Annotated in this window: 59 protein-coding genes (2 of these 59 running past the window's edge); 17 read left to right on the top strand and 42 right to left on the bottom strand. The window is 31.1% G+C overall.

The window, feature by feature from the left end; genetic code table 11:
• Positions 1–332, bottom strand: partial view of a tRNA-binding protein gene (locus DT059_RS00925; protein ID WP_075536140.1) — the 5' portion only. The gene continues 10 nt to the left of window position 1, outside the view; only the first 332 of its 342 coding nucleotides appear in the window; its start codon is at positions 330–332; the stop codon falls past the left edge of the window.
• 27 nt (positions 333–359) lie between these two features.
• Between DT059_RS00925 and argE the strand changes: the two genes are divergently transcribed.
• Entirely contained in the window at positions 360–1,538 is a 1,179-nt protein-coding gene (gene argE, locus DT059_RS00930; protein ID WP_145595972.1) for an acetylornithine deacetylase, read from the top strand.
• Here the strand turns inward: argE and DT059_RS00935 are convergent.
• Both DT059_RS00935 and speB read right to left on the bottom strand, forming a co-directional pair.
• Complete coding sequence (locus DT059_RS00935; protein WP_075536131.1) at positions 1,535–2,968, bottom strand: aldehyde dehydrogenase family protein; 1,434 nt, start codon at positions 2,966–2,968, stop codon at positions 1,535–1,537. The two genes, argE and DT059_RS00935, sit on opposite strands and share 4 nt — an antisense overlap.
• A 20-nt stretch (positions 2,969–2,988) precedes the next feature.
• A complete protein-coding gene (speB, locus tag DT059_RS00940) occupies positions 2,989–3,948 on the bottom strand; it encodes an agmatinase (protein ID WP_145595973.1) in 960 nt (319 codons plus the stop codon).
• Between the two features lie 53 nt (positions 3,949–4,001).
• On the opposite strand from speB, the gene DT059_RS00945 reads away from it, so the two are divergent.
• On the top strand, positions 4,002–4,730 hold the full coding sequence (locus tag DT059_RS00945) for a putative zinc-binding metallopeptidase (RefSeq protein ID WP_145595976.1): 729 nt from the start codon (positions 4,002–4,004) through the stop codon (positions 4,728–4,730).
• Positions 4,727–5,377: a peptidylprolyl isomerase gene (locus DT059_RS00950; RefSeq protein WP_145595979.1), complete on the top strand. Its 651-nt coding sequence runs from the start codon at positions 4,727–4,729 to the stop codon at positions 5,375–5,377. Before DT059_RS00945 ends, DT059_RS00950 begins: the two co-directional genes overlap by 4 nt.
• Here the strand turns inward: DT059_RS00950 and DT059_RS00955 are convergent.
• From DT059_RS00955 to DT059_RS00985, 7 genes are all read right to left on the bottom strand, one after another.
• Positions 5,370–7,592, bottom strand: coding sequence for a 3-hydroxyacyl-CoA dehydrogenase/enoyl-CoA hydratase family protein (locus tag DT059_RS00955; protein ID WP_145595981.1), 2,223 nt, complete (start codon positions 7,590–7,592; stop codon positions 5,370–5,372). The genes DT059_RS00950 and DT059_RS00955 overlap by 8 nt on opposite strands.
• A gap of 36 nt (positions 7,593–7,628) precedes the next feature.
• Positions 7,629–8,483 (bottom strand): ABC transporter permease, encoded by an 855-nt coding sequence (locus tag DT059_RS00960; protein ID WP_145595983.1) that lies wholly within the window; start codon positions 8,481–8,483, stop codon positions 7,629–7,631.
• 2 nt (positions 8,484–8,485) lie between these two features.
• Positions 8,486–9,748: an ABC transporter permease gene (locus DT059_RS00965; protein ID WP_145595985.1), complete on the bottom strand. Its 1,263-nt coding sequence runs from the start codon at positions 9,746–9,748 to the stop codon at positions 8,486–8,488.
• Positions 9,749–9,817: 69 nt separating this feature from the next.
• Entirely contained in the window at positions 9,818–10,936 is a 1,119-nt protein-coding gene (locus DT059_RS00970; RefSeq protein WP_145595986.1) for an extracellular solute-binding protein, read from the bottom strand.
• 128 nt (positions 10,937–11,064) lie between these two features.
• On the bottom strand, positions 11,065–12,150 hold the full coding sequence (locus DT059_RS00975) for an ABC transporter ATP-binding protein (RefSeq protein ID WP_145595988.1): 1,086 nt from the start codon (positions 12,148–12,150) through the stop codon (positions 11,065–11,067).
• A gap of 45 nt (positions 12,151–12,195) precedes the next feature.
• Positions 12,196–13,365 carry a M24 family metallopeptidase gene (locus DT059_RS00980; RefSeq protein ID WP_145595991.1) on the bottom strand — a complete coding sequence of 390 codons (1,170 nt, stop codon included), beginning with the start codon at positions 13,363–13,365 and terminating at the stop codon, positions 12,196–12,198.
• The gene (locus tag DT059_RS00985; protein WP_145595993.1) at positions 13,365–14,111 is read right to left on the bottom strand and encodes a maleate cis-trans isomerase family protein; all 747 of its coding nucleotides are present in this window, start codon (positions 14,109–14,111) and stop codon (positions 13,365–13,367) included. The genes DT059_RS00980 and DT059_RS00985 overlap by 1 nt, the downstream gene beginning before the upstream one ends.
• Before the next feature lie 58 nt (positions 14,112–14,169).
• On the opposite strand from DT059_RS00985, the gene DT059_RS00990 reads away from it, so the two are divergent.
• From DT059_RS00990 to DT059_RS01000, 3 genes are read left to right on the top strand one after another with little or no spacing between them, the layout of a single operon-like run.
• Positions 14,170–15,042 carry a DMT family transporter gene (locus DT059_RS00990; protein ID WP_145595994.1) on the top strand — a complete coding sequence of 291 codons (873 nt, stop codon included), beginning with the start codon at positions 14,170–14,172 and terminating at the stop codon, positions 15,040–15,042.
• Positions 15,006–15,980: an NAD(P)-dependent oxidoreductase gene (locus DT059_RS00995; RefSeq protein WP_240704635.1), complete on the top strand. Its 975-nt coding sequence runs from the start codon at positions 15,006–15,008 to the stop codon at positions 15,978–15,980. The genes DT059_RS00990 and DT059_RS00995 overlap by 37 nt, the downstream gene beginning before the upstream one ends.
• Before the next feature lie 20 nt (positions 15,981–16,000).
• Complete coding sequence (locus DT059_RS01000; RefSeq protein WP_145595999.1) at positions 16,001–17,431, top strand: aldehyde dehydrogenase family protein; 1,431 nt, start codon at positions 16,001–16,003, stop codon at positions 17,429–17,431.
• On the opposite strand, the gene DT059_RS01005 is transcribed toward DT059_RS01000, so the two are convergent.
• On the bottom strand, positions 17,415–18,566 hold the full coding sequence (locus DT059_RS01005) for a TauD/TfdA family dioxygenase (RefSeq protein WP_145596001.1): 1,152 nt from the start codon (positions 18,564–18,566) through the stop codon (positions 17,415–17,417). The two genes, DT059_RS01000 and DT059_RS01005, sit on opposite strands and share 17 nt — an antisense overlap.
• Entirely contained in the window at positions 18,566–19,297 is a 732-nt protein-coding gene (locus DT059_RS01010; RefSeq protein ID WP_145596003.1) for a class II aldolase/adducin family protein, read from the bottom strand. Before DT059_RS01010 ends, DT059_RS01005 begins: the two co-directional genes overlap by 1 nt.
• A gap of 125 nt (positions 19,298–19,422) precedes the next feature.
• On the opposite strand from DT059_RS01010, the gene DT059_RS01015 reads away from it, so the two are divergent.
• The 9 genes from DT059_RS01015 to DT059_RS01055 all read left to right on the top strand — a co-directional run bounded on the left by DT059_RS01015 (position 19,423) and on the right by DT059_RS01055 (position 28,294).
• Complete coding sequence (locus DT059_RS01015) at positions 19,423–20,448, top strand: quaternary amine ABC transporter ATP-binding protein (protein WP_145596005.1); 1,026 nt, start codon at positions 19,423–19,425, stop codon at positions 20,446–20,448.
• A gap of 1 nt (position 20,449) precedes the next feature.
• Positions 20,450–20,911 carry a thioesterase family protein gene (locus tag DT059_RS01020; protein WP_145596007.1) on the top strand — a complete coding sequence of 154 codons (462 nt, stop codon included), beginning with the start codon at positions 20,450–20,452 and terminating at the stop codon, positions 20,909–20,911.
• Between the two features lie 40 nt (positions 20,912–20,951).
• The gene (locus DT059_RS01025) at positions 20,952–21,905 is read left to right on the top strand and encodes a DMT family transporter (protein ID WP_240704605.1); all 954 of its coding nucleotides are present in this window, start codon (positions 20,952–20,954) and stop codon (positions 21,903–21,905) included.
• Positions 21,902–22,870, top strand: coding sequence for a 2OG-Fe(II) oxygenase family protein (locus tag DT059_RS01030; RefSeq protein WP_145596010.1), 969 nt, complete (start codon positions 21,902–21,904; stop codon positions 22,868–22,870). The genes DT059_RS01025 and DT059_RS01030 overlap by 4 nt, the downstream gene beginning before the upstream one ends.
• Before the next feature lie 105 nt (positions 22,871–22,975).
• On the top strand, positions 22,976–24,142 hold the full coding sequence (locus DT059_RS01035; RefSeq protein WP_145596012.1) for an LLM class flavin-dependent oxidoreductase: 1,167 nt from the start codon (positions 22,976–22,978) through the stop codon (positions 24,140–24,142).
• 3 nt (positions 24,143–24,145) lie between these two features.
• Positions 24,146–24,730: an amino acid synthesis family protein gene (locus DT059_RS01040; RefSeq protein ID WP_145596014.1), complete on the top strand. Its 585-nt coding sequence runs from the start codon at positions 24,146–24,148 to the stop codon at positions 24,728–24,730.
• 3 nt (positions 24,731–24,733) lie between these two features.
• The gene (locus tag DT059_RS01045; protein ID WP_075504968.1) at positions 24,734–25,519 is read left to right on the top strand and encodes an alpha/beta fold hydrolase; all 786 of its coding nucleotides are present in this window, start codon (positions 24,734–24,736) and stop codon (positions 25,517–25,519) included.
• On the top strand, positions 25,512–26,993 hold the full coding sequence (locus DT059_RS01050; protein WP_145596016.1) for an aldehyde dehydrogenase: 1,482 nt from the start codon (positions 25,512–25,514) through the stop codon (positions 26,991–26,993). Before DT059_RS01045 ends, DT059_RS01050 begins: the two co-directional genes overlap by 8 nt.
• A gap of 110 nt (positions 26,994–27,103) precedes the next feature.
• Positions 27,104–28,294 carry an ABC transporter substrate-binding protein gene (locus tag DT059_RS01055; protein WP_075504970.1) on the top strand — a complete coding sequence of 397 codons (1,191 nt, stop codon included), beginning with the start codon at positions 27,104–27,106 and terminating at the stop codon, positions 28,292–28,294.
• Positions 28,295–28,325: 31 nt separating this feature from the next.
• Here DT059_RS01055 and DT059_RS01060 read toward each other — a convergent pair whose 3' ends face one another.
• The 16 genes from DT059_RS01060 to DT059_RS01135 form a co-directional block, all read right to left on the bottom strand.
• Positions 28,326–29,495 carry an MFS transporter gene (locus DT059_RS01060; protein ID WP_145596018.1) on the bottom strand — a complete coding sequence of 390 codons (1,170 nt, stop codon included), beginning with the start codon at positions 29,493–29,495 and terminating at the stop codon, positions 28,326–28,328.
• Between the two features lie 76 nt (positions 29,496–29,571).
• On the bottom strand, positions 29,572–30,903 hold the full coding sequence (locus DT059_RS01065; RefSeq protein ID WP_145598025.1) for a branched-chain amino acid ABC transporter permease: 1,332 nt from the start codon (positions 30,901–30,903) through the stop codon (positions 29,572–29,574).
• 35 nt (positions 30,904–30,938) lie between these two features.
• Entirely contained in the window at positions 30,939–31,949 is a 1,011-nt protein-coding gene (locus tag DT059_RS01070; RefSeq protein WP_145596020.1) for a branched-chain amino acid ABC transporter permease, read from the bottom strand.
• A 1-nt stretch (position 31,950) separates the two neighbouring features.
• Positions 31,951–32,658 carry an ABC transporter ATP-binding protein gene (locus tag DT059_RS01075; RefSeq protein WP_145596022.1) on the bottom strand — a complete coding sequence of 236 codons (708 nt, stop codon included), beginning with the start codon at positions 32,656–32,658 and terminating at the stop codon, positions 31,951–31,953.
• Positions 32,658–33,446: an ABC transporter ATP-binding protein gene (locus tag DT059_RS01080; RefSeq protein ID WP_145596024.1), complete on the bottom strand. Its 789-nt coding sequence runs from the start codon at positions 33,444–33,446 to the stop codon at positions 32,658–32,660. The genes DT059_RS01075 and DT059_RS01080 overlap by 1 nt, the downstream gene beginning before the upstream one ends.
• A 5-nt stretch (positions 33,447–33,451) precedes the next feature.
• On the bottom strand, positions 33,452–34,219 hold the full coding sequence (locus DT059_RS01085) for a pyrroline-5-carboxylate reductase (protein WP_145596026.1): 768 nt from the start codon (positions 34,217–34,219) through the stop codon (positions 33,452–33,454).
• 32 nt (positions 34,220–34,251) lie between these two features.
• Positions 34,252–35,163, bottom strand: a complete 912-nt coding sequence (gene glaH / locus DT059_RS01090) for a glutarate dioxygenase GlaH (protein WP_145596028.1) — start codon at positions 35,161–35,163, stop codon at positions 34,252–34,254.
• Between the two features lie 40 nt (positions 35,164–35,203).
• Entirely contained in the window at positions 35,204–35,527 is a 324-nt protein-coding gene (locus tag DT059_RS01095) for an AzlD domain-containing protein (RefSeq protein ID WP_145596031.1), read from the bottom strand.
• Positions 35,517–36,221: an AzlC family ABC transporter permease gene (locus tag DT059_RS01100; RefSeq protein WP_145596033.1), complete on the bottom strand. Its 705-nt coding sequence runs from the start codon at positions 36,219–36,221 to the stop codon at positions 35,517–35,519. The genes DT059_RS01095 and DT059_RS01100 overlap by 11 nt, the downstream gene beginning before the upstream one ends.
• On the bottom strand, positions 36,221–37,006 hold the full coding sequence (locus DT059_RS01105; protein ID WP_023854238.1) for an ABC transporter ATP-binding protein: 786 nt from the start codon (positions 37,004–37,006) through the stop codon (positions 36,221–36,223). Before DT059_RS01105 ends, DT059_RS01100 begins: the two co-directional genes overlap by 1 nt.
• Positions 37,006–37,746 carry an ABC transporter ATP-binding protein gene (locus DT059_RS01110; RefSeq protein ID WP_145596035.1) on the bottom strand — a complete coding sequence of 247 codons (741 nt, stop codon included), beginning with the start codon at positions 37,744–37,746 and terminating at the stop codon, positions 37,006–37,008. Before DT059_RS01110 ends, DT059_RS01105 begins: the two co-directional genes overlap by 1 nt.
• A complete protein-coding gene (locus DT059_RS01115) occupies positions 37,743–38,795 on the bottom strand; it encodes a branched-chain amino acid ABC transporter permease (RefSeq protein WP_145596037.1) in 1,053 nt (350 codons plus the stop codon). The genes DT059_RS01110 and DT059_RS01115 overlap by 4 nt, the downstream gene beginning before the upstream one ends.
• On the bottom strand, positions 38,782–38,964 hold the full coding sequence (locus tag DT059_RS01120; protein WP_145596039.1) for a hypothetical protein: 183 nt from the start codon (positions 38,962–38,964) through the stop codon (positions 38,782–38,784). Before DT059_RS01120 ends, DT059_RS01115 begins: the two co-directional genes overlap by 14 nt.
• Positions 38,961–39,854 (bottom strand): branched-chain amino acid ABC transporter permease, encoded by an 894-nt coding sequence (locus DT059_RS01125; protein WP_145596041.1) that lies wholly within the window; start codon positions 39,852–39,854, stop codon positions 38,961–38,963. The genes DT059_RS01120 and DT059_RS01125 overlap by 4 nt, the downstream gene beginning before the upstream one ends.
• Before the next feature lie 63 nt (positions 39,855–39,917).
• Entirely contained in the window at positions 39,918–41,156 is a 1,239-nt protein-coding gene (locus DT059_RS01130) for an amino acid ABC transporter substrate-binding protein (protein ID WP_145596043.1), read from the bottom strand.
• Positions 41,157–41,243: 87 nt separating this feature from the next.
• Entirely contained in the window at positions 41,244–41,858 is a 615-nt protein-coding gene (locus tag DT059_RS01135) for a LysE family translocator (RefSeq protein WP_145596045.1), read from the bottom strand.
• A 117-nt stretch (positions 41,859–41,975) separates the two neighbouring features.
• Here DT059_RS01135 and DT059_RS01140 point away from each other — a divergent pair, with 117 nt between their 5' ends.
• Together DT059_RS01140 and grxC are read left to right on the top strand one after the other, a co-directional pair.
• On the top strand, positions 41,976–42,272 hold the full coding sequence (locus tag DT059_RS01140; protein WP_145596047.1) for a TIGR03643 family protein: 297 nt from the start codon (positions 41,976–41,978) through the stop codon (positions 42,270–42,272).
• Between the two features lie 3 nt (positions 42,273–42,275).
• A complete protein-coding gene (gene grxC / locus DT059_RS01145; protein ID WP_145596052.1) occupies positions 42,276–42,533 on the top strand; it encodes a glutaredoxin 3 in 258 nt (85 codons plus the stop codon).
• On the opposite strand, the gene DT059_RS01150 is transcribed toward grxC, so the two are convergent.
• From DT059_RS01150 to DT059_RS01215, 14 genes are all read right to left on the bottom strand, one after another.
• Complete coding sequence (locus DT059_RS01150; RefSeq protein WP_145596054.1) at positions 42,530–43,762, bottom strand: YbiU family protein; 1,233 nt, start codon at positions 43,760–43,762, stop codon at positions 42,530–42,532. The genes grxC and DT059_RS01150 overlap by 4 nt on opposite strands.
• A 5-nt stretch (positions 43,763–43,767) precedes the next feature.
• Positions 43,768–44,142, bottom strand: a complete 375-nt coding sequence (gene msrB, locus DT059_RS01155) for a peptide-methionine (R)-S-oxide reductase MsrB (RefSeq protein WP_145596056.1) — start codon at positions 44,140–44,142, stop codon at positions 43,768–43,770.
• Positions 44,139–45,038: a histone deacetylase family protein gene (locus tag DT059_RS01160; RefSeq protein WP_145596058.1), complete on the bottom strand. Its 900-nt coding sequence runs from the start codon at positions 45,036–45,038 to the stop codon at positions 44,139–44,141. Before DT059_RS01160 ends, msrB begins: the two co-directional genes overlap by 4 nt.
• Before the next feature lie 2 nt (positions 45,039–45,040).
• The gene (locus tag DT059_RS01165) at positions 45,041–45,991 is read right to left on the bottom strand and encodes a D-2-hydroxyacid dehydrogenase family protein (RefSeq protein ID WP_145596060.1); all 951 of its coding nucleotides are present in this window, start codon (positions 45,989–45,991) and stop codon (positions 45,041–45,043) included.
• A complete protein-coding gene (locus tag DT059_RS01170) occupies positions 45,984–46,886 on the bottom strand; it encodes a DMT family transporter (RefSeq protein ID WP_145596062.1) in 903 nt (300 codons plus the stop codon). Before DT059_RS01170 ends, DT059_RS01165 begins: the two co-directional genes overlap by 8 nt.
• The gene (locus tag DT059_RS01175) at positions 46,887–48,128 is read right to left on the bottom strand and encodes an NAD(P)/FAD-dependent oxidoreductase (protein ID WP_145596064.1); all 1,242 of its coding nucleotides are present in this window, start codon (positions 48,126–48,128) and stop codon (positions 46,887–46,889) included.
• 43 nt (positions 48,129–48,171) lie between these two features.
• Entirely contained in the window at positions 48,172–49,296 is a 1,125-nt protein-coding gene (rodA, locus tag DT059_RS01180) for a rod shape-determining protein RodA (RefSeq protein ID WP_145596066.1), read from the bottom strand.
• The gene (gene mrdA, locus DT059_RS01185; protein ID WP_145596067.1) at positions 49,297–51,219 is read right to left on the bottom strand and encodes a penicillin-binding protein 2; all 1,923 of its coding nucleotides are present in this window, start codon (positions 51,217–51,219) and stop codon (positions 49,297–49,299) included.
• Entirely contained in the window at positions 51,212–51,730 is a 519-nt protein-coding gene (gene mreD, locus DT059_RS01190; RefSeq protein ID WP_145596069.1) for a rod shape-determining protein MreD, read from the bottom strand. Before mreD ends, mrdA begins: the two co-directional genes overlap by 8 nt.
• Positions 51,730–52,578, bottom strand: coding sequence for a rod shape-determining protein MreC (mreC, locus tag DT059_RS01195; RefSeq protein ID WP_145596071.1), 849 nt, complete (start codon positions 52,576–52,578; stop codon positions 51,730–51,732). Before mreC ends, mreD begins: the two co-directional genes overlap by 1 nt.
• Before the next feature lie 5 nt (positions 52,579–52,583).
• Positions 52,584–53,618, bottom strand: coding sequence for a rod shape-determining protein (locus DT059_RS01200; protein WP_145596073.1), 1,035 nt, complete (start codon positions 53,616–53,618; stop codon positions 52,584–52,586).
• Positions 53,618–55,189 carry a 2-isopropylmalate synthase gene (locus tag DT059_RS01205; RefSeq protein ID WP_145596075.1) on the bottom strand — a complete coding sequence of 524 codons (1,572 nt, stop codon included), beginning with the start codon at positions 55,187–55,189 and terminating at the stop codon, positions 53,618–53,620. Before DT059_RS01205 ends, DT059_RS01200 begins: the two co-directional genes overlap by 1 nt.
• 102 nt (positions 55,190–55,291) lie before the next feature.
• Positions 55,292–56,974 carry a dipeptide ABC transporter ATP-binding protein gene (locus DT059_RS01210; protein WP_145596077.1) on the bottom strand — a complete coding sequence of 561 codons (1,683 nt, stop codon included), beginning with the start codon at positions 56,972–56,974 and terminating at the stop codon, positions 55,292–55,294.
• Positions 56,971–57,671, bottom strand: the 3' portion of a protein-coding gene (locus DT059_RS01215) for an ABC transporter permease (RefSeq protein ID WP_145596079.1). Its footprint extends 238 nt past the window's final position; the window shows 701 of its 939 coding nt (coding positions 239–939); its start codon lies beyond the right edge, outside the window; its stop codon occupies positions 56,971–56,973. The genes DT059_RS01210 and DT059_RS01215 overlap by 4 nt, the downstream gene beginning before the upstream one ends.

Below are 57,671 nucleotides of genomic sequence, written 5' to 3' on the forward strand. Positions count from 1 at the left end.
GGTAATCCATTTTCTGCTTTTTGAGAGGGATGAACAAGTGTAACCTTACCATCGGCATCAATTGCTCCTAAAACTAATACTTGAGAAACTATTCCAGCAATATTTTTTTCAGGAAAATTACAAACAGCAATAACTTGTTTTCCTTTTAAATTCTCCTCATTATAATAATGAGTAATTTGAGCTGAAGATTGTTTAATGCCAATATCGCTTCCAAAATCAACTTCAACCACTAAAGATGGCTTTCTCGCTTTTTCATTTTTTTTAACAGAAATTACAGTACCAATTCTAATATCTACTTTATCAAAATCATTATAGGTAATTTGCTCTTTAATCATAATATAATATAGTGTTTTAAGTTTATGAGTATAGATAACAATTTATATGAAAAATCAATCAAGATTTTAACTGACTTAATCGCATTTAAAACTATCTCAGGTCAAGATAACAGTAATTTAATTGATTATTGTGAAAAAATTTTAAAGAACATAGGTATAGATACTTTCAAAGTTTATGATGATGATAAAAAAAGAGTTAATCTTTTTGGAACTTTAAAAGCAAAAAATCAAAGCACAAAAAAACCTATCATATTATCTGGACACACAGATGTAGTTCCAGTGTCTAAAGGTTGGAGTAGTGATCCATTCGTTGCAACTATTAAAAATGATAAATTATATGGAAGAGGCTCATGTGATATGAAAGGTTTTATTGCATGTACACTTGCTTATGCACCTATCTTCAAAGAAAGTAATTTAGATAGAGACTTACATTTCTGTTACACATTTGATGAAGAGACTGCATGTATTGGAGCTCCTTTATTAATAGAGGAATTGAAAAAAAGAGATATCAAAAATGGAATTTGTATAATTGGTGAACCAACTAAAATGAAAATTATTGATGCCCACAAAGGTATGAATGAATACACAGTTCACTTTGGAGGACTTGCAGGACATAGTTCTAAACCACATTTAGGAGTAAATGCAGCTGAATATGCTACTAGATATGTTGGAAAACTTTTAGAAATTAGAGAAGAATTAAAAAAAAGAGTTCAAAAAGATAGTATTTTTGATCCTCCACATTCAACTTTATCAATTGGGGGAATTAAGGGTGGTATTGCCCATAATGTCATTGCAGATAAATGTAGTGTTGAATGGGAAACAAGACCAGTTGTTAAAGAAGATGGGGAATTTGTTACGAATGAAATTGATAAATATGCAAACGATGTACTCTTACCAGAAATGAAAAAAGTATTTCCAGATTCTTATATTAAAAAAGAAGTGATAGGTGAAGTTGTTGGTTTTAACAGATTGGATGAGTCTGAAGCATGTGAATTTGTATCAAATATAACTGGTGATAATTCTAGAGAAGTAGTTTCTTTTGGTACTGAGGCTGGTTTATTTCAAGAATTAGGAATCAGTACAGTTGTTTGTGGACCTGGATCCATAGAACAAGCTCACAAAATTGATGAGTTTATAGAATTAAATGAAATGAAAAAATGTCTTAAATTTTTAGAAGGCGTAAAAGATAAATCGGTAAATTAACTCCAACCACCTACTGCTTTTACTTCTAAAAACTCCTCTAAACCATGTTCACCTGCTTCACGTCCTATTCCTGAATGTTTAAAGCCACCAAATGGTGCATCAACTGCAATACCTGCTCCATTTACATCAACCATTCCAGATCTTAATTTTCTCGCAACTCTTTGTACTTTTTCAGAATCTTGAGTTTGTATATAATTTGTTAATCCATAAGCAGTATCATTTGCAATTGTTATTGCCTCTTCTTCTGTTTCAAATGGGATAACAGATAAAACGGGTCCAAAAATTTCTGTTCTTGCAACTTCCATATTATTATTTACGTCCGCAAAAACAGTTGGTTTAACAAAGTAACCTTTGTCTAATCCATCAGGTTTACCTGTTCCTCCAGCAACTAATTTTGCACCTTCATCTATTCCTTTTTGAATTAAAGTTTGTATTTTATTGTATTGAGTTTCTGAAATAACTGGACCTATATGTTCTCCTTCTTTTTTAGGGTCACCAACCTCAAAACTTTCAGTATATTTTTTTAATCTCTCAATAGCCTCTTCATACATTGATTTTTCAACTAACATTCTTGTTGGCGCATTACAAGATTGTCCAGAATTTCTAAAACATCTTAAAGCACCTCTTTCAATAGCCTCTGGATCAGCATCTTTAAAAATTATATTTGCTCCTTTACCACCTAATTCTAAGCTTACTCTTTTAAAATCTTTAGCAGCATTTTGTGAAATCAAAGCTCCTGCTCTTGTTGATCCCGTAAAAGAAATCATATTAATATCTGGATGACTTGTAAGAGCATCACCTGTTGTTGCTCCATCACCATTAACTAAATTGAATACACCTTTTGGAAATTTTACATCATCAATAATTTCAGCAAGTATCATTGAAGAGAGCGGTGCTAATTCTGATGGCTTTAAAACCATTGTACAACCTGCAGCTATTGCTGGCATTACTTTTAAACAAACTTGGTTCATCGGCCAATTCCATGGTGTTATTAATGCACAAACACCTTTTGGTTCATAAATTAATCTTTGATTAGGAGCATGCTCGCCTAATGGTTTTTCAAATGCAAAATTTTTTAAGTATCTAATAAATGATTTAATATGACTTGCTCCTGTGCCTGCTTGTAATTTTGTTGCAAAATCTTTTGGAGCACCCATCTCAAGAGTTATAGCTTCTGCAATATCTGCCCATCTTTTCTTATAATTTTCATAAAGTTTTTCTAATAGTGCAATTCTTTCTTCTTTGGAAGAAAAGGCCCAAGTCTCGTAGGCATCTTTAGCTGCATTAACAGCAATATCAACATCAGCTTTGTTCCCTAAAGTAATTACTGCACAATTTTCTTCTGTGGCAGGATCAATTACTTTAATTTCCTCAGAACTGTTTGGCTTAACCCACGCTCCATTAATGTAAAAATTTTTTTTGTCTAACATGTTTTGACGTTATCCTTTCTTTATGTTTTTGCAAATAAATTAGTTAATTCATAAACAATAGTTGCTGCTGCTAAAGAAGTTACTTCTGCATGATCATATGCTGGAGAAACCTCAACAACGTCTGCTGAAACTAAATTTAATCCAGACAAACCTCTTAAAACATTTACCATTTCTCTTGTAGTCATCCCTGCAATTTCTGGTGTACCAGTACCTGGAGCAAATGCAGGGTCTAAAACATCAATATCAATTGATAAGTATAGAGGATTGTCTCCCACTCTTTTTCTAATTCTTTCTGCTATTTTAACGGTTCCTTCTGTTTGAAACTCATCACAATGAATTATTTTAAATCCAAAACTTTCATCATTTTTAATATCATCTCTACTATAAAGTGGTCCACGAATTCCAACATGCATAGAAGCATCATCTAAAAATAAACCTTCTTCTCTTGCTCTTCTGAATGGAGTTCCATGAGTATAAGGTGCACCAAAATATGTATCCCAAGTATCTAAGTGGGCATCAAAATGAACTAAAGATACAGGACCCTTATTTTTTTTATTGATTGCTCTTAACAGTGGAACTGCAATAGTATGATCTCCACCTAAACTTATAATTCCTCCAACCTTATTTAGTAAATCTGTTGCGCCTACTTCTATTTGTTTGATTGCTTCATCAATACTAAATGGATTGCAAGCAATATCACCAGCATCAGCTACTTGTTGGATTTTAAAAGGCTCAACATCATAATTAGGATGATAATTAGTTCTCAAATGTCTAGATGCTTGCCTGATGCTTTGTGGACCAAATCTTGCTCCGGGTCGATAACTTGTGCCAGCATCAAATGGAATTCCAACAATTGCAACGTCACAACTTTCCACATCTCTTAGTTCGGGAAGTCTTGCAAAAGTGCTTGGGCCAGCAAATCTTGGAACTTTAGTTCCACTAACTGGTTGAATTGGATTTTTGTTTCTTTCTTTTTTCATTTTTTAATAATCTAAGATAATATTATCTAATCTAATTCGTCTATAATAATTTAATGAAAATTTTATTTTTATTTATTCTTATTTTTCATATTTCGCATGTAAATGCTGATGAAATTTATAATCTGATAAAAATTCCTAATTTAGAAATTTATAAATTAAAAAACGACAATAATATTCGTTATTTAAGCGCTAAAGGTAATTTTAAAATTGGTGCAAATAAGAACATTACTTGTGACAAAGTTGATATAAATAATTTAAATACAAAATTTCCTTTAATTGAAAAAAATCTTAATCGATATAATTCTAATTTTCTTAATAAGATAAAATTAAAATATATTGTATTTTGTGAAAATTTATTCATCTCTGAAATTAATACTGGGGGAATACCTGATAATAAAAACAGGACATTAATTTTAGATATTAATTTTAATAAAAAATATTTTGAAAGAATGATGCACCATGAAATTTTTCATATGATACAAAATACTCACATTGAATATTTTGATGAGGATAGATTTTCCTCTTTTAATCTAAAATCATTTAATTACGCTGAATGTTCAACTTGTTCTGATAGATTAAATTTAGATCTATATGAAAAAACTGATGGTTTTTTAACAGAATATTCTAAATCTATCCCATCTGAGGATATGGCTGAAATTTTTTCATTTTTAATGACTGATAAAGAAACAATTGAAGATAAAATTAATAGCGACAAAATCCTAAATAACAAAGTGAATTTTATAAAATTAAACTTAGCTAAAATAGATAAAAATATTTTATGATTAAAACTATTAAAGCCTCAAAATCAGAAAAAATTTTATTTATATTTTTAATTAGTCTTTCAATTTTTGCTTTTACATCTTTTTTTTTATTAAAAAATAAATGTCTATTTGTTGGAAAAAATAATTTAAGTAAACTTAATTTTAATGAACCAAATAATATTGCAGTAATGAATGTTGAGTGTGGAAATGTAATAATTGAACTTTATCCAGATATTTCTCCAAAAGCGGTAGAAAGATTTAAAATTTTAATTGAACAAAAAATGTATGATGGTTCTGCTTTTTATAAAGTTTCAGAAAATACTTTTGTACAAGCTGGAGATATTGAGTATGGAAATATAAATAATTTAGATTATTCCAAAATTGGTAGCGGAAAGTCTGGATTAGGATTGTTAAAATCAGAACTGAGCGATGATTTTAAATTTACAGAGGGAAGTGTAGGTTTTGCTAGAGCAACAGAATTTGATACAGAAGATAGTGAATTCTTTATTACATTAAAAGAAATTCCAATTTATCAAGGTGAATATACTCCAATTGGTAAAGTAGTTTATGGTTTAGATATATTAACTAAAATTAAAACAGGTAATAAAGCAATTTATGTTTTAAGACCTGATTATATTAAAACCCTGAGAATGTTTAATTCTAATTAACCAAAGGTTTGCCAGTCGACAATGTGTGTTTAATTCTTTCTTGAGTTTGTTTTGTTTCTATCAATCTCATAAAAGAGTCTAGTTCTAATTTATAAAGATCATCCTCTGACAATTCTTTTTCAATAGTAGTGTCTCCACCACTTAAAACGTTTGCAAGTTCAGTTCCAACATGCATACCATGATCTAAAATTACCTTTTCGTTGTATAATTTCTCTAAAACCTTAACCATTTTATCTTTCAACGGCTTTCCAGAAAGTTTGAATTTGCACTCTTCTGGAGGAACAAAATCATTATTTTGATCAATTAAATTTTTTGATTCCTCAAAAAGACTGTTTCTATTCATTATTTTTTTGTCGTCTGGTCTTAAATACTTTAATGGCTCAGCCTCGATTGGAGATGTAGCTGTTTTAGCATAACCAATAATATCAAAAACTTTTAGTGGTGCATAATCTGGGTCTGATTTTGCTTCTTCTGTTTGTGACCATCTCCACAACATTTCCTTACATCCCCCACCTGCTGGAACTAATCCAACAATAGTTTCAACTAATCCAATAACTAAATTTGTGTGTGAGGCAACAAAATTACTTTGAACTAAAACCTCAAAACCTCCTCCAAGCGTAAGTCCAGAGGGAGCTGATACAACTGGGTACTTAGAGTATTTTAAAGTTTTGCATGTATCTTGAAAATACTTAATGAATTTTTCAATTGATTTAAAATCTCCTTTATCAGCAAAATTCATAGTATAACTTAAATTTACACCTGCTGAAAATTGCATACTTTCATTAATTATTATTAAGGGTTTGTCAGTTGCATTTTTCAGTGCATCCATTGAGTCATAATCTAATGCACAAGCTTTTGTTGTAAATTCAACAATATTAAAATCTTTAAATCGATGAATTTCAGCTGAATTATTTTTATCCAGTTTAATTGCTAATGGTCTTATTTTTCCTAAAGTTTGAATGTCTGTATAAATTTGTCTTTCTCCATAGAAATTTTCATCTTTTGTTTTTGATAAATTTTCTAAAAATTTATTATTTTCAAAGCTATCAATTCTTTCAAAGAAATTATTAACTCCTATCGATTTCAACATTTCAAAAGGACCCATTGCCCAATTAAAACCAAGTCTCATAGCTTCATCGATATCATTAAACTTATCGGTAATTCCTGGAACCAGTGAAGATGCATATTTAATTATTTTTGAAATTACAATCCAAGCATACTCACCATACTTATCTTTTCGATTAATTAAATTATTGATGTCAACAGTCTCAATTGCTAAATCTATTTTTTTTGTTGCTGAATACTCTCCTGTTTCTAAATTAATTGCTTCTAAAATTTTTTGATCTCCACTTTTATTCATTCTATAAAAGCCACCTTTTCCTTTACGACCGGTGTAACCTGTCTCAATTAATTTTTTTACTAATGGAATTTCTTTTGCAACAATTTGAAATTCATCTTTATCAGAAAGTTCCTTTATAAAGCTTTTTAATACATCAGCCATCAAATCAATTCCAATCAGATCATACAATCCAAATACTCCTGTTTTAGGTATACCCATTGGTCTACCAAAAACTGCATCCGCTTCTTCAATTGAAAGTTTCATTTTGAATGCTTCCGTCATGGCAACCTGCATAGCATAAACACCAATTCTATTACCTAAAAACCCTGGGGTATCATTACAGATTATAGCTCCTTTACCAAGCTCAACTTCACAAAATTTCTTTAAAGAATTAATTTTATTTAAGTCGTTATTTTCGTTTTTAACAATTTCTAACAATCCCATGTATCTGACAGGATTAAAAAAGTGAGTGATACAAAAATCTTTTTTTTCTTCGTCATTTAGTTTTTCTGATAGAACTTTAATTGGAATTGATGATGTATTTGATGAAACTATTGCACCTTTTTTTCTATTCTTAAATATCTTTTCATAAATATTATGTTTAATATCAATTCTTTCTACTACTGCCTCTACCACCCAATCTGCATCTTTTACTACGTCAAAATTTTCTTCAATATTTCCAACATTAATATTGGTAATTTTGCTCTTATCTATTAGCAAAGGAGGTCTAGATTTATGAATTCTTTCTCTAGCTTTTTCGCTGATTTCAGTTGTTAAATCTAAAAGAGTAACTGGTACGTCTGCATTACATAAGTGGGCAGCTATCCCACTACCCATTGTACCAGAACCAATAACTACAACTTTTTTAATTTCCATAGTAACTTCTATATATGAATAAATTATTTGGGTAAATTATCTATTTATTCCTCTTAATCTCTCAGATCTTCTTCTTAATAATTCAGCAGTTACAAGAATTAAAGTTGATAAAAGAATTAAACAAGTTGCTACTGCAAGAATTGTCGGGCTCAATTGTTCTCTTAAACCAGTCCACATCTGAACAGGAATAGTTGTATTTTCTAAACCTGCTAAAAACAAGACAACTACAACTTCGTCAAATGAAGTTACAAAAGCAAATAATCCTCCTGAAATAACTCCAGGTAATATTAATGGAAGAGTAATCTTCATAAATGTGTTTACTGGATTACTTCCTAAACTCGCTGCTGCTCTTGTTACACTGTGATCAAATCCAGATAATGTTGCAGTTACAGTAATTACAACAAATGGAGTTCCTAGTATTATATGAGCAAAAACTATTCCTGTATGCGTTGCTGCTAAACCAACCTTTGCCATAAAGAAAAATATTGCAACACCTGATATAATTAATGGAACAATCATTGGAGAAATAAGAGTAGCCATTATAATTCCTTTGTAAGGCATGTGCCTACTACTCAATCCTAAAGCCGCCAAAGTACCTAAAATTATTGAACCAATGGTTGCAAATATTGCAATAATAAAACTATTTTTTGCAGCTAATCCCCAAGGATTTTTAGTTCCATAAATCATATCTTTGTACCATCTTAAAGAAAAAGCATCAGGATCAAGATTCTTCATTCCCTCAGAAAAAACTAAAAATTCCTCGGCATTAAACGATAATGGAAATATTACAAATAGTGGCGCAATTAAAAAGAAAAACACAAATGCACAAATAGTTAAATAAACATAATGCCAAATTCTATAACGCGTTTCTGTATAACTTGGTAATGCCATATTTATCCTAATTTAATATTATCTACTCCAACTAGTTTATTATAAATCCAATAAATAACTAAAACACCAGTTAACAACATTAATCCCATTGCAGAGGCAAAGCTCCAATCTAAAGTTTGTTTCATATGGAATGCAATTTGATTACTAATTAAAGTTCCTGATGCTCCACCCACTAATGCTGGAGTAATGTAATACCCAATTGCCAAAATAAATACTAACAAACATCCCGCTCCTATACCTGGAATAGTTAATGGGAAATAAACTTTCCAAAATGCTACGAAAGGAGTTCCTCCTAAAGATTTTCCTGCTCTCATTAAACTAGGTGAGATTGTTTTCATCACACTGTAAAGTGGAAGAACCATAAAAGGTAATAATATTTGTGTCATCGCCACATAAGTTCCAACTTTATTGTACATCATTTCAGGCCTGCTATCGTCTGCAACCAATCCTATCATAACAAAGAAATCATTAACGACCCCTTGTTGTTGTAGCAAAATCATCCAACTTGCAGTTCTAACTAATAATGAAGTCCAAAAAGGTAGTAGAACACAAATCATTAATAAATTTGAATACTTCATTGGCAATGTTGCGAGTAAATGAGCTATAGGATATCCCATTAAAAAACAGAATACTGTTACAAAAAACGCAATTTCAAGCGTTCTTAACCACAAAATTCTATGAATTCTTCTATCTTCATCTACTTGAGCAATACTTCCATCAGCAGCATAGTACATGTCCATACCTTTTAGATATTTAGCTAATGTATAAGGTGGTGCTGTTCTTTTTATAGCCTGCCAATACTCGACTTTACCCCAATTTTTATGGACCTTCATCATCTGTTCTTTGATGCTGACACTTTCATCTATCTTTTTTCTTTTAATATTTCTAAACAATCTTTTAGTTGTTGAATTAAAACCGTTTTTTTCTTTATTTAATCTTTGGCCAAGTTTTCCATGTTCTTGTTTCTCAACAAGAGCTTTGTAATCATAATAAAAAGCAGAAAAAACCTCTTCAGGTGGTAACTCTTGTCCATCCCAACTTTCCATTTCCTTAAATGTTTTTGGAAGCATATTAGTAATCATTTTGTCATCAATACTTCTTGTAAACATTTCTCCAATTGGAAATATATAAGTGATGATCAAAAATAATAATAAAGGAGCTACTAGAAGAAATGCTTTAATCTTATTCTTCCGTTCAGCTTTTTTTAAACTGACCTCAAGTGGTATTCCGTCAGTTGTTAAAATTTGTTTTGTTTCAGAGCTCATAAAAAAATAGGGCGGTTATTAGATAACCGCCCTAAATATATTATATAAATTCAGTGATTAAAACTGAAATTATAGGCCTGCTTTGAAAGCTTCCCACTTCTCACCAATCTCTGTTCCATAGTCAGCCCAGAAAAATGGGTCAACTAAGAAATAGTTTTTAGTGTTAGCAGGAGCTGTTGGCATTTGAGGCATCATTTCTGTTTTGCCATCTTTGTACCATGGCTCACCAGCAGTGATAACATCAAGAGAAGATTTTCTCCATGGAGCATATGCAATATACTTCGCACTACCAGCTAACATCTCTGTGTTAGTCATCATAGCTAAAGCTTTTTTAGCATTTGCTTCATCTGGACCACCCTTAACTAAAGCAAAGTATTCGTAGTCAAGACCTTGACCATCCCATACTTGTTTAATTGGAGCACCTTCACCAACTTCAGCGTTAAAGAATCTTCCGTTCCAACCAGTTGCCATCACAACTTCACCAGCAACTAGTAATTCAGGTGGTTGAGCACCTGCAGACCAGAATACACATCCACCATTTGGATCTGTACATAGTTCTTTAATCTTGTTTAAAGCTCTATCAATTCCGCCTTCTTCTAAAAGTTTTCTATAAACTCTAGTTCCACCGTCACCTAACTTAACACCGTCAGCAGCTAAAGCGATTTCTAAATTAGTTAAAGCACTATTGTAGATTGCTCTTTTTCCAGGGAATTTTTTAGTGTTAAAGAAATCCTTAATTGTTTTAGGCTCTTTACCACCGAATGCTCTTGTATCAAAAGCATAGTTCCAAGAATATAAAATGTTACCTACAGCACATTCACTTGGCATTCCTGTGAAGAAGTCTTCACTTGCAGGAGTTCCATCTGGTGCAGCTGGGAAGTCTTTATCAAAATCAAATTTAACAAATAAACCTTCGTCACATCCGTTAATAGTATCGAATGCAAATAAGTCTATGATATCCCAAGTTATAGCACCCGCTTCTTTTTGTGCTTTGATTTCTGATAAACCACCAGAATAGTCAACCCAGTTGATTTCTATTCCAAGTGCTTTAGCAGTAGGATCACCATACCCAAGCTTTTGAGACTCTGTGTAAGCTCCACCCCATGATGCTATTGTAACAGCAAAGGCTGAAGAAGTAAGAGATACAACAAAAGAAAGAGCTAGTAATAATTTACTTAGTTTTTTCATTATTCCTCCGTTTAAACGTTGATATAAATTAATTTATATAAGTAAAAGTACAACAAATAGATAAAGTGAAGTCAACAGCTGATTTTGTCTTTAAAATGTATATTAGATATACATATTTTTAATTGAAATTATTTTGGGTCTAATGCTCTAGCGTCAACACTATTCCACCCAATATTTATATCTTGACTAACTTTTAATTCTAAATTGGATGTACTGTTAGGAACTTTAAGAATAAACTCAGAACTTCCTAAAAGATTTAATCTAACTCTTGTATGATCACCATGATAAATTACTTCCTCAATCTTCCCAGTAAACATATTATCCATCTTATCAGTTGGATTTATCAATGCTCTTTCAGGTCTTAATGAGACTGTTGTTTTCTCACCTTTAGACTTAACAGAAATTGGATTAGCTAATATTTCTGAGTTTGCTAATTTAACTTTACATTTATCTTTATCTATATCCACAACTTCACCATTGAAAGTATTGTTCTCACCTATGAACTCAGCAACAAAAGAATTTACTGGCTTCTCATAAAGCTCAGCTGGATTTGAAAGCTGTTGAACTTTTCCATCATTGAATACTGCAATTCTGTTTGACATAGTTAATGCCTCACTTTGATCATGAGTTACATACACAACTGTTACACCAATACTTTCATGAATATGTTTTATTTCATATTGCATGCTTTCTCTTAAATTTTTATCTAATGCTCCTAGAGGTTCATCCATTAGTACTACTGCTGGATCAAATACTAGGGCTCTTGCAACTGCTACCCTTTGTTGCTGACCACCAGAAAGTTGAGCAGGCATTCTAGTTTCGAAACCACTTAATGAAACCATAGATAATGCTTTATCAACTTTTTTATCTATTTCATCTTTTTCAACTTTTCTTACTCTTAATGGAAAAGCCAAATTTTCATAAACTGTCATATGTGGGAACAATGCATAGTTTTGGAAAACCATTCCGATCCCTCTTTTATGTGGAGGAATATTCGAAATTATATTTCCATCTAATAATATTTCACCATGAGTTGGAGTTTCAAAACCAGCCAACATCATTAAACAAGTTGTTTTACCTGAACCAGATGGACCAAGCATTGTTATGAATTCACCTTCTGCAATATCTAATTGAAGATCTTTGACGACAAGAACCTTGCCGTCATAACTTTTATCTACTTTATCGAATTTAACAAACTCTGGATTTTTAGACATAAAGGTGAATATAAAACATTTGTGTAAATAGATTTCAATAGCTAATTAACTCTTAATATGAAGCTCTTTTGGAAAATTACATAACAATTCTGATCCATTCTCTGTAACTCTTATAGCCTCAGATGCTTCAACACCCCAATCACCGAACTGCATCACTGCTATCATATGAAAGCAAACATTAGGTTCTAAAACTGTCATATCTCCTTTATAAATATTAAGAGTATGCTCACCCCAATCAGGAGGATAACCAATTCCTATTGAATAACCTGTTCGAGATTTTTTTTCTATTCCGTATTTATCTAAAATTTTCCAAAAAGCTTGTGCAACATCATCAGCTGTATTCCCAGGCTTAATTTGACTTATGCCTGCATTTAAAGCTTCAATTGTTTTGTTCATTGTATCAATCTTTAATTGATTGGGTTTTCCAAGCAGAACTGTTCTTGCCATTGGAGCATGATATCTCTTATAAACTCCAGATAATTCAATAATTGTAGCCTCTCCTTCTACAAATTTATCTTGTGTTGCTGTTAAATGTGAAGCTGAAGTACCCTTCCCTGTTGGAAGTAATGTTGCAATACTAGAATATTCTCCTCCAAATTCTTCTGTTCCATAGAATAAAGTTTTTTGAATTTCACCCACTGCATCGCACTGTCTGACACCTGGTTTAATAACCTCCATTGCAGTTTTCATTCCTTTTTCAGAAATTTTTGCAGCAGATTTCATGAAACCTATTTCAGCATCTGATTTTACTAACCTTGCCCAATTAACTAGACGATCGCTATCTTTGATTTTTGCATTAGGTAATCCTTGCTTTATTTTCTCATAACAAAACGCAGTGAAGTAATGCGCATCCATTTCTAATCCAATGCATAAATTATCCCATTTTCTTTCTTTTATAATCTCTACCAAATTATCATAAGGATGTTTTGGCCAAGTATGGATATAATTTTCGTCATAAACTAAAATATTCTCATCCTTTAAATAAGTTTTAATATATGCGCCACCCGCATCTTGAGCCCTAACAAAACATAGAGGCTCTTCTGCATCTATATGAACAATTGCACATTGAGCATAATAAAAAGACCAAGCATCATAACCTGTTAGGTAATTCATGTTATTAGTGTCATGTGAGATTAAAAGATCGATGCCTTTTTCTTGCATCATTTTTTTAACTTTTGTTAATCTTTGTTTATATTCTTCTTTTGTGAACAACATTAATTTTCTTTAAATAATTTACCAAATCCCTCGACAGAGTTATTTTTATTTATTTTAACAAGAGTGTCCCAAATTAAAGCCTGATTACTAGATAAAACTATAGTATTTAATTTTTTCTCTAATTTATCAATAATTGGCAATACTGGTAAAGCAGTACAAGAAACAAAGAGTGCTTCAGCCCCATTTAAATCTATTTCAGATAGAACATTATATAAATAATTCTGGTCAACTTTTCCGATATCGTAATCTGCTTCTATATCAAAATAAGAATTTGAAGTAACTTCAAATCCTTCGTTTTTAAAATATTCCAAAACTTCATCGTTAAGTTTTTTGCTATAAGGTGTAAATAGACTTATCTTACTAATATTTAACTTCTCTAAAGCTTTAATTGCAGCGGTGCTTGGTGTTGTCACTTCTGCCATAGGTTTTGCAGCTTTTACTTTTTTCTCTATAGATTCATAACCTGCGGCTATTGTTCCAGATGTGCAGCCATAAACAACACAATCGATATCCTGATCAGGTAATATATCTTTTGTTACCTCAGTTACTTTATTTGACATTTTGATCAAATTTTCTTTTGTTAGTGGGTTATAGCATTCGATACGATTTACAAAGAAATCAACTTCTCTGTCTTTAATTACGTTTATAAAATCTCTTTCAATCATAAAATCGCTTGCAAGCGCAATAAGTCCAATTCTTGGATTTGATTTAGTAATATATTTGGGATCTATTTTTGTTGAATTCATATTTTAAAAGGTGAATATATCAGAAGTTCTTTAATAATCATTAATATAAAAGATAGGTATGAATATAAAAGATACTTTTGTAGCGTCCTTGGTGCCTATTTTTTTAGGCTTTGGTTTTGTAATAGCTAAACCAGCATTTGAATCTTTTCCTCCTATTCTTTTGATGGGCATAAGATTTACTTTTGCAGCATTATTGTTGATATGGTGGTTTCCAATCCCAAAAGGTTATTTAAAAAGAATATTTGCTGCATCATTAGTCGCTAATACTTTACAATATAGCATTACTTATTCAGGGTTAGATTTAATTGATGCATCGGCAGCAGTTCTTTTAGTCCAAACAGAAGTTCCGTTTGGAGTTATTTTTGCTTACTTCATTCTTAAAGAAAAACCAACTATTAGAGCTTTGATTGGTATAGCTATCGCTTTTGTTGGTGTTTACATTTTAACTGGATCTCCTAACTTGGATGGAAAATTTATTGGAATTGGTCTTACAATATTAGGATCAGCTGTATGGGCTCTTGGACAAGTTATGGTTAAACCATTAAGCAAAGAAATAAATCCTTTAGCGTTAGTTGCTTGGTTAGCCTTATTCTCTGGACCAATATTAGTGATATTATCTTCAATAATAGATGGAAACACAATTAATTATTTAACAAATGCAAAATTTGATCATTGGATTATTGCAATTTATATAGGTTTCATCATGCAACCAATTACTTATGGTTGTTTCTATTATGTTTTGAAAAACAACCCACTTTATAAAGTACTACCGATTGTAACTATGGGGATACCACCAACAGGTTTATTAGCTGCTATTTTTCTTTTAGGAGAAAAACCAACTCCAGAATTATTTATAGGTGGTGCAATAATCATAGTTGGTGTGATTTTAATTGTATTTACAAAAAACAAAAAAGAAGAGGAAATAAAATGAAAATAGGATTTATTGGTTTAGGTAATGTTGGAGGAAAACTTGCGAGAAGTTTATTAAGAAATAACTTTGATCTTACAGTAAGAGATTTAGATGAAACTATAACAAATTCTTTGAAAGACTTAGGTGCTAAAGTTGCAAAGTCTCCAAAAGAATTAGCTGAACAATCCGATTTAATCATTACCTCTCTTCCTTCTCCTGAGGTTTCTGCAGAAGTTATGGAAAGTGAAGGTGGAATTCTAAATGGTTTATCAGAAAAGAAAATTTGGCTAGAAATGAGTACCACAGACGAAAATGAAGTAAAAAGACTTGGAAAAAAAGTAATAGAAAAAAAAGCTATCCCTTTGGATGGACCAGTGAGTGGTGGATGTCATAGAGCTGCAACAGGTAATATTGCTATATTCGTGGGTGGAGAAAGAAAAGCATTTGAAAAAATTTTACCTGCATTAACTGTTATGGGTAGAAAAATATTGCACACTGGTGAGCTTGGTACAGCAAGTGTATTAAAAGTAATTACAAATTATCTAGCATCTGCACATTTAGTTGCATTAGGTGAGGCTTGGACTGTAGCAAAAAAATCTAATTTAGATTTAGCAAAAACCTATAAAGGAATTGCTATTTCCTCTGGTAATTCATTTGTGCATGAAACTGAAAGTCAGGTTATATTAAATGGATCTTATAATATAAATTTTACAATGGATTTGGTTTTAAAGGACACAAGTCTATTTGACAATCTTGCAAAAAAACTGAACGCTCCTTTAGAAATTTCTCCACAAATAGTTGAAATTTTTAAAGATGGTCAAAAAAAATATGGTTCAAGAGCTTGGTCATCAATGATTGTGAAAAGGATGGAGGATTTAAATAATATTAATTTTAGAGCAAATGGTTTTCCTGATGAGTTGGTTGATAATGAACCTGAGGAAAAAGGATATGAAATTTAATTAATGTGTTAAGATAAAAAATGTTAGATAAAAGAAAATTTTACATAAATGGTCATTGGGTTGATCCAATTAAAAAAAATGATTTTGACGTAATTAATCCATGCAATGAAGACCCGTTTGCTGTTATTTCTTTAGGTTCAAAAGAGGATACAGATTTAGCTGTTAAATCAGCAAAAAATGCCTTTGAGACTTGGAAAGAAACTAGCAAGGAAGAAAGGCTCAGTTTACTTGAAAAATTATCATCAGTTTATAAAAAAAGATTTAATGAAATGGCTGAAGCTATTTCTCTTGAAATGGGTGCACCAATGGATTGGGCAACGGATGTTCAAACAGCTTCAGGGAAAGATCATTTAGATGATTTCATTTTAAGATTAAAAAATTTTAAATTTGATGAACACTTTGATAATAAATCAAATAATCATATCTATTATGAGCCAATTGGAGTTTGTGGATTAATCACACCATGGAATTGGCCAATTAATCAAATTGCTTTAAAAGTCGTTCCTGCATTCGCAACTGGATGTACAATGATTTTAAAACCATCAGAAATTGCTCCTATTTCTGGAATGCTATTTGCAGAAATGATTGATGAAGCAGGTTTTCCAAAAGGTGTATTTAATTTGGTAAATGGAGACGGTGCAGGAGTGGGAACTTACATTTCAAGCCACCCTGATATTGATATGGTTTCTTTCACAGGTTCAACAAGAGCAGGAAGATTAATTTCAAAAAACGCTGCAGAAACAATTAAAAGAGTTTGTCTTGAATTAGGTGGTAAAGGTGGAAACATTGTTTTTGCTGACAGTTATAAAGATGCAGTAAGAGATGGCATTCGAAATGTAATGAGCAATTCTGGTCAATCTTGCGATGCACCAACAAGAATGCTGGTTGAGAAATCAATTTATGAAAGAGCTGTTAAAGAAGCAGTAGATGAAGCAAACAAAATTAAAGTAGATCAGGCTTCAAAAAAAGGAGATCATATAGGACCAGTAATTTCTAAAATTCAATATGATAAAATTATAAATCTTATTGAAAGTGGAATTTCTGAAGGCGCAACTCTTGCAGCAGGTGGACCTGAATTACCAAACGGTTTGAACAAAGGATACTTTATCAAACCAACTATATTTACAGATGTAACTAATGACATGAGAATTGCTAAAGAAGAAATTTTTGGACCTGTATTATCTATAATTCCCTTTGAAACTGAAGATGAGGCTGTCAATATCGTAAACGATACTTCTTATGGTCTTGGAAATTATTTGCAAACTGAAGATAAAGAAAAAGCACATCGTGTTGCTAAAAAATTAAGATCAGGCTGTGTTTACATTAATGGAAATGGTGCAGATGCCGGAACTCCATTTGGTGGTTACAGACAATCAGGTAATGGTAGAGAAGGAGGTGTTTGGGGCCTTGAGGAATATCTTGAAGTAAAGAATGTTACTGGTTGGAGTTAACAGAATTTTTTAAATATCTTAGTCTTCCAATAATTTCATCTCTATCCATGTAATAACCTTGTAAATGTCTATGTCCTGAGTTTGGATCATATTCAGTCCTACCGTGCAATAATCGTCTATTGTTAAAAGAAAAAATATCACCTGGTCCTAATCTAAATTTAATCTGGAATTGATCGTCATGAAGTAAATTTCCAAATCGGTGATGAGCTTTGTAAACTTTATCCATCAAATCAGGATGACAATCTAAAGCATCCATAGTTGCTACGCTGAACCGAATATCATGATAATCATTATCTTTTGTAAGAGATATCGCGGGTGCGTAATAACTTCTAACAGACTCTTGTGTATAATCCATATCTCTAAATTTTAAATGAACATTTACTAGCGTATCAAATATTTCTTTCTCATTTTTTCTTAAATAATCTGCTACTGCAAAGCCATCTACGGCGGACGAGTCTCCTCCTGTTGCAGAATTAACTAAACAATGAAGAAATTGGTAACCAGGTGGTGTTTCAAACCATGGTAAATCCATATGATTTCTTAGGGCATGTGCTGTGTAGGCAGAATTATTTGGTTTAGGAATGTTAATTACTTCAAATGGTGTTTTAAAAAAAGTTTCTCTGGTATGGCTAATTCTATTTAAAATTTTAAAGCCAGAGTTATTTTCAGTTGGAGCATTTTTTACTATAGCAATCCCAGTATGATGTAAAAGCTCTAACCATCTGATAAGTCCTTCATCTGAACTCATAATTTCATCATGCTCAATCTCGATTGACTTCAAGTCGTTTTGTAAAGAGTTATCCCAAAGTTGATAAGGAGATTTATATTTTAGATTGTTTTTTATTGTATAGCAGTTTTCTCTTAACCAATTTTGGTCGTAATAACTAATGTGGTCACCTTCACTCCATTCAATTTCAAGTTTACCTTCATTATTTACCGCAAATTTTTTTGGATTAATATTGTTTGATACTTTTAAAATATTAAACATTCTATGACGTGAGTCTTTATCGTGTGCAGTTGGACAATTGTCTCTTAGCCATAAATAATTAAATTTACTTTTTTTTCCATCGCTCCAGTCAACTTCTAAATTTGTAGAATTTTTAGTTATATTTTTAATTGTAAAATTTTGTTCCATTAATTTTTATAATTTGAATGTTCTCTCTCTAGTTTTCTTAATAAAGCAGCCCACTCCGTTTTTCCATCATAATTATAATCATCAGAGTCACTCATGTTTTCCCAGAAATATGCGGCTTTCTGTTTATCTATTTCATGCTTGTTTAAACCCATAGCAAGATTTTTTACCTGAACTGAACATGCTTGCTCCAGATAATAAGCTCTGAAAAATGCTTCTGCTGCTGTTTTTCCTACTGTGTAATATCCATGATTTCTAGTAATCAAAATATCGTGTTTGCTAATTAGGTTTTCAAATTTGCTTCCAAATTCTTTGTCCTCAACAAATTCATAATCAATGTATCCAACAAGATGATTTAAATAAACTGCGGCCTGTGAGAGATACATTAAACCCTCTTTAGTTCCACCAACTGCCATCACATCATTGGCATGTCCGTGAACATAAAAATTTACATCGTCTCTTTTATTAAAAATCCATTGAGCAAGATTAATGCATCCATCGTTTAACCAAGGTCCATCTGAATCTAGTTTTTTTCCGTTTTGATCAATTTTAACTAAAGATGAAGCAGTAATTTCTTCATAAAACATTCCATATGGATGAACGAAAGAACAATTTTTATCTTCAGCAGATCTTGCGCCTGCACATTGATTTGCAAGATCAGTCATACCGTACATATGTAAAATTCTATAGAGAGCAGACAACTCTAGTCGCACATCTTTATCTGTTTGCGCCATAAATAAAATTCTTATTTAAAAAATAAGTAAAAGCAAATAAATACAACTGTTATTTATTAAAACAATTATAAGTTGTATAATATTTGTTTTACATATGATGATTGTAACTGTTACAACATTGCATCATGTCAAAAATTGAGATCAACAACGTATACAAAATTTTTGGAAACAACCCATCCTCTGTACTACCAATGGTAAAAAATGGTGCAACAAAAGATGAAATTTTAGAGCAAACTGGTCATACCGTTGGATTAGATAATGTTTCGCTTAAAATTGAAGAAGGAGAAACCTTTGTTTGTATGGGTTTATCGGGATCAGGGAAATCAACACTAATAAGACATTTAAATAGACTAATCGATCCAACTGATGGCGAAATTTTAGTAGAGGGTACGAATGTAATGTCGCTTGATAAAGATAAGCTTATTGAATTTAGAAGACATAAAATGAGTATGGTGTTTCAAAGATTTGGTTTATTCCCACATAAAACAGTAATTCAAAATGTTGGTTATGGATTAGAAATGCAAGGGAAAGGTGAAGATGAAAGAAATAAAATCTCGATGGAAAAAATCGATGCAGTTGGTCTTACTGGTTTTGAAAATCAATACCCTGCTCAATTATCGGGAGGAATGCAGCAACGTGTTGGTTTAGCAAGAGCATTAGCTACTGATACAGATATTATGTTAATGGATGAAGCTTTCAGCGCTCTAGATCCTCTGATTAGAAGTGATATGCAAAAACAATTAATTGATCTTCAAGCAGAATTAAAAAAAACAATTGTATTTATTACGCACGATCTAGATGAATCATTAAGATTAGGAGATCATATTGGGATATTAAATTCTGGAAAATTAGTTCAAGTAGGAACTCCTGAGGAAATTATTATGAACCCTGCTGACGATTATGTAAAAGCTTTTGTAAAAGATGTAAACCGAGCAAAAGTTATCAAGGCAAAAATTATTATGAAAACTGCTGATCAAGCTAATGACATAGATAAGTCAAACTTAATTAAAGTAAATGAAGATGAGTTTATTGAGGATTTTTTACCAAAAATTGTTTGTTCAGATTCAAATTGTGAAGTGGTTGATAAAAGTGGAAATGTAAAGGGATACATTTCAAACCAAGAATTACAATCTTCATTAACAAGATCATAAAGTGTTATTAAAAACTTTCGAAGTAAAAAAGGAATGGGTTGATTACAACAACCATATGAACATGGCTTATTATGTGCTTGTTTTTGATCAAGCATGGGAAGTTGCGCTTGAAAAATTTAAAATGGGAGGAACTGCAGCAAAAAATCTTGATAGAAGTACTATGGTTGTTGAAACAAATACTAAATACTTAAATGAAGTTAAAGAAGGTGAAAAAGTAAATGTTAATCTAAACTATTTCGACCATGACAAAAAAAGATTACATTTAAAAATGGAGATGATTTCTCAAAAAACTAACAAACTTTCTGCATCTATGGAATGGATATCGCTGTATATAGATTTAAGCAAAAGGAAAGTCACAGAATTTGAGGAAGAAAAAGTAAAAATAATGAGAGACTTTATTGAACAAAACAAATCAAAATTTTCAACTGAAGGTCTTCTATTCACTTCTAAATTGAAGAAATAATTAAATATTCGAAAGATTTTTTTTTTGATATAGGTGCATAATGAGCACTGACAATAACTCAAAAGGAATTCTTCTAATTATTGCTGCAATGACTTTGTTTGCAATGCAAGACTCTTTAATTAAATTTATTTTTGAAAAAGCGGCACTTTATGAAATCTTCTTTGGAAGGTATTTTGTTGCTGCAATTTTGCTGTTTTGTTACATCAAATTTAGAGGTCAAAAAGTTTCTTTAAAAACCTATTATCCTTTTTTAACGTTTGTTAGAGTAATTCTTCATTTTTTAGCCTTTTCTGCATTCTTTATTTCTTTAACCTATATGCCGTTAGCTACAGCAAATGCTTTATTTTTCTCATGTCCATTTTTCGTCTCAATTTTTGCAAAATTTTTTTTGAAAGAATTTATTGGTATTAGAAGATGGTCTGCAATTGTGTTTGGTTTTATTGGTGTATTTATTGTTTTAAATCCAAACTTTGATGATTTTGAATATAAAAGTCTACTACCAGTTTTGTGCGCATTTTTTTATGCAGCTTCAATGACAATAACAAAATATACATCTGATAAAGATGACGTTAATACTCAACTTTTTTATTTCTACATAATAGCACTAATACTTTGTGTTATTATCTTTGTTTTTATGGGTAATGGTCAACTTAATGATCCTAATTTTGACCCCACTACTCAATTTATATTTAGAGAATGGTTTTCAAACTTTGAATATACATGGAAGTTTATTTTATTTTTTGGTTTTGCTGCATCGATTGCTTTTGTATGTATTTTTTCAGCGTATATAGTTGCTTCACCATCTGTTGTTTCATTGTTCGAATATTCTTTAATTATAATGTCTATGATTCCTGGTTATTTTCTATTTAACGAAATACCTTCGGCTAGAACCTTCATTGGAGTTGCTTGCATAATAGCAGCTGGAATTTATATTTATATGAGAGAGCGAGTTAGAGATCAATATATTGCAACTGAAACTCCTGTAAGAAGATGAGTAAAAGCTATATACCTACAATCAATATATCTTCACTAATTAAAAATAATTTTGAAACTCAAAATGCGTTTAAAACAATTAAAGAAATTGAAAAAGCTTGCATCAATGTAGGTTTTTTTCAAATTACCGGTCATGGAATTAATCTAAAAGAAATTAAAAAAACATGCGAAGTTGGGAATAAATTTTTTAATTTACCAGACAGTAAGAAAAGAAAATTATCACCTAAAAAATGGAATAAAAAAAATAAAAATCTTTACAGGGGATATTTTCCTAATGATGTGAATGGAAAAGAAGGTTTAGATATAGGTGATTTAAAAGTAACTAAAAAATATTCTTTAAATCTAAATAATCAATACATAGAATTTCTTAATCTAGATGAGTGTTTTAAAAAAAGTTCAATAAATATTTTAAACAAATATTTCGATAATATTTATAGATTGAGTGAAACTTTATTTAAAAGTGTAATAAAACTTAATAAAAAAAATCCTGATATTTCTAGTGTAGCTTTTTCAAGATTAAAAACATTAAGCACATTAAGATTTAATTATTATCCTAATCAGACAAAACCGGTAGAAATATCTAAACAAGATGGGGTTGCTCTTGGATGTGAAACACATGTTGATAGTGGTATATTCACAATTCTCTATCAAGATAGAAAAGGTGGATTACAGGTACAAAATAGAAAAAATAAAAAATGGTATGATGTACCATTTAACAAAAAAGCTTTAGTAGTAAACACTGGTAGAGCTTTGGAGTTTCTTAGCAAAGGAAAATTTAAAGCAACTAATCACAGAGTTTTGTGGAATAAAAGTAAGAGACTCTCTGTTCCTTTTTTCTTTGAACCTTCCTATGATTTCAAAATGAACCAATCATTTTTAAATGGAAGCAAATTCAAAAATAATGGTCCAATTTATGAGAAATTTCTTAACAAATCCTTAAAGAAATTTATTGAATATCAACGCTAGTAATAATAAAGTTTAACTATAAAGCGATACATAACTCGTCGATAAATTCAAAAATTTACGAAAGTGGGATCGGTCGTCTTTAAATTAATTTTTAAAGGAGGCTTTATGAACTTTGGATATTTTTGCAATACTACTAATTGGGATAAAAAACCTTATACCCAACTTCTAGACGAAGCTAGAGAAATCACTGAATATTGTGATCAAAATAATTGGAATTCTATTTGGTATACCGAACATCATTTTAATCATGAGGGAATGGAGTCTTGCACCAATCCACTAATGATGTGTACTGATGCTGCTGCAAGAACTAAAAATATTCGTTTAGGACAAGCTTGCAACGTAATAACATTTCATAATCCTATAAGACTTGCAGAAGATATTGCTACCCTTGACCAAATGTCAAAAGGAAGAGTGGAAGTTGGTATTGGAAGAGGAGTTTATGGAAGAGAAGCCATTAACATGAACAAAGAAGCTGACTTAAAAGATCAAGCAAAAAATTTTAGACTATTTTCTGAAACATTGGACATAATGAAAAAAGCTTGGTCTGAGGACTTCTTTTCTCACAAAGGTGAATTCTATACTTATCCCTCACCAAATTTTATTTGGCAGCACGATATGAGTCCTCCTAGAGAAAATGTAGTAGATTTAAAAACAAATGAATTAAAACAAATATCTGTTTTACCAAAACCTTATCAAAAACCCTTTCCACCAATTTCTCAAGTTGTTGATGGAGAAAGATCAATTCAGTGGGCAGCAGAAAATGGACTTAATACAATTATGTGGATCCCAACTGTAAAAGCTTTGAAAAAAAGATTTGAAATTTATAAAGAGGCAAAATCTAAAGCTGAAAATAGAGATGTACCACTGGGTGAAGGTATTAGTTTGGTTAGAGATATGTTTGTTGCAGAAACTATGGAAGAAGCTGAAAAGATGGCTGGAGAACATATAGTTAATTATATGAGATGGGTTTGCCATTGGAGAGGATTGGGAAATCATATGGATCCAGATGAAAAATTACCAGAGACAAAAAACAAGCTAGATTTATTAAATTATGAATTTCTTCATAAAAGAAATCTTTTATTTGGAACACCTGAGTTTGTAATAGAAAAAATAAAAGAACTTCAACAAGAATTAAATCTTCAAAATTTACAAGTCTGGTCTAACTTTCCAGGTATCAAACATGAAGACTGTATGAGAAGTATCAAGTTATTTACAGAAGAAGTTATTCCAAATATAAAACCAATAGATACAAACATACAAAGAGCTAGCTAGTAGATGGATTTAAAAATTAGAAAATTTGCAAAATTTGTAGATAAAACTTTTATTGAAGGTGGAAAAAAAGCAAAAGAACCTGTTCTATTAGTTTCAGTTGCAGCTGTAATAGAAAATCCTTGGGCCGGAAAAGGTTTTGTAGAAGATTTAAAACCAGAAATATTAGATCTTGCGCCTCAATTAGGAGATCTTTTGGTTCCAGAGTTAACAAAAGAAATTGGATCGGGTGAAAAAATTTTAGCTTATGGAAAAGCTGCTATGGTTGGATTAAATGGTGAGATAGAACACGCTTCTGCATTTATTCATACTTTAAGATTTGGAAATAAATTTAGAGATGCTGTTGGGGGAACTTCTTATTTAAGTTTTACAAATACCAGAGGTCCTGCAGGTGCAAAAATTTCAATTCCAATGATGCATAAAACTGATGCTGGATTAAGACCTTTTTATCTAACACATGAATTTACAATTCACGATGCCCCTAATGAAGATGAGATAGTTGTTGCTATTGGAGGCGCTCCAACTGGACGAGCTCATGCAAGAACAGGTGATAGATATCAAGACATGAAAGAGATGGGCATCGATAAATAATTGATGTCTTACAATTTTGATAACAATCAAAATCATTATTATTTTAATAATAAAAATTCGTTACCAATAATCTTCATTCATGGTGTTGGTTTAAATCAGCAAATGTGGAAACCACAAATTGAATTTTTTAAAGACAATTCATTTATAACTTACGATCTGTTAGGACATGGAAAAACACCCTTCAAAGAGCCAAATTTATCAATGGAAAATTTTACTGATCAATTATCAAATTTAGTAAATAACCTAAAGATAGAGAAATTTAATTTAATTGGCTTTTCTATCGGATCTTTGATTGCAATTGAATTTGCCTCAAAATATGAAAATTATTTAAATTCCTTAACTCTAATTTCCACTACTTACAAAAGGACAACCAAAGAAAGACAAAATGTAATTGATAGAGTTAATTTAGCAAAAAAAAATATGCCAATATCTCAAATGGCAATGAAGAGATGGTTTTCAGATGAATACCTTGAGCAAAACCCTGAATTATACGATGATTTTATGAAAATTCTTAATAAGAAAGGAATTGATCAAGAAAATTTTATAAAAGCTTATGAAGTATTTGCAAACTATGAGGACAATCTTGAAAAGATAAAAAATATTAAAACAAATACCTTAATTATAACAGGATCAGATGATCCAGGATCTACGCCTGATATGTCAAAAAATTTAAATAAAGATATACAAAATTCAACATATGTTGAAATTAAAAATGGAAAACATTTATGCACTATTGAATATGCAGACGAAGTAAATAATGTAATAATGAAACATATAAATAATGCCTGAGTTAAAAAAATATCAAATGTTTATAGATGGTCAGTGGGTAGACTCTGATACAAAAAAAACTTTTGAAACTTTAAATCCAGAAAATAATAAGCCTTGGGCTGTAGTACCTGAAGCTAGTGCAAATGATGTTGATAGAGCTGTAAAAGCTGCACAAAAAGCTTTTGAAGGTGAATGGCCAAAAATGCTTGCAAGAGATAGAGCAAAATATTTAAGAGCGATTGGAAATAAGCTCAGAGAAAATTCTGAATTATTAGGAAAGATTGAAACGATTGATACAGGAAAACTGTATAGAGAAACTTATCAACAAGCAAAATATATTGCAGAATATTATGATTACTACGCAGGTTTAGCTGACAAAGTTGAAGGAACAGTTCTTCCAATAGATAAACCAAATATCCAAGCAATCACAACAAGAATTCCAATAGGTGTTATTGCAGCTATCATTCCCTGGAATTCTCAAATGTTTTTAACTGCAACAAAAGTTGCTCCTGCTTTAGCTATGGGTAATACGGTTGTAATTAAATGTTCTGAATTAGCGCCAGCAACTATGTTTGAGTTTGCAAAGTTAATTGAAGAAACTGGAATACCAAAAGGTGTAGTAAATGTAGTTTCTGGTTTTGGAGATCCATGCGGTAAAGCTTTAACTACTCACAACTTGGTTGAGAAAGTAGCTTTTACAGGAGGTCCTGAAACTGCAAGACATATAATTAGAAATTCTGCAGAAAATTTATCTGAAGTAAGTTTAGAGTTAGGTGGAAAAAGTCCTGTAGCTGTTTTTGATGATGCCAAACAAGAAAATGCAATTAATGGAATAACTGCTGGAATATTTGGAGCAAGTGGTCAAAGTTGTATAGCAGGTTCAAGGTTGTACTTACAAAAAGGAATTTATAACGAATTTTTAGATAAATTAGCATCTAGAGCAGAAAAAATTAAAATAGGTGCTCCAATGGACTCTGATACTGAAATGGGTCCCTTGAGTAACTTTAAACAATTAGAAGTAATAGAAAAAAATATTAAATTAACTGTTGAACAAGGTGGAAAAATTAAATGCGGTGGTAAAAGACATCCTTTTTCAAATGAGGGGTATTATTTTCCCCCAACAATTATTGAGTGTGAAAATCATAATTTACCAGCTGCTGAAAATGAACTTTTTGGACCTGTATTATCGGTCATGAAATTTGATACTGAAAAAGAAGTAATAGAATTAATGAATGATAATCAATATGGTCTATCTTCAGGTGTTTATACTAGTGATCTCGCAAGAGGAATGAGGGTGTCTAATGCTATCCGAGCAGGAATAACATTTGTAAATACTTATAGATTAATTTCTCCTTCAGCTCCATTTGGAGGTATCAAGGATAGTGGATATGGAAAAGAAGCAGGAATTGACTCAATTAAAGACTACACAAGAGTAAAAACAACTTGGTTCTACACATCAGACGAACCTTCTCTAGACCCCTTCTCTATAAGATAACTCACAACATCAATTAAGCTATCTAAAATAGGATAATTTTGTCATTGAATATTGATTGTATTCATACTTAAATTGGTTTTTATAAATTGTTAACAATAAAGAGGAAGATAATGAGAAAACTATTTATCGCTGTATTTATGTTTGTATCAAGTTTTGGTTCAAATGTAATGGCAGACGGACATTCGATTAAAATGGGGATCATTTTAGGATTCACTGGTCCTATTGAATCTCTAACTCCAGCTATGGCTGCATCTGCAGAGCTTGCATTTAAAGAAGCTTCTGATTCAGGTTCGCTATTAGGTGGAAAAAAAATTGAGCCAGTAAGAGCAGACTCAACTTGTGTTGACTCAGCAGCGGCAACAGCTGCAGCTGAAGGTTTAATTTCAGGTGGTGTGGCTGCGATTATGGGAGCAGACTGTTCAGGTGTAACTGGTGCTATTGCAACTAATGTTGCTGTACCAAATGGTGTAGTAATGATCTCACCTTCGGCTACTTCTCCAGGATTAACAACTCTAGATGACAATGGATACTTCTTTAGAACTGCTCCATCTGATGCTAGAGGTGGTCAAATTTTAGCTGATATAACTAAAGATAGAAAAGTAAAAAGTGTTGCAATCACTTATACTAACAATGACTATGGTAAAGGTTTAGCTGATGTTTATAAAGCAGCAGTTGAAGCCCATGGTATTAAAGTTACAACTGTAACTGCTCACGAAGATGGAAAAGCAGATTACTCATCTGAAGTAGCAACTCTTGCTTCTGCTGGTGGTGATGCTGTAGCAGTTATTGGTTACCTTGACCAAGGAGGAAAAGGAATTATTCAAGCTTCTTTAGACTCTGGTGCATTTGATAGATTTATTTTATCAGATGGTATGATCGGTCAATCTTTAGTTGATGCATTCGGAAAAGATTTAAGCAAATCATTTGGATCATTACCAGGTTCTACTGGTAAAGGTGCAGGTATATTTGCTGAAGTTGCAAAAGCTGGAGGTGTAGAAGCTTCTGGTCCTTACACAGGTGAATCTTACGATGCAGCTGCTTTAATCGTTCTTGCAATGCAAGCAGGTAACTCTGCTGATAGAGCATCAATTGCGAAAAATGTAATGGATGTTGCTAACGCTCCTGGAACTAAAATTTATCCAGGTGAACTTAAGAAAGGTTTAGATTTACTAGCAAAAGGTAAAAAGATTAATTACGAAGGTGCTACTGGAGTAACTTTTACTGAAGTTGGTGAAGCTGAAGGTTCTTTCTTAGAACAAGAAGTTAAAGGCGGAAAATTCAAAACTAAAAAACAAAGATAATTTTTTATCTTAATTCAAAAACCCCAGTAATTTAATTACTGGGGTTTTTTTTTAAATCAGCTCTTATAGTAGAAAGAGCTATTATAATTAGAAAAATCAAACATATTAAATTCATAGTTTTCCAGCTAGTTAAGCTTAGAAACACCCCAGCAGACAAACTCGCTGCTGCTTGAATAGTGTAAACGATAAAATCATTATACCCTTGAGCTCTAAATTTTTCCTCTTCTCTGTAACACAAAACAAGTAAGCTCGTTCCTGAAATAAACAAAAAATTCCATCCTAGACCTAGAAAAATAAGAGCAATCAAATAATTAATAAAGTTTTGTTCAAATAAACTGGTAATAATTGTGACTAAAAACAATAAAACTCCCATATGCATAATTTTACTATGACCAAACCTTTTAATTAAATTTCCAGTAACTAGTGAAGGTAAAAACATAGCTGCTATATGGAGCTGAATAACAAATCCAGTCTTGGACAAACTTATTTTCTCCATCAAGTGCATACTTATAGGTGTGGCTGTCATTAAAAAAGTCATTACAGCATAGGCAAAAGCTGAAGCTACAAGCGCCTGTAGAAATCTTGGTTGTGACATAAGTTCTAAAAAACTTCTTCCAGTTTTATATTGATTGTTTGATGTCTTTTTAGTTTCTTGAAAAAAAAATAAAAATATTATTGATGAAATAGATAATGCTGCAAGAGCAAGATAAGAACCTGCATACATATGATCTGAAATAAATCCTTTCGAAATGTTTGCAATATTTGGGCCAATAAAAGCCGAACCTATTCCCGCTAATAAAATGATAGAAATTGCTTTTGGTGCATAATCCTTATCTACAACCTCGACTGCTGCAAAACGGTATTGATGACTGAAAGCTATTCCTCCGCCAATTAAAAAGCATCCTAAATTATACAAGACAAAGCTTTCTATTATTATTGAGTAAGCAGTTAAAAGAGATGCAAAACATGTGCCTATTGATGCATAAATAAATCCTAATTTTCGTCCAATCAAACTCATTAGCTTTGCAGCAAAAAAAGCAAATAACGCAATTCCAACGACTGATAAAGCCATTGGAAGAGTTGCTAAAGATTTTATTGGACTAAATTTCGAACCAATTATACCACTTAAAAAAACGGTAACCGGTGCAGCTGTAAAAGCAAAAATCTGGCTTAAAATAAGTAACAAAAGATTTTTATTCATTAAAAGAATAAATACTTATCAGCCATATACAAAGCCCAAGCAGCAGCAGCACCTAATATAATATATTTCATTATGTTTACTTTATTTCTATTTTTTCTGGAAGTATACCTTTAGGTCGATACCTCATTATAAACAACAATCCTAATCCCATCAGTAAAAATCTAAAATAAGGAACGCTTTCAATTAAATGAGCTTTAATTGCATTTGTTTCAGGAATACCTGCTGTAAAGAAATTAATTAAAAACATTGATATTGGTGCAGCTTCAATCCATAAAAACCATACAACGAAACCACCTAAAATTGCACCAAAGTTGTTTCCACTTCCTCCTACAATTACCATTACCCAAATTAAGAAAGTATATCTCATAGGTCTATAGCTTCCTGGAGTAAACAAACCATCTTGTGTAACCAACATTGCGCCAGCAATTCCAACGATAGCTGAGCCTAAAATAAAAATTAACAAGTGTTGTTTAACAACATTTTTCCCCATTGCATTTGCAGCTTCCTCATTATCTCTTATTGCTCTCATCATTCTTCCCCAAGGAGAATAAAGAGCTTTTTGAGTTAAAATTAAAAGAATAATAACTACTACTAAGAATAATCCTGAGTAACATAGTTTTACAAATACTGATGAGCCTTCAATTACAAGTTGGTTTAAAGCAGCTTGTCGATCAGCCAAATTATCAATTACACTTAATTTTCCTGAATTAAACTTTTCAACTAAGCTTATAAACCAATCTGTAGTTTGTAGATCTACCTCATATGGTGCAGGTCTTTTTAATCCAATAACGTTTTTCACACCTCTTGTGAGCCAATCTTCGTGTTTAATAATTGCAATAACTATTTCTGAAATAAGAAGTGTAGCAATAGCTAAATAATCAGCTCTAAGACCAAGAGCAACTTTTCCAACTATAAATGCTAATCCGCCCGCAAAAAGAGCTCCAACTACCCATGAAAAAATTATTGGTAAACCAAATCCTCCAAGAAAACCTGTTGTTGCAGGATTTACAGCTTCAATTTTTTCAATTCCTGGCTCTGCGGTTACTCTAATAATTATAATCCCTGTTATGATAAGAGCTGCAATACTATAGGTTCTTAATTTTGATTTTTCAAAATTTTTCAAAATAAATCTAATAACTAGAACCATTACAATGATAAGCCATAAGCACATCAAAATATCAAAACCTCCTGCCCTCCAAGCTTCTTGAACAGGGTCTACAGAAATCAATACAGCAGCTAAACCGCCTAAAGCTGTATAGCCCATAATTCCAAAATTAATTAAACCAGCGTATCCCCATTGAATATTTGCACCCATCGTCATTACTGCAGAAATCAAACAAAGATTAAATATTGATAAAGCTATATTCCAAGATTGAAATATCCCAACCATAAGAATAAGTACTATCATGATACTATAAGCTGCTATTACATTTAAATTTTTTCTCACAATACTTTCCCCTTAAATATTCCTGAAGGCCTGTAAATTAAAACTATTACCAGGATTGAGAACGAGACTGCAAACTTGTAATCTGTAGACAGTAGTTGAACTAAACTATTTGGTTCCATACTTTCTGGTAAAATATACATAAAGAATTTTTTATAAGCATAAGTTAATAAAATTTCAGAAAAAGCTATAACGTATCCTCCTAAAAAAGCTCCAAAAGGATTTCCAATTCCTCCAACTATTGCAGCAGCAAAGATAGGAAGCATATTGTTAAAATAAGTAAATGGTTTGAAACTTTTGTCTAAACCATACAAAACACCACCTATAGTAGCTAAAATACCAGCAATTACCCAAGTCACTAAAACTATTTTTTTTGGATCAATACCTGAAAGTAATGCAAGATCCTCATTATCCGAATAAGCTTTCATGCTCTTTCCAGTTTTTGTTCTATTTAAAAACCAAAATAATAAAGAAACTAAAACTATTGTAACAAAAATAGTTATTACTTGAGTTGATTTTAATGCAAGACCTTCATTTAAACCTGTCATCTCTTTAAATTCACGAGCTTTAATAATAAATTTTTCTCCATCAAAAAATCTTCTATCCCCAGGTCCAATTATTATTCTTACAACAGCTTGTGTTACAAACATTACTCCAATACTTACCATAGCAAACTGAACTGGAGGGCTTTTTTGATGTCTATAATATTTGAATACAAATTTATCTATTAAAAGCATGTAAAGAATCATCAAAATAATTCCAAATGGGATAGCTAATAAAGCAGTAGGTAAAACACCTAAAGAAACACCTAAAGATTGAAAATACCATGTAAATAAAATCGTTGCCATGGTTCCAAAAGACATCATGTCTCCAGTAGCAAAATTCGCAAATCTTAAAATTCCATAAATAAGAGTAACAAAGATTGCACCTAGTGCTAACTGAGAACCATAAGTTAATGCGGGAATGAAAATATAATTTAATAAAAGAATTATTGCATTTACAAAATCCATATTACCCTCCCAAAAAAGAGCTTCTTACTCTTGGATCGTCTAATAATTCTTTTCCAGTTCCTGAATAACGATTTTCCCCAGTAACTAACACATAGCCTCTATCAGATATGCTTAAGGCTTGTTTTGCATTTTGTTCTACCATTAGGATAGCAACGTTTGTTCTTTTTACTTTTACAATATGATCAAATAATTCGTCCATCACAATTGGTGATACACCGGCAGTTGGTTCATCTAACATTAAAACACTCGGCTTAATCATTAGAGCTCGACCAAGAGCAACTTGTTGTCTTTGTCCTCCTGAAAGTTCTCCAACCATTTGATTTCTTTTCTCTCTTAAAATCGGAAACAATTCATAGATTTCTTCAATAATATTCTGAATTTCATCCTTCATAAGAAATGCTCCCATTTCTAAATTTTCTTCAACAGTCATGCCTGCAAAAACATTTTTTGTTTGGGGTACGAAAGAAATACCCTCTTTAACTCTATCTTGTGGTGATAATTTTGAAATATCTTTTCCATCAATAATTACTGATCCAGATTTTAAATTTAATAAACCCAACATTGCTTTCATGGCAGTTGATTTGCCAGCGCCATTAGGACCTAAAATAGAAACTATTTCTCCTTTATTAACGTTTACAGAACACGAACTAATAATGTCTGGACCATTTCCATAACCACCTGTCATTTTTATTCCTTCAAAATAAGCCATTAGTTTGTATCCTTTAATTTTGATCCTCTTCCAAGATAACTCTCAATAACCTTTTCATCTTTTTTTGCTTCTTCAACTGTTCCTTCAAATAAAACCGATCCTTCAGCCATTACAATCACTGGGTCACATAATCTTCCAATAAAATCCATATCATGTTCGATCATACAAAAAGTATAACCTTTTTCTTTATTAAGTTTTTCTATTGCAGTTCCAAGATCTTTAAGCAAAGTTCTATTAACGCCAGCCCCCACCTCATCTAATAATACTAATTTAGCATCCACCATCATTGTTCTTCCAAGTTCTAATAATTTCTTTTGTCCTCCTGAAAGATTTCCTGCGAGTTCATTAGAAAGATGTCCAAGGTTTAAAAATTCAACAACTTCTTTTGCTTTTTCTTTAACTGCGGCTTCTTCCTCTGCAACTAAACCTGGTTTAAATAATGCTGTCATTAGCTTTTCGCCTGATTGATTGCCTGGAACCATCATTAAGTTTTCTAGAACAGATAAATTTGAAAACTCATGAGCAATTTGAAAAGTTCTTAACAACCCTTTAGAAAATAATTCATAGGAAGGAACATCGGTAATATTTTCATCATCAAAAGTTACGCTTCCTCCTGAAGATTTTAAGTTTCCTGCAATTAAATTAAATAAAGTTGTTTTACCAGATCCATTAGGACCGATGATACCTGTGATTGTTCCTCTTTTAACTTTAATTGAACAATCTGAAACAGCAGCTAATCCACCAAAATATTTACTTAAATTATTAATCTCTAAAATATTTTCAGACATTTGATTTATTTGTTTAGTCTTTTGTGAATACTATTTAAAGTTTTTTCTAGAGATTTATAAAATCCAGCTTTGGTTAATTCTTTAACGCCTTGTTCATTTAGCCCTCTAGGCGTTTGAGATTCTTTAACTAAATTTTTTAAATTTTCTTTTGAATTTACGACTGCATCTTGAGATAAAGCCAAAAATAAAGATGTTATGTATTTTTGAGCATTATTTCTTTTTACCCCTCTTTTTACCAGCCAATCAGTCATAACTCTTAACACCTCATAAAATGGTGCCATCATTCCAGACGTTGACCAAAAATTTATTGAAGATTTTTCATTTTTAATTTCTACAGTTGTTCCCAAATTATTAAAAAATGCTTTTACTTTTGGATTGGGAGGACAAATAGGTACAGGACCTTTTTTTAATGAAATTGGAGGCAAAGGTATTGCTCGTACAATTTTTGCTTTTACTTTAATTACTTTCTTTAATTGAGACAAAGTTATAGTAGAAATGAAACTCACAACAGTTTGATTGGATTTAAACTTTAAATCTTTAATAATTTTTTCACCAACGGTCGGTGTCACAGATAAAAATACCCAATTACACTGATCTACAATTTGCTGATTGTTTTTGGCTATTACAATTTTTTTAAACTTTCTTTTTAAACCCTGTGCTATTTTTTTATTTCTTGGAGAGATTATAATTTTTTTATAAGAAATTTTTGATTTACATATTCCAGTAATAACTGAAGAAGCAATTTTACCTGTACCAATAAAACCTAAATTCATAATTTTGGATACTTTATATTGATTATATTGAATTAATTAACAAAAAAAGATCCTCTTATTCGTAACAATTCTCTGCTTAATTCCTTATTTTCTTTAAATGGCTTTCTACCATGAAGCCAAAAGGAATTATTTGCAATTATAGAACAACCTACGGGTAGTTTTGTTATTACTTTATTTTTACTTTCCTCCAACGCATCCGATAACCTTTGCAGAAAATTTCCTTGATCCATATTTTTTGGTTCTGGAAATTGATCAATATAAGAAATTTGTGGTCTACCTTTTTCATCTGATGAAAATACTGGATGTTCAACTTTGTAATCTACATTTTTACTTTTTGGAGATCCCCAAATAAAATTTTGTTTACCAACTGGATCATTTGATAATTCATGACAATGCTCCCAATCATCTAAATGAAGCATTGCCGTTTCTCCACCTTCAACATTTTTTTCTTCTAACTTAGTCATTACTAACCAATCAGTTACCTCTTTTACATAAGTACCATCAGTATGAAGATCCATATTTCTGTATGCTTTTCTTAAGTATGAGTCGCTTGCATCCTCATGTTTTACATGAAACCTTGCATAATATTTTCCTGCCATAGAGTCATGATTGGGAATGCCAATTAAGTATGCAACAGCTGTAGACAATTTGACTAAAAATTTATCATTGATTTTCGAAGAAATATTACTCGGGCCAATAATGAAGCAACCTGTAGATCTGTCTCTTATAATGGAATTCATTAACTTGCTTAGTTTATTTCCTGTTAAATCATCTAAACTCTTAGCAATAGTAAATCTTGTAAATGGTTTTAGTTCTAATGCAGTTAAATCAAATTTATTAAAGGGGAAAATTAGTTTTTCAATTATTTCGTCTTTTAATCTAATATTCAAAATTCTTTTTGATTTTTCGTGCTCCTGCACATCTATGCCAGATATTTTTTCCATAAGAAATTTTAGGTTAACTTAAATAATAAATCAATTTTATTTAAAAATAACTTGCTAATACAGCCATGCACACTGCAGAAAAAATTGTTGGATATACATAATTTTTTTTTGAAACAAAAAACACTGCCAGCGACAAGATAACAACAGTAAGTCTTAATAAATATCCTGCTTCATTTAAAACTCCTACAGGAAAAATGATTGTTCTTGCTATCAAAGCAGCTAAAGTTGCATAGGCTAAACAATTAAACCATTTAAAAATTTTTGAAGTTTCTTTTATTCCTTGAGAACTTACAGCTCCAAGAAACCTTGATAAAAAAGTCGCAAGTGAAGTAACCAAAATTGCATAAACTACACTAACTGACATTTATTTCTCCAATAAGATAAGCTGCTGTTCCACCTACTACACCTCCTAATAAAATTGACCACTCTGGTGAAAAAAAATAAAAAATTGGTCCTAATATAGACCCTAACAACACTGAAAGTGTAATTTGAATTGTTTTAGATGCTCCAACCATCATGCATAAAAAATAAATAGGATTTAAAATTGCTAAACCCATCATTATTTCTTTATTGAGAAATTCTGAAAAATAAAAACCAAGAAATGTACCTAAGACAGCAACACTCCAAGTGGCACTTCCTATTCCTATCCAATAATCAATTCTTTGTTCTTTAGGGATTGATTTGTAATTACTTTTCATAATCAACCAAGCGGATACAGCTATAAAATGACATGAGAAATAATATTTCCATTTTGGTTGGTTTTTATGCATCATTAATGGAAATAGAGAGACAGCCATTGGATATAGACGAGCATTTACAAACCAAACAGCTAAAAAAATATTTAATAGTGATGCTCCAACTAATAAAGACTCCGCCATAACTAAAGATCCTGGCAAAGCATAAGTCAACATTGTTGAAAAAATACTTTCCTGAATATTAAATCCTAAATTTTTAAGAAGTGCTCCAATAGCAATAAAACAACATCCTAAAGCAATTGCAGGACTGTCATGTGCTAAAATTGATTTATATCCTTTAAAGAAAATTTTTTTATTAATCATTAACCGCCAAGGAATAGTCTACCGACATCTGGATTTTGCAATAACTCATCTCCTTTGCCGGCAATTGCAGTTTGACCCGATACCAAAACGTATCCTATATCTGCAAACTCTAAACCTTTTTTGGCATTTTGCTCAACTAGAATTATAGTTTTCTTTTCATTCTGTTGAAGGTCTCTCAAAATTTCAAACACCATATCAATGTATCTTGGTTCTAAACCAATTGATGGCTCATCTACCAATAATACAGATGGTTTCATAACTAAAGCTCTAGATATTTCTAATAATCTTCTTTCACCGCCCGATAGTACTTTTGCAGGCTGGTTTCTTCTATTTCTTAATCTTTCATATTTTTCTAAAATTCTTTCTGCTTCTTGAAATGATTCTTCTGTTTTATCTTTAATATATCCACCCATTAATAAGTTTTCTTCGACTGTCATGTCTGGAAAAACTGAATTATCTTGTAAAATGTATGCGATACCAACTGACTTTAGTTTTTCAGCTGGTGTTAGATTAGTAATTTCTTTTCCATCTATTTCTATTTGACCTGAAAAAATATTTGTAAAACCATAAATTGAATGAAGTATTGTAGATTTACCTGCTCCATTTGGGCCAATTAAACATAGTGATTGTGCTTTATTTACAAATAAATCAAAGTTATGCAAAATTTCCATTTTTCCATAACCAGCACTCAAATTTTTAATTGTTAAATGAATTTCATTTGGAGACAGTTTTTTTAAATCTTCTGGTGTTGGAGCTTTACCTAAAACTTCATATTGATTTGACATTATTGAGCCCCTAAATAAGCATCGATAACACGCTTATCATTTTTAATTTCATCTGGAGAACCATTAGCTAACATTTTACCATGAGCTAAACAAAAAATATTCTCTGCTAATTGCATTATTACTCTCATGTTGTGCTCAATAACTAAAAGAGTAATTCCAAAGTCTTGATTTACTTTTATCAATCTATCTATAATTCCATTGATCAAAGTAGGATTTATTCCTGCAGTTGGTTCATCTAATAAAAGCATTTCTGGCTCATTCATTAATGCCATAGCAAGCTCAAGAAGCTTTTGCTGTCCAAAAGATAAATCCCCAGCTCTTAATTTTCTCTTTTGATATAGTCCAACAAAATTTAATAAATTTTCTGCTTTTTCAGTTAATTCCTGCGGGATCTTTGAAAATAGTTTTAATATACTTTCATCGCTACCTTTATGGCTTATAAGCATGTTATCTATACAATTTAATTTTCCATAAATTCTTGTTTGTTGAAAAGTTCTTAATAAACCAAGTTTAGCTATAACTGGTACTGGAAGTTCTGATACTTCCTTACCATTAAATTTAATTGATCCTTGATCGATAGGATAAGTTCCAACAATAGAATTAAACAATGTTGTTTTTCCAGATCCATTCGGACCGATTAATCCCACTATTTTTCCTTTTTCAACAGACATAGAAATATCAACATTAGCTTTTACTCCTCCAAAAGATTTACTAACGTTATTCACTTCAAGAATACTCATTTTATTTCTACCTGTGCCTTTCGGTCTGCTTCATCAACTACTTCTCCAAATCGTTCTGGATATTTTTCTCTTAGCCACCCCATAATTCCCTCTGGGAAATAAATTACAATTACAACAATCAAAACTCCCAAAGCAACATATTGCCAACCCAAAAAGAATGTCCAAAAACCTTCTTTAAATATATGAAATACAGTTGCTCCAATAACTGGTCCCCATAAAGTTCCTTTACCACCTAATATTGCCATTAGAACCATGAACACTCCCATTTCTCTTCCATCGAATGCAACATCAGTTGAGTCGATGTATCCAACTAAGCCACCCATTATTCCACCTGCTAGACCACAGAAGAAAGCAGATATCATCCAACCAATAATTTTATATTTCATTGTTTCTATTCCCATTGCTTCCGCTTTATCCTCATTATCTCTGATTGCATTTAAGATTAATTTAAATCTAGTAGAATAGATTGCTTTGACAGCAACGAATGTAAGAATCAAAACTATGAAACTTAAAAAATAGAAAAATTCTCCTCTAGCTTCTAATCCTCCTACATTAGGAAAAGGTGGAGTAGTAAAACCCTGTCCTGCTCCAATAATTTCAATTCCTCCAGAAATTTCTCCCGCCGCGACACCCAAACCTAATGTACAAATTGCAAAATAATGTCCTCTAAGTCCAAGAATAGAATATCCAATTAAGCCAGCAACAATTGTTGGTACCACGGCGGCAACGACAAGTCCCATAGCCATACCTTGAAAAAATTGAGTTGGCGTATGAACGAAAGTTTTTTCACCACCACTTTCTGTCCATTCAGCTAATGGAAAAAACATTCCTACTTGAACCGAGGCACATAAATACATTCCTAGTCCATAAAATAATATATTCCCAAAAGTGTTATATCCCATCTCTCCACCTTGAATATTCCAAGTAATTGCAAGAACTATTAGTATGCAAAGAATTGACAATTGGACTTTAAAGGCTGGAAATACAAAAGGAGCGGCTAACCCAAAAATTAGTATACCTATGTATAATATTAAATTATTTTTGTTCATATAAGCTCTTGATTTTGTCTCTGAAATTCTGATCTACTGTAAAATAATGGCCATCTTCATCATGAACACTTGAACCTGAAGAATGATATTCATCTAAATGCCTTTTAAATTCATCTATATCAATCTCAACAGATTTCCCCTCGTTATCATTAATTTTAACTTTTCTCATTTTAAATACTCTCTTTTTCTAGAAAGTTTAAATCTTCTGTAAACTAGGATTAAAACCAATAATAAAAAAACTGAACCAATTCTAAATTCTGTTCCTAAAATATAATCTGCAAACTCCTCAAAAACTCCTAATCCCATTCCTGACATTGCAACACCAGGCAAGTTTCCTAATCCTGCTACAATCACAATCATAAAAGATCTAATCGTATATGGTAAACCCATATAAGGATGAATAGTAAATGTTATTGAAATTAATGCTCCAGCAACACCACATAGAGCAGCATTTATTCCAAATGTTGCTGCATAAACTTTTTCTGTATCAACTCCTAAAATCTTTGCAGCTCTTGCATTTTGAGCTGTAGCTCTAATAGCTCGGCCTAGCTTAGATTTTTTCATGTAAATTACTAAACAAATAGCAAATACAATACTTATAAAAGCTGAAAATATTTTTGAATTAGGTAACACAACGTTGTTATCAAACAACATTGTTGTTCCGTAACCAGAGTTTGCAAGTACAACATCTGCACCAAATGCAAAGTTCATTAATTGCATGAACAGAATACTTATCCCAAAAGTCGCTAAAATAGAGATAAATAGATCTCTATCTACTACTTTATTAATTACTAGTTTGTAAATCGCTATACCTACAAAATACATTATAACTGGTGCAACAATTACTCCCCATGCTGGATGAATACCGTAGAGATACATAAAATATGCAATGTATCCTCCTAAAATAACAAGATCACCTTGTGCAATGTTAATTATATTCATCACTCCCCATTGAAGTGCCATTCCATATGCAATCAATGCAAACAAAACTCCAAGAAGAATTCCATCCAAGCAAGCTTGAACTGTTATCATAGGGTATTGAAATACAAGAAAATCCATAAAAAGTATTTTGGTTTATATAAAAAAAAGCCCCCTATGACTAGGGGGCTTCAATATTTTATTTTATCTTTCTGACCACTTAGGCATTGGGTGAATTAACTTAGCTGATGCCCATTTTAATGGAGCAACAACTTTATTTTCACACTTACCAGCGTCATCACACATTACTTGGAAGAGTACCATTGGCTTGTCAACGTTCTGACCACCAGGTGCAAATTTAATATTTCCATAGAATGTTTGCATGTTAGTAGCTGCAAGAGCATCTCTTACTTTCTTTTGATCGAAAGAATTTGCTCTTTCAAATGCATCTTTGAATACCAATAAAGCAGCTGAAGATTCAGCAGATTGGTAAGGTGGATCGTATCCAAACTCTTTCTCAAAGTCTGCAGCGTAAGTCATACCATCTTTAAAGAAGTCATCTTTATAAGTTAGTGACTTATGCCATTGAGAGGCACAAAGTGCATACTGTGAATTTTTACCATGCTGTTTAGATAGCTTGGCTGCATCACAGTGTGTCATAGCTAGCATTGGAACGTCAACTTTCATTTCAGCAATTTGTCTGATTGCAGTTAATGCTCCTTTTGTATGACCTGATACAACAAGCACATCTGGTTTCATTTGTTTTACTTTAACCAAAGTAGCAGCCATATCATTAAGCTCTTTAGGCAATTTATCGTCAATTATGATTTCAGATCCAGTTCTTTCTGCAGCATCTAAAATACCTAATCTAACATCCTGTGAAAAAGCATCTTGTTCAAACGCTTGAGCAATTCTTACTGGTTTTCCACCATTTAACTCAACTGCTGTTTCGATAGCAACATCAAGATATAGGTTAGCTGGAGCTAATACAGCAAATAGATATTTGTAACCTTTTGTAAACAAAGATCTAGATGCACCATTTGCTTCAACCATTGGAACACCATATTTTTCAGTTACTGGTGCAATCGCTTTAGTTAAACCAGAACTGTAAGGACCAAGCATAAACTCAACACCATCTTGTGATATCAATCTTTCTGCAAGCTGTGCAGCTCTCTTAGGGTTTGATTCATCATCATAATAAATAATGTCAAACTTATAAGTCTTTCCACCAACTTTAACACCACCCATGCTGTTAATTCTATCAACGGCCATATTGTAACCATTTTGAGTATGAACACCATTTGATGAGTATTTACCAGTTAGGGAAATCGCAGCACCTAAAATAATTTTATCACCAACAACTTTTGCAAAGGATGCTACAGAAGTTGAAAATAGAATTACTAATGCAGAAACAAAACTTAAAATTATTTTATTTAATTTCATTTTATTTCCTCTCTAATTAATTAATTATAAATTGATTAAATAAAGAAATTTAATTTATTGCAAGTGACAATAAAACCGCGTGTAGATCTAATATTGTTGCATTACAACAATAATACAGGCAATAATTACTAGAACACTCGCAGAAATTGTATTAATGGTTTTTGGATTTGCAGTAATCCATTTTATTAATTTTTGTGCAAGTATTGCGTAACCAATCAAGGATAAAAAATCTAAAGCGATATAAGTTGTAATTAAAATTATAAATTGTGCTAATAAATTTGAATTAAAATCAATAAATTGCGGGAAAATAAAAGGAAAAAACATCCAAGCCTTAGGACTTGTGCCAGCAACTAAAAAGCCATCTTTAAAAAAAGATAAGTTACTTTTTTTTATTTCTTCTTGGTTTGAAATACTTTTTGGTCGAGATTTATAAATATCATAAGCTAAATATAATAAATAAATTATACCTATCCATTTAAACACATTCAGTATTGTAGAATTCTCAGAAAAAAAAGATCCAATAACAAAAATAACTAGGGTTGCCTGAATTAAGTTTGCAGTAACGTCACCTAATGCTGACCAAATACATTTACCTACCCCATAATTCATTGAATAAGAGATAATTACAATTCTAGGGGTTCCAGGTGTGATGAATAAAAAAATTATAATTTGAAGGTAAAGAATAAAATCTAGGGGGAGCATAAAAGAAGATAGTCCTTAAAAACCGGGAGCTAAAGATGGCTAAGAAGGACTATCTTATACATAATATCAAAGGCTAAAAAAAATGCATTAATTTTTTTTTTCAAATATAAAGGATTTATGAAAAAAAAAGGTCACATCCCGATTACCCGCGTCAAAAATCCAGAGCCCAAAATGGACGATCCTGATTGGATCATTTGGGCAGCCTGGGCAGATAGGATAACCTTTGAAGAAATCGAAAAAAAAACTGGGAAGAAAGAATCTGATGTAATTAAAATTATGCGAAGATCTTTAAAACCATCCTCTTTTAGATTGTGGAGAAAAAGAGTAAACCAAAAAAGTATAAAACATCGAAAAAAGTTTGAATACTCTAGAAAAGAAATAACTAGTAAAATTAAAAAAGGTGACTATCTATAGTCTATGAAAAAAATTACTATGTATACAGGCCCACTATGTAATTATTGTGAGGCAGCAAAAAGATTATTAACAAGAAATAATGCGCCTTATAATGAAATAGATATTTCAAAAGTTGATGGAGCAATGGATGAAATGATTAAAAAAGCTAATGGTAAAAGAACTATTCCACAAATTTTTTTTGATGACCAGCATATTGGTGGTTATGATGAAGTAAGAGCATTAGAAAAAGAAAATAAACTTCAAGATCTTTTAAATAATTAATTCCATTTTTCTAAAGCTAATTGTTTCTTTGCTAATAAACTTAAATCTTCTAACTTAACTCTTCCTTTATAATTTATTTCATAATCTTCAGCAGAAAAATCTGGTGGACTTTTACCTTCTAGAAATTTTTTTGATTGTTTTATTGTATAATCAAGATTTTTTTTACAATAAGGTGTTGCACCAACGTAAACAACATTAGAATAATTTTTTCCTGAATGTTTGTCTTCAACAGCATGGATAACGTCTGGATGCCACCAAACAGTATCACCTGGTTTCATTTTTGGAATTGAAACTAAACCTTTTAAAAGTAATGAATGATAATCTTTATTTACAGATAATGCTCTACCAAGTTTTGATCCACACAATTCATTTTCAGGAACATCATCTTGCAATGCTCTTGTTAAAACATATGTAATTGCTTTAGCAATTGGTATTAATTGTAAAGTTCCATCATTAGGACCTTGTTCTGTTAAAGCTGTCCAACCTTGAAAAGTTCTAAAAACATGTGCAACCGCAGGAGACTCAAACTCTATTGTTTTATCCCTATATTTTGCTTCAAATGGATTATATTTTTCAAAGTTGTCAGAAAATATATCTCTATAAATTTTTTGATAATGACTATCAGTCCATCTCTCAATAGATCCAGCATCGCAATGAGGAGAAAGTCCCAAAGTATCATCCCCTGGCTCTCTTCTTCTAACTCTATCTGCATAAGATAATTCTTTATTAGGATCAAAAACCTCATATTCTTCATTTTTATAAACCCAAAGATTATTAAGCCATTTTTTTACTTTAGCCATTTGCTCTGAATGTCTTATTTCTATTTGTGCTTTGGACCAATAAAGGCCGAATATTTGAGGTTTGCCTGATTTAAGATCACTAAAATATTTATCTAGATCAGCTTTCTTCTTTTGATCTTCATAATAATTATTTTCGTCAATATAATTCTCTAATTGAAGATTTAAATTTTCAATAAATTTGTCTTCAAAAACATCTCGGATTATTACACACCCTCTTTTTTTTATATCTTCTATTACTCTTGTTTTGTTTAGATCTATTTCATTAATACTAATTTCTGGAATTATGGATTTATTGTTTTTTTTGAAATTTAATATTTCTTGTATTTCAGCTTCTATATACTTTTCAATTTTAGCAAAATTTTCTCTGTAATTTTTTGAGTGATTTCTGAGTTCTTCTTTGACTTTTTTAATATCAATATTTTCGAACATAATATTTAGCCCTTAGGTTTAAAGACTAAACATACTCCATTATTGCAAAATCGCTTTCCTGTAGGTTTGGGCCCATCATCAAATATATGACCATGATGACCTCCACATTTTTTACAATGATATTCAGTTCTTGCATAGCCTAAATGGTGATCGGTTTTTGTTTCAAACACATCTGGTAGAGACTCATAAAAAGAAGGCCAACCAGAACCACTCTCATATTTTGTTTTTGAATCGAATAATTTTTCACCACAATTTGCACAATGAAAACTTCCTTCTCTTTTTTCATTATTAAGTTCACTAGAACCTGGAAGCTCAGTTCCTTCTTCAAATAAAATTAATTTTTGCTCTGCTGTTAAATTTGGATTTATTTTTTTTGTCATGAACTTATATATTTAGCACAAGATTTATGTAACATTGAATGTAATTCAACAAGTTTATTGAAATCCTTGTTGTAACCACCACCCAAAACCCCACAAAATGGTATTCGTCTTGAAAAAAAGTTTTCTACTACTAGCTCATCTCTTAACTGAATGCCCTCGTCAGAGATTTTTAATTTTCCTAATCGGTCATTAAAGTGAATATCGACACCAGCAATATAAAAAACAAAATCAAAATTTTCTTGATTTAACTCACTTAAATAATGTTTAAGTGTTTTGATATAAGCATCATCCTCTAAATTATCCTCAAGCTCTACATCTAAGTTACTATTTGATTTTTTTGCTGGATAATTGGTTTTTGAATGCATACTAAATGTAAAAACACTTCTATTATTTTTAAAAATTTCTGAGTTACCATTTCCTTGATGAACATCTAAATCAACGATTAAAATTTTATTAGCTAGACCTCTATTAAGTAAATAATGTGATGCAACTGCAACATCATTAAATACGCAATAACCCGCTCCTTCATCATAGCTCGCATGGTGACTGCCACCTGCAGTATTGCATGAAATACCATAATTGATTGCAAGTTTAGATGCTAAAACAGTACCGCCTGTAGCGACTAAAGATCTTTGTACAACACTATCTACAAGTGGAAATCCAATTTTTTTTACTCCCTCTTTACTTAAAGTTTTATTTTGAATATCTAAAATATAATTTTTTGAATGTGCATAACTTAATGTTTCAAATGAGCAAGCTGAAGGTTTGTGAAATTTTTTTACTATTTTATTTTGAATTAAGTAGTTTGCCAATTCGCCAAATTTATTAATAGGAAATTTATGATCATCACCAATTTTAGCAAAATAATCCTCGTGATTAACAACAGGTAGTTCCATTTTTACTCTAGAACTCTTATAGGCTTTCCATTCACGCAAGCCTCTAACCCTTCAATCATTTGATTATAAAAAATACTATAATTCTCAGCTGTAACATAACCAATGTGAGGAGTGAGCAATGCATTTGGTAAAAATCTAAGCTTATTATTTTCAGGTAAAGGCTCTTTTTCATATACATCAATTCCTGCACCAGCAATTACATTAGTTGATAAAGCAATAATTAAATCATCCTCATTTACAATAGGTCCACGAGATGTGTTTATTAAAAAAGCTGTTTTTTTCATTTTATCTAGTTCTTTTAAAGTAATGCAGTCTTTGTATCTTTCACCTCCTTGAACATGAATTGAAAGAACATCAGAATTTGTAATTAAATCTTCTTTACTGCAAGGTAGCACGTCTAATTCTTTACACTTATCTAAGTTTAGATTTTCACTCCAAGCCATTACTTGCATACCAAAAGCTTTTCCAATTTTAGCGACTTCACTGCCTACCCTGCCTAATCCAATTAAACCTAAAATTTTTCCCTTTAATTCTACACCTATAGTTGTTTGCCAATATCCTTGATACATATTATCAAACTCTTCTTTAAAGTTTCTCGCCAGGCCAAGAATTAGTGCCCAAGTTAATTCAGGCGTTGGGTTGATATTTATATCTGTTCCACAAACTATAATTTTTCTTTTCTTAGCAGCCTCTAAATCAATAGATCTATTACGTAATCCACTTGTTATTACAAATTTTAAAACATTTAAATTATCAATTAAATTTTTTGTGATTGGAGTTCTTTCTCTCATTATTAACAAAGCTTCAAAATCAGCTAATTGATCAATTGCATCTGCTTCATCTACAAAAGGTTCGCTAAAAATCTTAAATTCATATTTTCCAGATAGTTTTTCTAAATCTACAAATTGTTGAGCAACATTTTGATAATCATCTAATATAGCGACCTTAAGCATTTTTAACTTTCTTATTTGATAACAATATTCCTGTCATAATAAAACAAGCGCCTAAAATATGATAAAACATAAATTTTTCACTAAAAAAAATCATCGCCATTATTGCGCTCAAAATTGGCATTAGGTGCAAAAAAACACCAGAACGATTAGCACCAATCATAGATATTCCTTTTATCCATAAAATAAAAGATGCCAAACCTGGAAACAAAACTACATAAGATAAAATTAAAATAAAAGGTAATTCTAAATTAATCCTAAAGCCAATTTGATATTCTATAAAATAAACTGGTATCAAAAATATTAAACCAAAAGTAATTACTACTTGAAGTAATGATATTTGAGTTAAATCATATCGTTTTCCCTTTAACAATGTTGAATATAATGCCCATGAAAACATTGCTATCACCATTGTAATATCACCTTTATTGAAATCTAAATTTTTTAATATTTCCAAATTTGCTTTTGTAATAATCACAATTACACCAGCAAAAGAAAACACTACCCCTATAATTTGAAAAATATTTGTCTTTTCAATTTTTAAAATTGAAGAAAACAACATAATCATCACAGGTATAGTTGAAATCATTAAAACTCCACTAATCACCTGAGTAAAATTTAATGAATAGTAAACAATTGAATTAAATACTGTAATACTTGTAACTCCCAAAACAATGAAAAGCTTATAGTTTTTAATTATATAGTTTCTTTTCTCTAATATTTCAGGAATTGTAAAAGGCGCTAAAATTAACCAAGCAAAAAGCCAGCGATAAAAATTTAGTGAAAAAGGTGGAACTTCATAAAAACTTGCAAGTTTACCTACTACAAAATTACCTGCCCAAAAAGTTACGGTTAAAAATAGATATAAATAAGCTAAAAAATTATTATCTTTAGTCACTTAACTAAATCTAAGCGAACTATAAGGTTTTAAATCTAAATTTGTATTTTCGTTCGCTATCATCCCTGAAACAATCTTTCCAGAAATCGGACCTAAAGTCCATCCTAAATGATGATGCCCAAAGCAATAATAAATATTTTTATGATTTTTTGATGGTCCCATAACAGGTAAAAAATCTGGTAAAGTTGGTCTAAATCCTAACCACTCATCCTCATGCTCAGGTAAATCACCAAGCATATATTTGGCATTATTTATCAAATTTTTAACTCTTGATTTAGATAATGGATTATCTAATCCGCCAAATTCTACAGTTCCAACAACTCTTAAACCTTGTTCCATCGGTGTAATTCCAAATCCACGGTTGGAAAATATTACAGGTCTAGTTAGTAAATGATCACAATTTTTAAAATGAACATGATATCCACGCTCTGTGTCTAAAGGTATTTTTTCACCAAGATTATCTGTTAATTTTTTTGAAAAAGCTCCACAAGCTATTACCGCTTTATCAAAAACATAACTTTGAGTTTCAGTTTTAAAAACTGGCTTTTCTTCATCAAAATTAATATCTTTAATATTTACTTTGTTAAATTTTCCACCTTTTTTCAAAAATAAATCAAATAATTTTAAAAGAATTCTTTTTGGATTTCTTGCGTGTCTTGCATAAGGATAATAAACGCCTCCATGGTAAAATGGTTTTATATGTGGTTCAAGATCATGAATCTCAGCTTTATTTACTAATTGTTGTTCAACTCCTAATTCTTCCCTTACTCTGATCTCTAATTCTCTACTTTTTAAATCTTTATCATTCCAAATATAAAGAATTCCTTTGTTTTCAACTAAACCTTCTAAGTCTATCTCTTCAAATAATTCATCATATGCAGGTAAAGCTAGATCTAAAATTTGGTGCATATTTTTAGCAGTATGCATCATCTTAGTTTTAGAAGTATTCATTATAAATTTTATAAACCATGGAATCATTTTAGGTACATAATTCCATTTTAAAGCAAGGGGACCTGCGGAACTGAGTAACATAGCTGGGACGTCCGCTAAAACATCAGTTCTATTTAAAGAAAGAGATGCATAAGGTGAAAAGTGACCTGCATTACCATAAGAGGCGGCTTGGCTACCAGGGTTGTCTCTGTCAAAGATAGTTACATTGAAACCTTTTTTTTGAAGAAACAATGCGTTAGATACACCTTGAATTCCTGCTCCAACTATTCCTACTTTAAGATTTTTATTCATAAAATTGTTATACAAGTAAATATTAAATTATCAGGGTGACAAATTATGCAATCATTTGTTTATGATTAATTTTTGCACTCAATACTATGCCAAAACCAATCATAGTGGCTAACATTGAAGAACCTCCATACGACATGATAGGTAATGGAGAACCAACTATAGGTAGTAGACCCAAAACCATAGATAAGTTTACTACAATATAAATAAAGATCGCAAAAGCATAACCAAAGCAAAAGAGTCTAGCAAAATTACTTCTCGAAATTGCTCCTATTCTTACAATTCTAAAAATTATTATTGAGTATAATATTAATAGACCAACTGAGCCTATAAAACCAAACTCTTCTGAAAATAAAGTAAATATAAAATCTGTATGTTTTTCAGGTAAAAAATCTAAATAGCTCTGGGTTCCTTTTAAAAAACCTTTTCCATTAAGGCCACCTGAGCCAATAGCTATTTTTGACTGTATAATTTGATATCCAGCACCCAATGGATCCCTATCTGGATCTAAAAAAGTTAATATTCTTAGTTTTTGATAAGGTTTAAGAAATGAGATTATAAATGGGAGCGAAATTAAGAAAGTAATAAATGAGTATATAAAATATTTAATTTTCATGCCTCCTAACCACAAAATAATTAATCCACTTAAAGCGATTAATATAGATGTACCAAGATCAGGTTGAGAAATTACAAAAATTATTGGAATTATTATAATCGATAACACAATAGTTATACTGGTAAATGAATTAACATTTTCTATTTTTATTCTATGAAAATATTTTGCAAGACACATTATGATTGCTACTTTCATAAGTTCTGAAGGTTGTAGAACAAATAAATAAAGATCCATCCATCTTTGTGAACCAGAAGACTTTATTCCAAAAAATGAAACATAAATTAATAAAAGTATTACTATCAGGTAGATTATATAAGAAAAGTTATGCCAAAATTTTATGTTAAAGAGAGCTACAAAAATCATTAAAGGGAAAAAAACTGCAAGTTTTACAAAATGATTTTTTGTGTGAAAAAGTATTTCACCACCATCTGTAGAATACATAACAAAAACACTTAATACAGAAAGAAGGATGACAGAAATCAACAATATATAGTCTAAGTTTTTTATTTTTTGAAATAATGTAATCTCATTATTCAATCTATCGTGTTGAAACATTTAAACAGTAATCCTTTCAAAATTTGATTGTTTGTTTCTCAAATCATGTCTATCAATAATTAATTTAAATAGTTTTTTTGCAATAGGTGCTGCTGCCTTACTTCCCGAACCACCATGCTCTACAATTATACTTAATGCATATCTTGGATTTATATAAGGACCATAAGCAACATATAACGCGTGATCTCTATCTTTGTATGGTATTTGCTCTAATTCTAAATCCAATTCCCTTTCTCTTTTGCTAATTCTTTTTACCTGAGCTGTTCCTGTTTTTCCTGCAAATTGATATTTGGGATCATCAATTCTTGATTTATATGAGGTTCCAAATCTCTCATTTGTTGAAGCAAACATTGCTTCTTGAACAATCTTAATATTTTTTTTGTCTTTAAATAACTTTTTGTCTATCAATTTCTCAGAGTCATTATCAAACAACAACCCACTTTCCATTGATTGTTTTGCATCTTCATAAGAAACTGGATTACTGTCCACAATTATTTTTGGTTTTATTGCATATCCTCCATTTGCAATTTGTGCAGTCATCATACAAAGTTGTAAAGGAGTTGTTTGTGTATAGCCTTGACCAATACCTGTTATTAAGGTTTCACCTAATACCCAGCCTTTGCCAAGATTATTTTTTTTCCATACTGTATTAGGAAATAATCCTTTTTTTTCATTATCAAAATAATCACCTAATACTTTTTTTCCTAAACCAAAGTTTTCAGCTGTTTTATTTAATCGATCTACTCCTAACAATCTTGCAACTTCATAAAAATAGGTGTCACAGGATTGCTTCATAGCATTTTTTAAACTTACCCAACCATGTCCTTCTTCTTTCCAACAATGAAATGTTTGCCCATAGAATTCAATTTTACCTGTGCATTTAACTTTGAACTTTGTATCAATCACATTGTTTTCTAGTGCAGATAGGGCAACAATTGGTTTTATTGTTGAGCCTGGAGAATAAAGACCTGAAAGAGTTTTGTTAATTAGGGGTTTGAGTGGATTATTTCTTATTAATTGCCATTCATCTTTGCTTATTCCAAAGAGAAATAAATTAGGATCATAGGATGGAGAGGAATACATCGCTATTATATCTCCAGTATAAACATCCATAACACTTATAGATCCCGCTTTTTCTTTTAACAGTTCTGCACAAGCTTTTTGTATTTCTGTATCTACAGTTAATCGAATTTTTGAACCTTGTTCTCCTTTTTGATGCTCAAGTTGATTTATTCTTTTACCGTAAGCATTAACTTCATATCTTTGAATGGCATTTGTTCCAATTAAGTGATTTTCAAGTCTTTTCTCTAAGCCCAATTTTCCAATTTTCATTCCAGGTACAAATCTTTCTTGGATAATTTGATTGTCTAAAATTTCTTGTTCATTTGGTTGGCTCACATATCCAAGAACATGTGTATACACATCATCAAATGGATAGTTTCTGGAGATTGTCATTACAGGTTTAACACCTACCAAATCATATAAATAATTATTAATTTTTACAAATTGACTCCAGCTTAAATTTTCAGAAACAATAATACTATCCCAGGGTTTCAGTTCGGCTTTTAATTTATTTATCTTTGCAATTTTTTTATCACTTAGATTTAAAAGATTTTTTAATCTTACTAATAAATAATTAAAATTCTCAACTTGTTCTGGAATTATATGTAATTGATAAACTTTCAAATTTCCTGCAATTACATTTCCAAAATAATCCACTATACTCCCTCTTGTGGGCGGAAGTTTCCATTCCCTAATTCTATTTTTATCTGAGAGTGTGAGATATTTTTTATTTTCGTTTATTTGTAGAGAAAATAAACGAGCAACAATGCCTGCAAAAACTACAATTTTTGCTGCTCCAATTATGAACATCCGCCTATTTATTACGTCAGCTTTTCTTATTCCTGAATTAGATTTAATCATTTGTTTGATATGAAATTCTTTCGTTTATAAAATTAAAAATTACAAAAAATATTGGGTAAAATAAAAAAGTAAAACCTGTGTTAATCAAATAATTTGTATAATCAACTTTAATCAAAAAAACTAAATCTAAAATAATTACTTGAATCGAGTTAATTAATAAAATTGTGAATAATAATGATATCCAATCTTTTATAAAGTTTGGTGATAAAGTAATGTTTCTTATATAGGCTGTTACTGAACAAAGAATAAGATAGCAAAAACTACTAATGCCTATTGGTATTCCTATAACAACATCATTGATAATACCTGCAAAGAAAATTGCAAGGTAGCCTAGTTGATCAGGATTTCTTAAAGTCCAGAAAAAAATTAATAAATGAACAAAATTAAAAGCAAAATAATCAAGGTTTAAGTAATTAAAATCAAATTCATTAAATACTGAAAAAAATAACATTATCAAAGGTGTATAAGATAAGAATATTTTAAAAAAAGGACTTTTGTTAAGTGACGACATTATTCTTCTCCACCAAATTTATAAGAGACTATTTTTACATAATTCAATTGAGTGAAATCAGAAAAAAAATTAATTTTTCCCTCTGATGCATTATCAATTTTTCCAATTGGTATGCCGGGCTTAAACAAACCCCCAAGACCAGAGGTGTAAGCAATAATTTCTTTATTTTCAAAACTTTGAGCATAGTCTTCCTTAGTATGCTCAATTTTTCCGTAGTCACTTCCTGTTCCAGAAATTACTGCCTGTATATCATCTGGCGCTAGAACAGATGGTATTTTGCTATTAAGATCAGACAATAATAATGCTCTAGAATTAGTATAATTTACCTCAATTATTTGACCAACTAAATAAACCCCATCAACAACTGCCATTCCAATTTTGACTTTATCTTTAGTGCCTTTATTTAATACTACAGATTTTAAATAGGGACTATCTTTGTCAATTAAAACTCTGGCAAATATTTCTTCTGAACTTATGCTTTCATCAATCAACTCTCTAAGCTTTTTATTTTCTACAATTAAAAACTCATTTTGTAATTTAAGTTGTTCAGTATTTTCTATTTTAATTAATTCTTTCTGATGACTTTCATATAGATCATAGTGAGATTGAATTTCAGAAATTAACTCTCCAATTTTTTTTTCTGGAATTGATGCAATATAAGAAGATCTATAAATTACTTCATTAATTCCTAATTTGATAAGCTGAATTGCCTTGAAATTAAAATTACTTAAAACGATTACAAAAATTGATAAAAAAATTAAAGTTAGTAAAGAAAATTTTTGTTTATCTTTTTTTTTAAGGAAAGCTGACCTAATGGCAATTACAAAATCATCTCTGCCAGTAGCCATTTTTCTTAATATTCAGATAACATAGTAGAAAAAGTTTCTTCTTGATCCAAAGCTTTACCTGTACCAACAGCTACACAAGATAAAGGATCATCTGCTATATGAACTGGTAAACCTGTTTCTTTAGAAAATCTTTTATCAATATTTTTTAACAAAGCGCCGCCACCTGTTAAAGTTAAACCCATATCAACCAAATCAGCTGACAACTCAGGTGGAGTATTTTCTAAGGCATCTTTAATTGCACTAACCATTTGTTTCATAATATCATTTAGTGCTTCTGCAGTATCTTCTTCTGTAATATTAACCTCTTTAGGTGTACCTGATCTTAAATCTCTTCCTTTAACTGGATAAGTATTTGTTCCCGTTGGTACAGCAGTTCCCATTTCTTTTTTTATTTTTTCAGCAGTAGTATCACCAATTAATAAATTGTATTCTTTTCTCATGTAATCCACTATTGCAGTATCCATTGAATCACCTGCAACTCTCAATGATTTAGAGTAAACTAATCCACCTAAAGACATTACTGCAATTTCACTTGTACCCCCACCAATATCTACAATCATAGAACCAGTTGCTTCAGAAATTGGTAAATTTGCTCCAATAGCTGCTGCAATTGGTTCTTCAATCAATTGAACCCTTCTTGCACCTGCTGCTAAAGCACTATCTTGAATTGCTTTTCTTTCGACTGGTGTTGAACCAGTTGGTACACAAATTAAAATTCTAGGATTAGCAAATGTACTTCCTTTATGAACTTTTTTAATAAAATGTTTAATCATTTCTTCGGTAACTATAAAATCTGCAATAACCCCATCTCTTAAAGGTCTAATTGCACTTATGTTTCCTGGGGTTCTTCCAAGCATTGTTTTCGCTTCGTCTCCAACAGCCAATACATTTTTTTTACCACCTTGATCAACTATCGCTACTACTGATGGCTCATTAAGAACTACTCCTTGACCCTTTAAAACTACAAGTGTGTTTGCTGTTCCAAGATCAATTGCCATATCTTGGCTCCATATTTTTTTAACACTGCTAAATAATCCCATTATATCCCTCTTACTTTCTGACTTTCTTGCTCCATAGGAGCTGTTTTATCTCTTTTAATTATCATTTTATTTAATGCATTTATGTAAGCATTTGCTGATGCAACTAAAGTATCTGTATCAGCTGCTTGACCTACAGTTGTTTTGCCTTTTTCCTCAATTTTTACACTAACAGTCGCTTGTGCATCTGTACCTTCTGTAACAGCATGAACTTGATAAAGTTGCAAGTTAACATCGTGAGGATATAAAGTTTTAATGCATTTGAATATTGCATCCACTGGACCATCTCCAGTTTCTGTTGCATTTTTAACATCACCGTAAACATCCAAAGTCATTTCTGCTTTTTGTGGTTCTCCTGTTCCAGCAAAAACTTTTAAAGATTTAAGAGTAATTGCATTAACTTTATTATCTACAATTAGACTATCATCTACTAAGGCAATAATATCTTCATCGTAAACATGTTTTTTCTTATCTGCTAAGACTTTGAATTTTGCAAATGCATTTCCTACTACATCGTCAGTTAAATCTGGATAACCTAAACTGTTTAATTTATCTTTAAATGCATGTCTCCCAGAATGTTTTCCCATCACTAATGATGTTTGCTTAACCCCTACACTTTCAGGTGTCATTATCTCATATGTTTGTCTATTTTTTAACATTCCATCCTGATGAATTCCTGCTTCATGAGCAAAAGCATTTTTTCCAACGATAGCTTTATTATATTGAACAGGAAATCCTGTTGCGTTTGAAACAATTTTTGAAGCTTTGCTTAAAAGTGTTGTATTAATTCCAGTTTCGTATGGCATTAAATCAGGTCTTGTTTTAATAGCCATGACAACTTCCTCAAGAGCAGCATTTCCTGCTCTTTCTCCTAATCCGTTTATTGTACATTCAATTTGTCTTGCACCAGCTTGAACTCCAGCTAATGAGTTAGCTACTGCTAAACCTAAATCATTATGACAATGAGTAGATAAAATCGCTTTATCTATGTTTGGAACTTTATTTAATAAAGTTTCTATAATTGTAGTAAACTCAGATGGTATTGTGTAACCAACTGTATCAGGAATATTAATTGTTGTAGCTCCATTTTTAATTGCAAGCTCTACAGTTTTACACATGTAATCCATATCAGTTCTTGTTCCATCTTCACAAGACCACTCAATGTCATCAGTAAATTTTCTTGCATAAGCAACATGTTTTCCAATTGATTCATAAACATCTTCCGGAGACATATTTAATTTATGCTTCATGTGTAACGAGCTTGTAGAAATAAATGTATGAATTCTAAATCTTGGTGCATGTTTTAAAGCTTCATAAGCTCTATCAATATCTTTTACTGAATGTCTTGAAAGTCCCGCAGGTATAGAATTTTTTAAAATTTTACTTACTTCTGAAACAGCTTCAAAATCCCCTGGTGAAGCTATAGGAAAACCCGCTTCAATTATATCTATACCTAACTCATCAAACACTCTGGCGATTTGAATTTTTTCCTCTAAGCTCATAGATGCGCCTGGCGATTGCTCACCATCACGCATAGTAGTATCAAATATAAAGACTCTATCTTTATTGCTCATAACTAAAATTTTTAGAAAATCTATAATACAATCTATGAGAGAGATTGCAAAATAATTAGTTAGATAATCACTTTTAATGGACCATTTTAGGCTTACATAAAATTAATTATAAATAGACTCAATTTTAGGCATTAACCTTAAAAGCTCTTTTGTATATTCATGCGTTGGTTTTAAAAATAAGTCCTCAGTGTTTGAAACTTCACACAATTTACCATCTTTTAAGACGCCAATTCTATCACACATTTGTCTAACAACCGGTAGGTCATGGCTAATAAATAAAATTGTTAAATTTAATTGTTCTTGTAGATCTTTAAGTAAGTTTAATATTTGAGCTTGGATACTTACATCCAAAGCAGAGGTTGGTTCATCACAAACTAAAAGCCTTGGTTGTGTGGCAAGTGCTCTTGCAATTGATATTCTCTGTCTCTGTCCGCCTGAAAATTCATGTGGATATCGATCTGCAGATTTTTCAGTTAATTCCACAGACTCCAGTAAATCATAAATATAATTATTTAAATCTAAAGAAGATATAGATGGATTGTGAAGTGTAATTGGTTCTGCAATTATATCTTTTACTTTTAATCTCCCATTTAGTGAAGAATAAGGATCTTGAAATATCATTTGAATTTGTTTTCTAAATTTCATTAATTCAGGTCTATGTTTTATTTTTGTTATACAAACATTGTCAAAGAAAATATCACCAGAAGTAGGTTTGAATAAATTTACAATCATTTTAGCAATTGTAGATTTTCCACTCCCACTTTCTCCCACTAAGCCAAAAGACTCGCCTTCTTTTATTTCAAATGAAACATCATTAACAGCCATAACCGAATTCTTAGAACTTTCTGTAAAAAAATTATCATCAAAACTCTTATTCAAATTTTTTATCTGAACTAAATCTTGACTTATAATTTCTTTCTTTGACCATCTATTTAATATCTTAATATTATTTTCTTTATTATTATTGTTTTCTTTTTCAACTATTACAAATCTTGAAATTTTTTTATTAGTTGGTGGAACTGAACTCACTAAACTTTTAGTATAATTTTCTTGTGGATTGGTTAATATTTTTTTGGTTTCACCGATTTCAACCAAATTACCACTTTTCATAACTGCTACACGATCAGCTGTCTCAGCTATTACTCCCATGTCATGAGTGATTAAGATAACCGCAAGATTTCTTTCTTTTGTTAATTTTTTAATAAGTTCTAAAATCTGAGATTGAATTGACACATCTAATGCTGTTGTTGGCTCATCTGCAATTAACAATTCTGGCTCGCAACATAGAGCTAAAGAAATTACTACTCGCTGTCTCATTCCACCTGAGAATTGGTGAGGATAATTATCAAATCTTGCCTCTGCATCTTTTATACCAACCTCTTTTAATAAATTTATAGATTTATTTTTTGCTTCTTCTTTGCTTAATTTAAGATGAGTTTGAATTGTTTCAATTAATTGTTCACCTATTGTAAGAATTGGATTAAGTGAAGTTTGAGGATCTTGAAATATCAATCCAATTTTATTTCCCCTATATTTTACAATACTTTCAGAATTTTCATGAATGTTAAGATCGCCTAAAATAACTGACCCGCTAGAAACCTTACCTGGTTCATCAATTAAATTTATAATAGCGTTTCCTACAGTGCTTTTTCCTGATCCAGACTCTCCTACTAATCCTAAAATTTCTCCTTTATTAACCTCAATATTTACATTCTTAGCAGCGTAAACTGTTTCTTTTCTCATTTGATAATCAACACTAAGATTATTTATTTTTAAAAATGTCATTTTTTTAATTTTGGATTTAAAGTATCTCTCATCCAATCCCCTAATAAATTTATTGAAAATGCTAAAATAACTAAGAAAATTGCTGGAAAAAAAGTTATCCACCATTCTCCTGAAAATAAAAAATCATTACCAAGTCTTATTAATGTCCCTAAAGAAGGTGTTGTTGGAGGCACACCAACTCCTAAAAAACTTAAAGTAGACTCAGCTAAAATAGCAAGAGCTAAACCAATTGTTCCAATTACTAACACTGGTCTTAAAATATTGGGTAAAATATGTTTGAACATAATAATTATATTTGAAACCCCGATTATTGTTGATGCTGAAACATAGTCTTTATTTTTTTCGACCAAAGTTGCTGCTCTTGAAACTCTTGCAAATTGTGGCCACTCTGAAATCCCAATTGCAAATATTAAAACATAAATTGCCATTTCATCATGCATTTCTCTCGAGATTAATCCTCTTGCTATACCATCAACCAATAATGCCATCAAAATACTTGGTACTGTTAACTGAACATCGGTTAACCTCATTACTATCATTTCATATTTTCCCCCAAAAAATCCAGCCGTTAATCCCAATCCAACTCCAAGGATTAAACTAAAAATTATCGCAGAAAAACCTACAATTAAAGAAATCCTACATCCATACAAAATTGTTGATAGCATATCTCTTCCTTGTCCATCAGTACCTAAAATAA

Origin of the sequence: Candidatus Pelagibacter sp. FZCC0015, assembly GCF_007833635.1 — a bacterium.
Taxonomy (GTDB): domain Bacteria; phylum Pseudomonadota; class Alphaproteobacteria; order Pelagibacterales; family Pelagibacteraceae; genus Pelagibacter.

What these genes read in the sequence shown, in the direction of transcription:
- argE (WP_145595972.1), top strand. Translation starts at nt 360, where the DNA reads ATGAGTATAGATAACAATTTATATGAAAAATCAATCAAGATTTTAACT.
- DT059_RS00935 (WP_075536131.1), bottom strand. Translation starts at nt 2,968, where the DNA reads ATGTTAGACAAAAAAAATTTTTACATTAATGGAGCGTGGGTTAAGCCA.
- speB (WP_145595973.1), bottom strand. Translation starts at nt 3,948, where the DNA reads ATGAAAAAAGAAAGAAACAAAAATCCAATTCAACCAGTTAGTGGAACT.
- DT059_RS00945 (WP_145595976.1), top strand. Translation starts at nt 4,002, where the DNA reads ATGAAAATTTTATTTTTATTTATTCTTATTTTTCATATTTCGCATGTA.
- DT059_RS00950 (WP_145595979.1), top strand. Translation starts at nt 4,727, where the DNA reads ATGATTAAAACTATTAAAGCCTCAAAATCAGAAAAAATTTTATTTATA.
- DT059_RS00955 (WP_145595981.1), bottom strand. Translation starts at nt 7,592, where the DNA reads ATGGAAATTAAAAAAGTTGTAGTTATTGGTTCTGGTACAATGGGTAGT.
- DT059_RS00960 (WP_145595983.1), bottom strand. Translation starts at nt 8,483, where the DNA reads ATGGCATTACCAAGTTATACAGAAACGCGTTATAGAATTTGGCATTAT.
- DT059_RS00965 (WP_145595985.1), bottom strand. Translation starts at nt 9,748, where the DNA reads ATGAGCTCTGAAACAAAACAAATTTTAACAACTGACGGAATACCACTT.
- DT059_RS00970 (WP_145595986.1), bottom strand. Translation starts at nt 10,936, where the DNA reads ATGAAAAAACTAAGTAAATTATTACTAGCTCTTTCTTTTGTTGTATCT.
- DT059_RS00975 (WP_145595988.1), bottom strand. Translation starts at nt 12,150, where the DNA reads ATGTCTAAAAATCCAGAGTTTGTTAAATTCGATAAAGTAGATAAAAGT.
- DT059_RS00980 (WP_145595991.1), bottom strand. Translation starts at nt 13,365, where the DNA reads ATGTTGTTCACAAAAGAAGAATATAAACAAAGATTAACAAAAGTTAAA.
- DT059_RS00985 (WP_145595993.1), bottom strand. Translation starts at nt 14,111, where the DNA reads ATGAATTCAACAAAAATAGATCCCAAATATATTACTAAATCAAATCCA.
- DT059_RS00990 (WP_145595994.1), top strand. Translation starts at nt 14,170, where the DNA reads ATGAATATAAAAGATACTTTTGTAGCGTCCTTGGTGCCTATTTTTTTA.
- DT059_RS01000 (WP_145595999.1), top strand. Translation starts at nt 16,001, where the DNA reads ATGTTAGATAAAAGAAAATTTTACATAAATGGTCATTGGGTTGATCCA.
- DT059_RS01005 (WP_145596001.1), bottom strand. Translation starts at nt 18,566, where the DNA reads ATGGAACAAAATTTTACAATTAAAAATATAACTAAAAATTCTACAAAT.
- DT059_RS01010 (WP_145596003.1), bottom strand. Translation starts at nt 19,297, where the DNA reads ATGGCGCAAACAGATAAAGATGTGCGACTAGAGTTGTCTGCTCTCTAT.
- DT059_RS01015 (WP_145596005.1), top strand. Translation starts at nt 19,423, where the DNA reads ATGTCAAAAATTGAGATCAACAACGTATACAAAATTTTTGGAAACAAC.
- DT059_RS01025 (WP_240704605.1), top strand. Translation starts at nt 20,952, where the DNA reads ATGAGCACTGACAATAACTCAAAAGGAATTCTTCTAATTATTGCTGCA.
- DT059_RS01030 (WP_145596010.1), top strand. Translation starts at nt 21,902, where the DNA reads ATGAGTAAAAGCTATATACCTACAATCAATATATCTTCACTAATTAAA.
- DT059_RS01035 (WP_145596012.1), top strand. Translation starts at nt 22,976, where the DNA reads ATGAACTTTGGATATTTTTGCAATACTACTAATTGGGATAAAAAACCT.
- DT059_RS01040 (WP_145596014.1), top strand. Translation starts at nt 24,146, where the DNA reads ATGGATTTAAAAATTAGAAAATTTGCAAAATTTGTAGATAAAACTTTT.
- DT059_RS01045 (WP_075504968.1), top strand. Translation starts at nt 24,734, where the DNA reads ATGTCTTACAATTTTGATAACAATCAAAATCATTATTATTTTAATAAT.
- DT059_RS01050 (WP_145596016.1), top strand. Translation starts at nt 25,512, where the DNA reads ATGCCTGAGTTAAAAAAATATCAAATGTTTATAGATGGTCAGTGGGTA.
- DT059_RS01055 (WP_075504970.1), top strand. Translation starts at nt 27,104, where the DNA reads ATGAGAAAACTATTTATCGCTGTATTTATGTTTGTATCAAGTTTTGGT.
- DT059_RS01060 (WP_145596018.1), bottom strand. Translation starts at nt 29,495, where the DNA reads ATGAATAAAAATCTTTTGTTACTTATTTTAAGCCAGATTTTTGCTTTT.
- DT059_RS01065 (WP_145598025.1), bottom strand. Translation starts at nt 30,903, where the DNA reads ATGATAGTACTTATTCTTATGGTTGGGATATTTCAATCTTGGAATATA.
- DT059_RS01070 (WP_145596020.1), bottom strand. Translation starts at nt 31,949, where the DNA reads ATGGATTTTGTAAATGCAATAATTCTTTTATTAAATTATATTTTCATT.
- DT059_RS01075 (WP_145596022.1), bottom strand. Translation starts at nt 32,658, where the DNA reads ATGGCTTATTTTGAAGGAATAAAAATGACAGGTGGTTATGGAAATGGT.
- DT059_RS01080 (WP_145596024.1), bottom strand. Translation starts at nt 33,446, where the DNA reads ATGTCTGAAAATATTTTAGAGATTAATAATTTAAGTAAATATTTTGGT.
- DT059_RS01085 (WP_145596026.1), bottom strand. Translation starts at nt 34,219, where the DNA reads ATGAATTTAGGTTTTATTGGTACAGGTAAAATTGCTTCTTCAGTTATT.
- glaH (WP_145596028.1), bottom strand. Translation starts at nt 35,163, where the DNA reads ATGGAAAAAATATCTGGCATAGATGTGCAGGAGCACGAAAAATCAAAA.
- DT059_RS01095 (WP_145596031.1), bottom strand. Translation starts at nt 35,527, where the DNA reads ATGTCAGTTAGTGTAGTTTATGCAATTTTGGTTACTTCACTTGCGACT.
- DT059_RS01100 (WP_145596033.1), bottom strand. Translation starts at nt 36,221, where the DNA reads ATGATTAATAAAAAAATTTTCTTTAAAGGATATAAATCAATTTTAGCA.
- DT059_RS01105 (WP_023854238.1), bottom strand. Translation starts at nt 37,006, where the DNA reads ATGTCAAATCAATATGAAGTTTTAGGTAAAGCTCCAACACCAGAAGAT.
- DT059_RS01110 (WP_145596035.1), bottom strand. Translation starts at nt 37,746, where the DNA reads ATGAGTATTCTTGAAGTGAATAACGTTAGTAAATCTTTTGGAGGAGTA.
- DT059_RS01115 (WP_145596037.1), bottom strand. Translation starts at nt 38,795, where the DNA reads ATGAACAAAAATAATTTAATATTATACATAGGTATACTAATTTTTGGG.
- DT059_RS01120 (WP_145596039.1), bottom strand. Translation starts at nt 38,964, where the DNA reads ATGAGAAAAGTTAAAATTAATGATAACGAGGGGAAATCTGTTGAGATT.
- DT059_RS01125 (WP_145596041.1), bottom strand. Translation starts at nt 39,854, where the DNA reads ATGGATTTTCTTGTATTTCAATACCCTATGATAACAGTTCAAGCTTGC.
- DT059_RS01130 (WP_145596043.1), bottom strand. Translation starts at nt 41,156, where the DNA reads ATGAAATTAAATAAAATAATTTTAAGTTTTGTTTCTGCATTAGTAATT.
- DT059_RS01135 (WP_145596045.1), bottom strand. Translation starts at nt 41,858, where the DNA reads ATGCTCCCCCTAGATTTTATTCTTTACCTTCAAATTATAATTTTTTTA.
- DT059_RS01140 (WP_145596047.1), top strand. Translation starts at nt 41,976, where the DNA reads ATGAAAAAAAAAGGTCACATCCCGATTACCCGCGTCAAAAATCCAGAG.
- grxC (WP_145596052.1), top strand. Translation starts at nt 42,276, where the DNA reads ATGAAAAAAATTACTATGTATACAGGCCCACTATGTAATTATTGTGAG.
- DT059_RS01150 (WP_145596054.1), bottom strand. Translation starts at nt 43,762, where the DNA reads ATGTTCGAAAATATTGATATTAAAAAAGTCAAAGAAGAACTCAGAAAT.
- msrB (WP_145596056.1), bottom strand. Translation starts at nt 44,142, where the DNA reads ATGACAAAAAAAATAAATCCAAATTTAACAGCAGAGCAAAAATTAATT.
- DT059_RS01160 (WP_145596058.1), bottom strand. Translation starts at nt 45,038, where the DNA reads ATGGAACTACCTGTTGTTAATCACGAGGATTATTTTGCTAAAATTGGT.
- DT059_RS01165 (WP_145596060.1), bottom strand. Translation starts at nt 45,991, where the DNA reads ATGCTTAAGGTCGCTATATTAGATGATTATCAAAATGTTGCTCAACAA.
- DT059_RS01175 (WP_145596064.1), bottom strand. Translation starts at nt 48,128, where the DNA reads ATGAATAAAAATCTTAAAGTAGGAATAGTTGGAGCAGGAATTCAAGGT.
- rodA (WP_145596066.1), bottom strand. Translation starts at nt 49,296, where the DNA reads ATGTTTCAACACGATAGATTGAATAATGAGATTACATTATTTCAAAAA.
- mrdA (WP_145596067.1), bottom strand. Translation starts at nt 51,219, where the DNA reads ATGATTAAATCTAATTCAGGAATAAGAAAAGCTGACGTAATAAATAGG.
- mreD (WP_145596069.1), bottom strand. Translation starts at nt 51,730, where the DNA reads ATGTCGTCACTTAACAAAAGTCCTTTTTTTAAAATATTCTTATCTTAT.
- mreC (WP_145596071.1), bottom strand. Translation starts at nt 52,578, where the DNA reads ATGGCTACTGGCAGAGATGATTTTGTAATTGCCATTAGGTCAGCTTTC.
- DT059_RS01200 (WP_145596073.1), bottom strand. Translation starts at nt 53,618, where the DNA reads ATGGGATTATTTAGCAGTGTTAAAAAAATATGGAGCCAAGATATGGCA.
- DT059_RS01205 (WP_145596075.1), bottom strand. Translation starts at nt 55,189, where the DNA reads ATGAGCAATAAAGATAGAGTCTTTATATTTGATACTACTATGCGTGAT.
- DT059_RS01210 (WP_145596077.1), bottom strand. Translation starts at nt 56,974, where the DNA reads ATGACATTTTTAAAAATAAATAATCTTAGTGTTGATTATCAAATGAGA.